At 40.8% G+C, this 57,671-nt stretch carries 47 protein-coding genes and 1 pseudogene (2 of these 48 only partly in view); 22 read left to right on the top strand and 26 right to left on the bottom strand.

The features are described from left to right. Window positions 1–428: the 5' portion of a peroxiredoxin gene (locus AC21OG_RS06965; RefSeq protein ID WP_486547543.1), read on the bottom strand. The gene continues 103 nt to the left of window position 1, outside the view; the window shows 428 of its 531 coding nt (coding positions 1–428); it begins with the start codon at window positions 426–428; its stop codon lies off the left edge, out of view. A gap of 467 nt (window positions 429–895) precedes the next feature. Here AC21OG_RS06965 and AC21OG_RS06960 point away from each other — a divergent pair, with 467 nt between their 5' ends. From AC21OG_RS06960 to AC21OG_RS06950, 3 genes are all read left to right on the top strand, one after another. Beyond that, entirely contained in the window at window positions 896–1,729 is an 834-nt protein-coding gene (locus AC21OG_RS06960) for a hypothetical protein (RefSeq protein ID WP_487377951.1), read from the top strand. Between the two features lie 148 nt (window positions 1,730–1,877). Continuing rightward, entirely contained in the window at window positions 1,878–2,456 is a 579-nt protein-coding gene (locus tag AC21OG_RS06955) for a hypothetical protein (RefSeq protein WP_487377952.1), read from the top strand. Window positions 2,457–3,074: 618 nt separating this feature from the next. Further along, window positions 3,075–4,229, top strand: a complete 1,155-nt coding sequence (locus tag AC21OG_RS06950; RefSeq protein ID WP_487377953.1) for a catalase family protein — start codon at window positions 3,075–3,077, stop codon at window positions 4,227–4,229. Between the two features lie 571 nt (window positions 4,230–4,800). On the opposite strand, the gene AC21OG_RS06945 is transcribed toward AC21OG_RS06950, so the two are convergent. Genes AC21OG_RS06945 through AC21OG_RS06930 form a run of 4 tightly spaced genes read right to left on the bottom strand, consistent with a single transcriptional unit; the run spans window position 4,801 to window position 6,807 of the window. Beyond that, the gene (locus AC21OG_RS06945) at window positions 4,801–5,568 is read right to left on the bottom strand and encodes an IS256 family transposase, variant Zn-binding type (protein ID WP_491185030.1); all 768 of its coding nucleotides are present in this window, start codon (window positions 5,566–5,568) and stop codon (window positions 4,801–4,803) included. A gap of 48 nt (window positions 5,569–5,616) precedes the next feature. Then, on the bottom strand, window positions 5,617–6,552 hold the full coding sequence (locus AC21OG_RS06940) for an IS256 family transposase, variant Zn-binding type (RefSeq protein ID WP_487377836.1): 936 nt from the start codon (window positions 6,550–6,552) through the stop codon (window positions 5,617–5,619). Next, the gene (locus tag AC21OG_RS06935) at window positions 6,435–6,689 is read right to left on the bottom strand and encodes a hypothetical protein (protein ID WP_487377830.1); all 255 of its coding nucleotides are present in this window, start codon (window positions 6,687–6,689) and stop codon (window positions 6,435–6,437) included. The genes AC21OG_RS06940 and AC21OG_RS06935 overlap by 118 nt, the downstream gene beginning before the upstream one ends. After that, on the bottom strand, window positions 6,592–6,807 hold the full coding sequence (locus tag AC21OG_RS06930) for an IS1/IS1595 family N-terminal zinc-binding domain-containing protein (RefSeq protein ID WP_491185077.1): 216 nt from the start codon (window positions 6,805–6,807) through the stop codon (window positions 6,592–6,594). Before AC21OG_RS06930 ends, AC21OG_RS06935 begins: the two co-directional genes overlap by 98 nt. A 234-nt stretch (window positions 6,808–7,041) precedes the next feature. Between AC21OG_RS06930 and AC21OG_RS06925 the strand changes: the two genes are divergently transcribed. The 4 genes from AC21OG_RS06925 to AC21OG_RS06910 all read left to right on the top strand — a co-directional run bounded on the left by AC21OG_RS06925 (window position 7,042) and on the right by AC21OG_RS06910 (window position 10,089). After that, window positions 7,042–7,485 carry a hypothetical protein gene (locus tag AC21OG_RS06925; protein ID WP_487377954.1) on the top strand — a complete coding sequence of 148 codons (444 nt, stop codon included), beginning with the start codon at window positions 7,042–7,044 and terminating at the stop codon, window positions 7,483–7,485. 384 nt (window positions 7,486–7,869) lie between these two features. Further along, on the top strand, window positions 7,870–8,670 hold the full coding sequence (locus AC21OG_RS06920) for an SDR family NAD(P)-dependent oxidoreductase (RefSeq protein ID WP_487377955.1): 801 nt from the start codon (window positions 7,870–7,872) through the stop codon (window positions 8,668–8,670). Window positions 8,671–9,246: 576 nt separating this feature from the next. Beyond that, on the top strand, window positions 9,247–9,792 hold the full coding sequence (locus AC21OG_RS06915) for a ferritin (RefSeq protein ID WP_486547547.1): 546 nt from the start codon (window positions 9,247–9,249) through the stop codon (window positions 9,790–9,792). An 84-nt stretch (window positions 9,793–9,876) separates the two neighbouring features. After that, entirely contained in the window at window positions 9,877–10,089 is a 213-nt protein-coding gene (locus AC21OG_RS06910; RefSeq protein ID WP_487377956.1) for a hypothetical protein, read from the top strand. Between the two features lie 244 nt (window positions 10,090–10,333). On the opposite strand, the gene hemH is transcribed toward AC21OG_RS06910, so the two are convergent. Next, the gene (gene hemH, locus AC21OG_RS06905; RefSeq protein ID WP_487377957.1) at window positions 10,334–11,353 is read right to left on the bottom strand and encodes a ferrochelatase; all 1,020 of its coding nucleotides are present in this window, start codon (window positions 11,351–11,353) and stop codon (window positions 10,334–10,336) included. 787 nt (window positions 11,354–12,140) lie between these two features. Here hemH and metX point away from each other — a divergent pair. The 3 genes and pseudogenes from metX to AC21OG_RS06890 form a co-directional block, all read left to right on the top strand. Continuing rightward, window positions 12,141–13,250 (top strand): annotated as a pseudogene (metX, locus tag AC21OG_RS06900) (homoserine O-succinyltransferase MetX); the annotation flags it as partial. A 185-nt stretch (window positions 13,251–13,435) separates the two neighbouring features. After that, window positions 13,436–14,056, top strand: coding sequence for a methionine biosynthesis protein MetW (metW, locus tag AC21OG_RS06895; protein ID WP_487377958.1), 621 nt, complete (start codon window positions 13,436–13,438; stop codon window positions 14,054–14,056). A 517-nt stretch (window positions 14,057–14,573) separates the two neighbouring features. Continuing rightward, complete coding sequence (locus AC21OG_RS06890; RefSeq protein WP_486547551.1) at window positions 14,574–15,155, top strand: tetratricopeptide repeat protein; 582 nt, start codon at window positions 14,574–14,576, stop codon at window positions 15,153–15,155. A 130-nt stretch (window positions 15,156–15,285) separates the two neighbouring features. On the opposite strand, the gene AC21OG_RS06885 is transcribed toward AC21OG_RS06890, so the two are convergent. The 7 genes from AC21OG_RS06885 to AC21OG_RS06855 form a co-directional block, all read right to left on the bottom strand. Next, a complete protein-coding gene (locus AC21OG_RS06885) occupies window positions 15,286–16,473 on the bottom strand; it encodes an isovaleryl-CoA dehydrogenase (protein ID WP_487377959.1) in 1,188 nt (395 codons plus the stop codon). 183 nt (window positions 16,474–16,656) lie between these two features. After that, window positions 16,657–17,568, bottom strand: a complete 912-nt coding sequence (locus AC21OG_RS06880; RefSeq protein WP_486547553.1) for a hydroxymethylglutaryl-CoA lyase — start codon at window positions 17,566–17,568, stop codon at window positions 16,657–16,659. Window positions 17,569–17,754: 186 nt separating this feature from the next. Next, entirely contained in the window at window positions 17,755–19,932 is a 2,178-nt protein-coding gene (locus AC21OG_RS06875) for an acetyl/propionyl/methylcrotonyl-CoA carboxylase subunit alpha (RefSeq protein ID WP_487377960.1), read from the bottom strand. Between the two features lie 149 nt (window positions 19,933–20,081). Then, window positions 20,082–20,561, bottom strand: a complete 480-nt coding sequence (locus tag AC21OG_RS06870; protein ID WP_487377961.1) for a GFA family protein — start codon at window positions 20,559–20,561, stop codon at window positions 20,082–20,084. A gap of 24 nt (window positions 20,562–20,585) precedes the next feature. Then, window positions 20,586–21,368 carry an enoyl-CoA hydratase/isomerase family protein gene (locus AC21OG_RS06865; protein WP_487377962.1) on the bottom strand — a complete coding sequence of 261 codons (783 nt, stop codon included), beginning with the start codon at window positions 21,366–21,368 and terminating at the stop codon, window positions 20,586–20,588. Window positions 21,369–21,793: 425 nt separating this feature from the next. Further along, window positions 21,794–23,404 (bottom strand): carboxyl transferase domain-containing protein, encoded by a 1,611-nt coding sequence (locus tag AC21OG_RS06860; RefSeq protein WP_487377963.1) that lies wholly within the window; start codon window positions 23,402–23,404, stop codon window positions 21,794–21,796. 334 nt (window positions 23,405–23,738) lie between these two features. Then, a complete protein-coding gene (locus AC21OG_RS06855) occupies window positions 23,739–25,439 on the bottom strand; it encodes an AMP-binding protein (protein ID WP_487378035.1) in 1,701 nt (566 codons plus the stop codon). An 845-nt stretch (window positions 25,440–26,284) separates the two neighbouring features. On the opposite strand from AC21OG_RS06855, the gene hslO reads away from it, so the two are divergent. Beyond that, window positions 26,285–27,214 (top strand): Hsp33 family molecular chaperone HslO, encoded by a 930-nt coding sequence (gene hslO / locus AC21OG_RS06850; protein WP_487377964.1) that lies wholly within the window; start codon window positions 26,285–26,287, stop codon window positions 27,212–27,214. Between the two features lie 121 nt (window positions 27,215–27,335). On the opposite strand, the gene AC21OG_RS06845 is transcribed toward hslO, so the two are convergent. The 8 genes from AC21OG_RS06845 to AC21OG_RS06810 all read right to left on the bottom strand — a co-directional run bounded on the left by AC21OG_RS06845 (window position 27,336) and on the right by AC21OG_RS06810 (window position 37,018). Then, window positions 27,336–28,784, bottom strand: coding sequence for a PGAP1-like alpha/beta domain-containing protein (locus AC21OG_RS06845; RefSeq protein WP_491185029.1), 1,449 nt, complete (start codon window positions 28,782–28,784; stop codon window positions 27,336–27,338). Between the two features lie 297 nt (window positions 28,785–29,081). After that, window positions 29,082–30,992, bottom strand: coding sequence for a PhoX family protein (locus AC21OG_RS06840; protein ID WP_487378036.1), 1,911 nt, complete (start codon window positions 30,990–30,992; stop codon window positions 29,082–29,084). Window positions 30,993–31,562: 570 nt separating this feature from the next. Next, complete coding sequence (locus AC21OG_RS06835; protein ID WP_487378037.1) at window positions 31,563–32,219, bottom strand: fumarylacetoacetate hydrolase family protein; 657 nt, start codon at window positions 32,217–32,219, stop codon at window positions 31,563–31,565. Window positions 32,220–32,388: 169 nt separating this feature from the next. Further along, on the bottom strand, window positions 32,389–33,114 hold the full coding sequence (locus AC21OG_RS06830; protein WP_487377966.1) for an ABC transporter permease: 726 nt from the start codon (window positions 33,112–33,114) through the stop codon (window positions 32,389–32,391). Between the two features lie 8 nt (window positions 33,115–33,122). Continuing rightward, window positions 33,123–33,863 carry an ABC transporter permease gene (locus AC21OG_RS06825; protein ID WP_487377967.1) on the bottom strand — a complete coding sequence of 247 codons (741 nt, stop codon included), beginning with the start codon at window positions 33,861–33,863 and terminating at the stop codon, window positions 33,123–33,125. 59 nt (window positions 33,864–33,922) lie between these two features. Next, a complete protein-coding gene (locus tag AC21OG_RS06820) occupies window positions 33,923–34,756 on the bottom strand; it encodes a transporter substrate-binding domain-containing protein (protein ID WP_486547562.1) in 834 nt (277 codons plus the stop codon). A 546-nt stretch (window positions 34,757–35,302) separates the two neighbouring features. Then, window positions 35,303–36,109, bottom strand: a complete 807-nt coding sequence (locus AC21OG_RS06815; RefSeq protein WP_486547563.1) for an ABC transporter ATP-binding protein — start codon at window positions 36,107–36,109, stop codon at window positions 35,303–35,305. A 633-nt stretch (window positions 36,110–36,742) separates the two neighbouring features. After that, window positions 36,743–37,018, bottom strand: a complete 276-nt coding sequence (locus AC21OG_RS06810; protein WP_491185028.1) for a hypothetical protein — start codon at window positions 37,016–37,018, stop codon at window positions 36,743–36,745. A gap of 505 nt (window positions 37,019–37,523) precedes the next feature. Between AC21OG_RS06810 and AC21OG_RS06805 the strand changes: the two genes are divergently transcribed. The 5 genes from AC21OG_RS06805 to gltS all read left to right on the top strand — a co-directional run bounded on the left by AC21OG_RS06805 (window position 37,524) and on the right by gltS (window position 44,207). Further along, a complete protein-coding gene (locus AC21OG_RS06805; protein WP_487377969.1) occupies window positions 37,524–38,822 on the top strand; it encodes a glutamate-5-semialdehyde dehydrogenase in 1,299 nt (432 codons plus the stop codon). A 286-nt stretch (window positions 38,823–39,108) separates the two neighbouring features. Continuing rightward, window positions 39,109–39,807 carry a ZIP family metal transporter gene (locus tag AC21OG_RS06800; protein ID WP_487377970.1) on the top strand — a complete coding sequence of 233 codons (699 nt, stop codon included), beginning with the start codon at window positions 39,109–39,111 and terminating at the stop codon, window positions 39,805–39,807. 507 nt (window positions 39,808–40,314) lie between these two features. Beyond that, window positions 40,315–41,841: an acetaldehyde dehydrogenase ExaC gene (exaC, locus tag AC21OG_RS06795; protein ID WP_487377971.1), complete on the top strand. Its 1,527-nt coding sequence runs from the start codon at window positions 40,315–40,317 to the stop codon at window positions 41,839–41,841. Window positions 41,842–41,967: 126 nt separating this feature from the next. After that, window positions 41,968–42,294 (top strand): DUF779 domain-containing protein, encoded by a 327-nt coding sequence (locus AC21OG_RS06790; RefSeq protein WP_487377972.1) that lies wholly within the window; start codon window positions 41,968–41,970, stop codon window positions 42,292–42,294. A gap of 638 nt (window positions 42,295–42,932) precedes the next feature. Beyond that, a complete protein-coding gene (gene gltS, locus AC21OG_RS06785; RefSeq protein WP_487377973.1) occupies window positions 42,933–44,207 on the top strand; it encodes a sodium/glutamate symporter in 1,275 nt (424 codons plus the stop codon). A gap of 296 nt (window positions 44,208–44,503) precedes the next feature. Here gltS and glyA read toward each other — a convergent pair whose 3' ends face one another. From glyA to AC21OG_RS06770, 3 genes are all read right to left on the bottom strand, one after another. After that, window positions 44,504–45,760, bottom strand: a complete 1,257-nt coding sequence (glyA, locus tag AC21OG_RS06780; protein ID WP_487377974.1) for a serine hydroxymethyltransferase — start codon at window positions 45,758–45,760, stop codon at window positions 44,504–44,506. 283 nt (window positions 45,761–46,043) lie between these two features. Further along, a complete protein-coding gene (locus AC21OG_RS06775) occupies window positions 46,044–46,505 on the bottom strand; it encodes a chorismate--pyruvate lyase family protein (protein ID WP_487377975.1) in 462 nt (153 codons plus the stop codon). A gap of 30 nt (window positions 46,506–46,535) precedes the next feature. Then, window positions 46,536–47,801: a GNAT family N-acetyltransferase gene (locus tag AC21OG_RS06770; protein WP_487377976.1), complete on the bottom strand. Its 1,266-nt coding sequence runs from the start codon at window positions 47,799–47,801 to the stop codon at window positions 46,536–46,538. A gap of 845 nt (window positions 47,802–48,646) precedes the next feature. On the opposite strand from AC21OG_RS06770, the gene AC21OG_RS06765 reads away from it, so the two are divergent. The 5 genes from AC21OG_RS06765 to AC21OG_RS06745 all read left to right on the top strand — a co-directional run bounded on the left by AC21OG_RS06765 (window position 48,647) and on the right by AC21OG_RS06745 (window position 55,656). Continuing rightward, on the top strand, window positions 48,647–50,866 hold the full coding sequence (locus AC21OG_RS06765; RefSeq protein WP_487377977.1) for an NADP-dependent isocitrate dehydrogenase: 2,220 nt from the start codon (window positions 48,647–48,649) through the stop codon (window positions 50,864–50,866). 403 nt (window positions 50,867–51,269) lie between these two features. Continuing rightward, window positions 51,270–53,486 (top strand): NADP-dependent isocitrate dehydrogenase, encoded by a 2,217-nt coding sequence (locus tag AC21OG_RS06760; RefSeq protein ID WP_487377978.1) that lies wholly within the window; start codon window positions 51,270–51,272, stop codon window positions 53,484–53,486. Between the two features lie 292 nt (window positions 53,487–53,778). Next, window positions 53,779–54,306, top strand: a complete 528-nt coding sequence (locus tag AC21OG_RS06755; protein ID WP_487377979.1) for an ion channel — start codon at window positions 53,779–53,781, stop codon at window positions 54,304–54,306. 50 nt (window positions 54,307–54,356) lie between these two features. After that, entirely contained in the window at window positions 54,357–54,968 is a 612-nt protein-coding gene (locus AC21OG_RS06750) for a pseudouridine synthase (protein WP_487377980.1), read from the top strand. 103 nt (window positions 54,969–55,071) lie between these two features. Next, entirely contained in the window at window positions 55,072–55,656 is a 585-nt protein-coding gene (locus tag AC21OG_RS06745) for a DJ-1/PfpI family protein (protein WP_487377981.1), read from the top strand. Here AC21OG_RS06745 and AC21OG_RS06740 read toward each other — a convergent pair. Next, window positions 55,646–56,584: an SH3 domain-containing protein gene (locus AC21OG_RS06740; RefSeq protein ID WP_487377982.1), complete on the bottom strand. Its 939-nt coding sequence runs from the start codon at window positions 56,582–56,584 to the stop codon at window positions 55,646–55,648. The two genes, AC21OG_RS06745 and AC21OG_RS06740, sit on opposite strands and share 11 nt — an antisense overlap. A gap of 337 nt (window positions 56,585–56,921) precedes the next feature. Between AC21OG_RS06740 and AC21OG_RS06735 the strand changes: the two genes are divergently transcribed. Next, window positions 56,922–57,521, top strand: a complete 600-nt coding sequence (locus AC21OG_RS06735; RefSeq protein ID WP_487377983.1) for a YdcF family protein — start codon at window positions 56,922–56,924, stop codon at window positions 57,519–57,521. 103 nt (window positions 57,522–57,624) lie between these two features. Here AC21OG_RS06735 and AC21OG_RS06730 read toward each other — a convergent pair whose 3' ends face one another. Next, window positions 57,625–57,671, bottom strand: partial view of a M61 family metallopeptidase gene (locus tag AC21OG_RS06730; RefSeq protein ID WP_487377984.1) — the 3' end only. The gene runs 1,849 nt beyond the window's last position; only the last 47 of its 1,896 coding nucleotides appear in the window; its start codon lies beyond the right edge, outside the window; its stop codon occupies window positions 57,625–57,627.

Raw genomic sequence — 57,671 nt, 5'->3', positions numbered from 1 at the left:
TTGATTTCTTTATTATCGACATACATCGAATAACGCCACGAGCGCATACCAAAGCCCAGATTGCTTTTATCCACCAGCATGCCCATCTTGCGGGTGAATTCGCCATTGCCATCAGGTAGCAAAAAGACGTTTTCACGATTTTGCTTTAAGCCCCATTGGTACATCACAAAAGCATCGTTGACAGAAATACAAACCACTTCATCGATACCGAGCGCTTTAAACTCATCGTAAAGTTCTTCATAGCGAGGCAGATGACTGGTCGAACACGTTGGCGTAAAAGCGCCAGGTAATGAAAACACCACCACTTTTTTATTGGCAAATAACTCATCTGTGGTTAGGTCATACCACTTAAAGGGATTGTCGCCGCCGATAGACTCATCACGCACACGGGTTTTAAAGGTAACATCTGGGACATATTTAATCATCATTTTTCTCCGATTTTAGGTGTTATTAAGGCGCATTAGTAAGATTGAAAAATTAAGATATCAAAAAGAGGATAGACGTTGAGCAGTAGTATTATGCTTGCTTGTTATCATTCAAATTTCGAAGTGGTCTTTATTACTGTATTTTATATTACCACTAAAACTTTAATGAGATTCTAAAATTTTTAAATCAGTTGTATATGAGATTAGAGCATTTTATCTACCTAATATTCATAATTGCTTTGATCTTAATAATCTACTCCCTAAATTAAGAATTAAACCACTCAAAGCAAGGATAACCCAACTTGTTAAAAAACGTTTAATGTTTAAGCGTTATTAACCGTTCTACAATTCATTAAAAGACTTATAATTATTGCTATACTATAGGTCAATATCAACTAACTATTGCCTAGACTATGCTAAGACCCTTTTCTCTAATCCCCTATCTAAAGTTGACCTTGTGTCAAATAATCATGCTTAGTGGGATATCATTTGCCCATGCCAGCACGATTGACATAGCGCCAAAACTAATTGCGGAGTTGGTCGAAAAGCATTGCTCAAATGCGATACCTAATTTTAGTAACGCTACTACTGAAAGCCTACCACTAGATTATGAATGCTTCGATGATCCAGAAAACCAATTGGACACTGCCTACGATCTGAAACTAATCCCATTAATAGTCAAAGACTTTAATGAAGACGGCATTAAGGATATTGCTATAGAAGTCCAATCGTTAGGCCCTGTAGGCGGGAGCGCATACACAACGACTTCAATATACTATCTGTTATTGAATGAGAATATGGACGTTGTCGACGATCATAGCATCTTACTTTATGCGCCTCTTAGTGAACATATTGTTAACTATGAGGTTGAAGACAATCGTATTATTTTTGAAGCTTCCCCAAACTTTCGAGCTCACCCAGAAGCTTATGATGGGTTTGGTAACCTTATAGAAACACCAAAAGTGTTTGAAATTAACTGGCCAAATCATCAACCCATAACCAGCTATTATCAAGAAACTTGTCGTATTGCGTCCTTGAATCCACAGCTTCCATTAAAGAAAATAAACAGCCCCAAATACTTTAGTGGTATAGAAATGCACGAATATGAACGCTATCAAATACAGCAAGTGGAGATTGATAAGCTTAATATTAATGCCTCTTTAACAGGTTGCGATAATATTGAAATTTCCTTCGAGGTTCAGCCCAAAGAGGGTCAACCTTTGCCAGTGTTGGCTAGCATAATCCAACTGTTGCTTGACAAGACAAATTATGACAACGCATTAATAGATTTGCAGACACTTTAAAGACAAGGAACAATGGTATTCGGTCAAAAAATACAACTTAACGACGATTGGGATATAAGCGTACATATTGATCGTACCTCAACTATTCCGAATATAATGATTCAGCTTACTGAGAGAGATACAACCTCCTTTTGAACTACCAGAAGATATGGAAGCTGAAATTACTTCAATAGATTTTGACGGTAATGGCATCAATGACAAGATTTATTTCGGTTATTCCCCACAATCCGATACTTTTCAAGAATATTGGGTCAAAGACGATGGTACGTTCTTTCTTAAATTAGATGATATTCCACCACAGCATTTTTATCGCTTTGAAGACCTTGATAATGATGGCGATAACGAAGCCATACTGATTAGAGGTTGGGAGGATGGCAGTGATGCACAAGTCGCCGATATTAACTTCAAGAACCAATCTTTAGAAACCTTGTTTTACTTTAAACCTTATGTCTATCAAGATGGTAAAACCTATTGGGGTTACGCTTGGGATTTAGACAACTTAATAGTTGATAATGACGGGAAGATATTAAGTGCCTACCAAACCTATGCTAATAAAGACTATGCTAACGAAGACTATGAACATGCCATGGGACAGTATCAAACCCAGTTACCCATACTTTTATTCTCAGCGAATGATAATTTTGAACCTCAGTGGGAAGATGAACCGTTGAGTAATGTCAGCTTCCATACCTTTGACCAAATCTACAGGTTTAGTGTTAAAAATTAGCCAAGTCTCTCCCCTGCTTACTTACTGAAAATTATAAGCTAAGATATATTGAGCATAGCATTACCAACGGAGACATACGTAAAGAAAAAGAGGGTTATTTTAATGCTTATTTAAGGCCCTAAAAGGACTTTAGAGGCTATTTATTTTGGGCAACCAACCATACTCTTAAACCTATACCACAATAAATACTCGCAAGAATACGATGTGACCGCTAGCCTCGACAGTAGCGGTATCCTGCTGGTTTGGGCAAGTTGCAGTGTCTAGACATTGAGGGAGTGTCGAGGCAACAGCAATCCGTCAATTCGTGACACTGCCTTGCCCAGACTCAGCGGATACAAGCGGATGGCGAGAGTGGCTACAGCTATCCCTAAACTTTTAAAAAAACACCCCTATCGTCATTATAATAGTCAAAACTTAAGCCGTGGGTTTCGCTTCACTACACCGCACGCTACATATTCTGCATAGTCTAATGGGCGTTTGACTATACTATCAATGACGCTCACGTCTTTATGCTACTTGGCAGGTTACGCTTTAATTGCATTTCGTTGCAAACTCAAATTCAAAATCACTCTAAAATAAACGGGCAACCCAAATTTTCATTCTCTAAGGTAGCCCACTATGCTAAAAAAATTATTAAAATCGAAGCCAAAATACGTCAAGTTTGATGACAGATACACCACTTTAACCGCAGAAGAATCGTCATTAATTGATGTGATTAGTGCTGATATTCGTAAGGAAGTACAAAGTAGCAAAGGCAAAAATAAACTCGACTATCACGGTCGTGCGGTGCATACCAAAGGCTATTGTGCACTAAAGGCACGCTTTGAGATTTTGGATGATCTGCCTGCCGAGTATGCACAGGGGTTGTATGCCAAGCCAAGTACTCATGACGCGGTGATACGCTTTTCGAACGCTGCTGCAACCGTTGCCCCAGATAGACGGTTGGGTTTGGCTATTGGGCTGGCGTTTAAAGTGTTTGATGTTGACGGTCTGAAATTAACCCCCGATGAACCAAAGGCAACAACGATTGATTTTGCGTTGGTGAATGCCCCTGTATTTTTTACCAGTCAATTAAAAGATTATGCGTATTTATCAAAGTTAGCCTTTGCGTTCAATGGCTACTTAGCCAATGGATTGGTAGGTAAGGCTAAGTTTGGCTTTGATTGGTTGACAAAATATGGCAAGGAGATTCCAGACTTTGAGGCTGTTAAAACACTAAAGGCATTTCGCAAGCTGGCAACGGTTAAGCCTAAAAACCCGTGGCTTTATGAGTATTTCTCAATGGGTGCGGTACGTCATGGCGACTATATGGGCAAAATAAGGGTTAAACCGACCAAAGAGTCTATTGCAAAAATCAACCATCCCGACATTCATCTGCTAAGTGAAGAGGAAACTATTCGTAAAGCGTTGATTACAGAGATTAGCGAGCATGACCTTGAGTTCGAGGTGCAAATTCAGTTATGCCGTAATCTTAAGAAGCAACCGATTGAGGACTTGACTAAGGAGTGGAAAGAGTCGGAGGCGCCTTTTGTCACAGTGGCTCGCTTAACCGTGCTGCGTCAGGATGTACCCGATGACGGTAACTTTGACGTTATGGAGCATTTGTCATTTACGCCGTTTCGTTGCTTGGAGGAGAATCGCCCCATTGGTCGTATTCAGCAGTCTCGCCTGCAAGCCTATCAAGCGTCATCGATGGAGCGTCATAAAGGCAATGCGGTAAAACGTCGGGAGCCTGTTAGTTTGGATGAGGTGTTTGACGGGTCGTATTATTAGAGTTCGCTTTAACGGCTTAAAAGCTTTTAAAGATATTATCAAACGTCTATTTTAGTATGCAAAATATGTAGCATGCAGTGTAGCGAAGCAAAACCCACGGCTTAATCTTGGGCCATAATAATAAGATCAATATCATAGCAAACACTGCTTGAGTACAACATCAAGCAGTGTGTTTTTCTACACACCTGACGACTCCTTTCCTATATAGCAAATCTTGCAATACCCTATCAACCTATCAAAAGCTACCTATCTAAAACCCACACATCTTACATAAATATCACGACTCTTAAATAATATAGTCGTCTATGACTTTCATGACAAAGACTATTCTCAGAAATCTATATGTGCATAAATAAAAGGCTGAGAAACAAAAAATATTTGCAGTACATCATTGATAATAAAAGACTAATATCTCAAGCGCTCAAACACTTGTTATACCTAAAAATGATGCTGATAAGATTGTATAAATAACTATAACTAAACAAAAGTTGTTATAATATGAGAAAATAGGTGTAATGGACAAAATTCAGGCTAAAAACGAGCGGTTAGTCTCTAATGGACAAAATTCAGGCTAACCCGCAGAGTATGTCATTAAAAAGTTGTTAATAAACTTAAGCTTACGTTGTTTATTAAGTCCATTATGACTGCTTAATTGGCGTTTTAACTCACTAAACAAACCTTCTAGAGAATTGGTCGTATTTGGAATGTTTAAGTCATCTAATTCTCTATAAGTGAATAACCATTCACTATTTACTCGCAAGCTTCTATAGGCACTTCTAAGACGCTTATGGGTGTACCAAGTCTTACCAGTATCTGTATTGATACTACGCTCATTTAAGTAGCCCTCATGAGTCAAATACCAGCAATCCAAGTCTTGAATGAACGTTGTCTTATCATAATCCTTTATGTTTAAAGCGAGTTGTCTGAGTGCAATACTAGCGATATTTTGAGGTCGGCGAGTTAAGTATCGAGTGATGATCTGTAGCTGATGAAACTGGCACATTTGCATGGGTATATCTTTAAATAAAGCGTTAAGACCTCGTCTTCCATCGCAAGTAATACTTGTTATATCAATACCTTGTGATTTTATATCCTCTATTCCTAGCTTATACAGCGCGTTGGTCTCATAATGAATAATGCGGTGATGCAATACAGCTTTGCTTGTATAGTCCATAAATACCATTAAGCCAAACGTTCTACCAAAGTAAGTAGTGTCCATCACTATGTTGGCACGAGAAGGTAGCTTATTAAGTGACTTTATTTCAATAGTATCTAGTCGCCTTTGTATGGTCTTTATGCTACAGCCATACTTATGAGCAAGTTGTGGTGTAATGGACAAAATTCAGGCTAAAAACGAGCGGTTAGTCTCTAATGGACAAAATTCAGGCTAACCCGCAGAGTATGTCATTAAAAAGTTGTTAATAAACTTAAGCTTACGTTGTTTATTAAGTCCATTATGACTGCTTAATTGGCGTTTTAACTCACTAAACAAACCTTCTAGAGAATTGGTCGTATTTGGAATGTTTAAGTCATCTAATTCTCTATAAGTGAATAACCATTCACTATTTACTCGCAAGCTTCTATAGGCACTTCTAAGACGCTTATGGGTGTACCAAGTCTTACCAGTATCTGTATTGATACTACGCTCATTTAAGTAGCCCTCATGAGTCAAATACCAGCAATCCAAGTCTTGAATGAACGTTGTCTTATCATAATCCTTTATGTTTAAAGCGAGTTGTCTGAGTGCAATACTAGCGATATTTTGAGGTCGGCGAGTTAAGTATCGAGTGATGATCTGTAGCTGATGAAACTGGCACATTTGCATGGGTATATCTTTAAATAAAGCGTTAAGACCTCGTCTTCCATCGCAAGTAATACTTGTTATATCAATACCTTGTGATTTTATATCCTCTATTCCTAGCTTATACAGCGCGTTGGTCTCATAATGAATAATGCGGTGATGCAATACAGCTTTGCTTGTATAGTCCATAAATACCATTAAGCCAAACGTTCTACCAAAGTAAGTAGTGTCCATCACTATGTTGGCACGAGAAGGTAGCTTATTAAGTGACTTTATTTCAATAGTATCTAGTCGCCTTTGTATGGTCTTTATGCTACAGCCATACTTATGAGCAAGTTGTTTATAAGTCTGTTTACCTTGAGTATATTCTTGCCACAAAGTTGTATTATTGAGCCTTTTGCCACCTAAAAACTGCCGATTACAGACAAGGCATTTGTACTGCTGTTTCCCTGATTTATAACCATTCTTTTTAGTGTGTTTTTCACCACAAAAAGGGCAGTTTTTTGATTCATGGCTTTCAATCCTTGCAAATACTTATAGTATATAGCTTTAAAGGGGGTGTCAGCCTGAATTTTGTCCATTACACCCAAGTTGTTTATAAGTCTGTTTACCTTGAGTATATTCTTGCCACAAAGTTGTATTATTGAGCCTTTTGCCACCTAAAAACTGCCGATTACAGACAAGGCATTTGTACTGCTGTTTCCCTGATTTATAACCATTCTTTTTAGTGTGTTTTTCACCACAAAAAGGGCAGTTTTTTGATTCATGGCTTTCAATCCTTGCAAATACTTATAGTATATAGCTTTAAAGGGGGTGTCAGCCTGAATTTTGTCCATTACACCAGAAAATATTAACAATTACTAAGAATTGTCTATTTAAATTTTTAGTTTTAGTTATTAATCGATAACCTTATTTTCTGAATAATAGGAGGTTACTATTACAGAATATAGCGCTCTTGAGTTCCTTGAAGCTTTTATCTTATTAGTATGTTTAATACCTTGTGCCCGTTATATGTCAAAAAGTCAGCTTACAATAGGCCGACGTTTTTGGCTTGCTTCAGTGCTGATTTTCTTTTCCGCCATTCGCAGAGAGTTAAGCTTTTTGCCTGAGTTATTTATCCCTGATGGTTTTGTTTTTTTCAATCATAACTATGATTGGTGGGAAGACAGTGTTCTTCTTATCATCATACTGGTTGCATTAGCGGCCCTGATCTATGGTTGGCGCTATTTGTGGGCTGTTTTAAAAGGAGTGTCTAAACCTCTTTACATCATCGTTGGCACATTGGTGATTATTCAATATCTAGCGGAGCATTCTATTGGCTTTAGTCATAGTATCGGCAGTGTGGTAGAGGAAGTCGCTGAGGGGATAATTTATCTGATTGCCTTAGTATATTTATGGCGTTTTCCACTAAAGGAATTTGATAAACAGTTAGCGTCAGATTTAAATATCAGCTAATTTCTCGAGGCAGTATAAGTCATATGAGGTGAGCTGAAATCCTTTAGAAATATAGTCAGCGAACTACTAAACGGTTACAGTGTTAACCTCGTTAAGCCTACTTTAGTAGTACTTGCACTCGGTTGCCGTGTAACCATTTTAGACTTCTTTGACTATAAAATCATTGCTATGACTACGTAGTGAATAATGATACAGACCCTACGATAAAAACTACATTGTATACTTTGATATCATTTTAAATTTTGTGCATTATAGGTGTATATAATAAGACTTACGTACTGTTATGTTGCGTTGATTTTGAAGAGCTCTAAATCACTTTAAAGTCTTAGGTAAGTAAAATCCGCCTACAATGACTATCTTGACCTATAATTTGTAAGGACACTCATGATGACAAAATTAACGATATTAATTACTGGTGCCTCTCGCGGTATCGGTCTTACCACAGCGAAGAAACTGGCTTCTAAAGGCCATAATGTTGGACTCTTTGACATTGATGTTTCTGAACTAGAATCTGCCCTAAAAGACAGAGCTTTTAAAAAGGCTATTAGCTCTAACTCAATTACTCATGGCAATTTAGATGTGACCAATCCAGAAGATTGGGACAGCGCCATAGCAGAAATGAATGATAAGTTCGGTAGCATTGATGTACTGATTAATAATGCAGGTATTTTGGTGTCTGGTAACTTGGGCGATACTGACCTAAATGCGCAGTTAAAGTTGGTTGATATTAACTGCAAAGGGGTATTAATTGGTTGTCATAAAGTTGCCTCGCAAATGACAGGTAGGCAGCATGAAAAAATTATTAATCTATCTTCCGCTTCTGCCATTTATGGACAACCAGAAATTGCTCCCTACTCTGCCAGTAAGTTCTTTGTTCGTGGTTTAACTGAAGCTTTGAATATTGAATATGAGCCTCAAGGCATCAAAGTCGTCGATGTCATGCCATTATGGGTACAGACTGATATGACCAAAGGGGTGAAGGTGACCAGTATTGATCGGTTGGGACTTAATTTAACGCCAAAAGATGTGGCAAAAGTCCTTTATAAATTGGCAATAACACCCAATGGAAAGCTGAATAAAACGCACTACCCTGTGGGCATGCCAGCGAAAGTCCTGAACTCATTAGCTCAGTTATCGCCAAGTGTGTCACTTAATCGCTTGGTTAATAAAATAGTTGGCGCATAATCTGTCAATACTCAGCTATTTTTAGGTTTGAACTCTTTTTCAAGTTCCAGAATAAAAATTTAAATCCTGAATAGAAAAAGCTGGCCTTGCGCCAGCTTTTTCTATTCAACTGATTAAGCTCACCTGATTAAGTTTAACCTTTCTAAGTTTGACTTGAGTCTGTATTGTAGATTTTTACCACTAGCCTTTTAAATGAACGATATGCAAATTCTTACCTTCCGTGCCTGCTCCAATCAAATGTTACATCTGTTAACGTCACTCACATAATATGCACAACTCATAACTGAGCTTAACGCTTAATATGCGACAATTTGAATATAATTGAATAAGAAACTTTTTCTAATCTGTGAGTCTTTAATGTTTTAAAAAATAATGTTTTAAACAAAATGCTTTAAGGTTTTAAATAAAAAGTAGTGATTCTTATGGTAGGTTTTGATGACTCTTTCAATTGTCTTACACTATTCTTTTAATAATCCTTTCTGTTAATAAACATTAATCTTGATAAGCTTATTATTTAAGTGTTTTTAGTTATTTTGTTTTAGTTATAAAGTTAATTTTTCTAATTTTAAGGAGTGAATGATGAATGACAAACGACTTTCAGACAGTATGGAGCAGGCTCTTAACGATCAGATGAATAACGAAGCAGCCCAAGCTCAAGCATATTTAGCGCTAGGTATATGGGCAGATTCTAACAATTATGCTGGGATTGCTGAGTTCTTTTATAAGCACTCAGAAGAAGAACGTCAGCATATGTTTAAGTTTTTAGAATATATCCAGACCCGGGGCGGAGAGGCTAAGATTGGTTCTATACCTGCCCCAAGAGATAATCCTGTCGATTTAGAATCCTGCATTGAAGATGTCTGGCAACATGAACTTCAAAATTCACAAAAGATTTACGATCTTGTCGATAAAGCATTTGAAGAACGCGACTGGCCTACCTTTAACTTCTTACAGTGGTTTGTGAAAGAGCAAATCGAAGAAGAGGCACTGATTGATGAGCTACGTGATAAGTTTGCTCTAGCTTCTGAAAGCAAAGATAATAATGCTAACTTCTATTCATTAGACCGTGATATGGCTAATGCATCACAAGAAGCTGAGTTACCTCGCGATCAAAGTCTGTAAATGTAATATAAGGTACTTTAAGCTATCACAGATAGCTTTTACATAGTGTTAATACAGATGATTAATCCAAACAAGGAATGAGTTATGAAAGACCCTTTAGATAATGCCGTTGATATTGACTCTGTCGATGCTGACACTAATTCGCATCAAGGATTAACGCCAATGCATCGTCAGAATATTGATGAGTCTCGTGTAGATGAAGTATTAGTTGATGATGCTTTAGAAGATACGGATTATCCAGATATTCGTGATATTGCCGATGATGATGCGGTTACCCGAAGCTTTGATGACGAGTAAACCTCGTTATTATTAAGTTTAGTTATCATTAAAACAGCTATCATTAAAACAGCTATCATTAAATCCAGTTCTCGTTAAGTGTGCATGCCGCTAAATTAACGCAAAAAGAGCACTTCTACCATTTGATAGAAGTGCTCTTTTCTTAATACCTGTAAGTTTGAAACGACTGCAGTTTGAATTAATAACAGCCTGAAATAAGCCATTAAACCGATGGGTTAAGAGCTATTAACTTGAGAAGGTTGCTTTAAACCCATCCTTTTAGAGTCGCTACCCACCCTTCTACTAGGGGCTTCGCTAATGCCTCAATCAAGTCAATATGAGCTTCATCATCATTTAAAGCAGGTATATAATGATATTCTTGACCGCCCGCATTGATAAAATTATCACGATTTTCCATCGCAAGCTCTTCTAAAGTCTCTAGACAGTCTGCAGAAAATGCGGGACTCACCACTTGTACAGAGCGCACGCCAGCTTTGCCCCACTCTTCAAGCGTCACATCTGTATAAGGCTTAACCCATTCTTGTTTTCCAAAGCGTGACTGGAAGCTGATAATCCACTCATCGTCATTGAGCCCAAGCTCATGGGCCACCTGTGCCGCTGTACACTTACAGCGTTTAGGGTAAGGATCGCCCTTATCGGCGTAGGGCTGAGGAATGCCATGGAAGCTAAACATGAGCTTATCAGGCTTACCATGTACCGCTTGAAAACGCTGTATGGACTCTACCAAAGCCTTTATATAAAGCGGGTGAGCAAAGTAGTCTTTGACAATAGTATAGCTTGGTAGGTTTCGCTGTTTTAGCGACCACTTGCTCACCGCATCATATACAGCGCCACCAGAAGTGGCTGAGTATTGTGGAAAGAGTGGCAGGATAACAAAATGATCAACACCTTCACTACGCAGCTTATCCATCACATCTGGCAGTCCAGGATTCCCATAAGTCATCGCAGGGTGTACGCTAACCTCAAACGGTGCCATGCTACCCGTCAATCGTGCTTTTAGTTTGTCTACCTGTAGGTTAAGTATTTTACGGATTGGAGAGTCGCCATCCCAAACACTTGCATAGGCTTTTGCCACGCGCTTAGGACGGGATGGCAGCACGAACAAATTTAGGATAATGGCCCATAAAAATTGCGGTATTTCAATCACTCTTGGATCAGACAAAAACTGCTTTAGGTAACGACGAACGGCTGGTGCGGTTGGCTCATCGGGTGTACCAAGATTGACCAGTAATACAGCAATACGGGGGGGCTTAGTTGGTTTCATAACGAAGGGTATATCCTTGATGGCTTACTTATTGACTTATCTTATCAACTGACCTAGAGGCTTTCTTATTGGTTTTTTAATTAGTGGCTGTCATAAAGGCATTATCGATAATTTTTGCGACGTTTTAATAAGGGTTTTTGAACAAAAGCCAAATAATTTAAATCATAAACTTCACGCTATAATGCTACCATAGCTAGGTGAGCTTATTTATTGAACTTATTTATTAAGCTTATTTATTGAATTGGCTTGCACGCTTCAGACTTATTTTCAAACTTCAGTATTATTTGAACGTTTTAGCGCTTAGCAATAAAGGCTATCATTTTATAGATACCCTAAGCGATTCATTTTAAAAACAGCGCCTAGTGTAGCATTTTTTAAGGGCACATTACTAAGGCTACAGGTACTATAAACCCATAGTCTAACTCAAAAGCTACTATTGTCTAGCAGGTTATTGTAGGGCAATAAGTAGTAACTTTTTTGAAAATGAACCTATCATGTAAAATATGAGACTGTATAACCCAATGCAGGCTAGGTGGGTTAGTCAAAGAAAGGTCCTTTTTCAGCCTAGGTATAAGTTGTACTTCATCTGAGTTACCCCTACAATAACCCTAATATAGACGGTAACAATAATATATATGGTGTGATGACACCTTTTGGCTAAAAACCGTCACCCCTCTCAAGCGAGAATCGACTTTTAAACATCTTTATTGAGGTAATTTTGAGCATCCATTCAACAGCGACAGATCCCAAGTTTGCCAATTCTGTGGGTATCGTTATCCCGCAAAGAATGCATTTTGATACGCCATTAACTCTAGAGTGCAATCGTACCCTGCCAGAGTTTGATTTAGTTTATGAAACCTATGGCGCGTTAAACGCCGACAAATCTAATGCGGTACTGATTTGTCATGCGTTATCAGGAAGCCATCACGCCGCAGGTTGGTACAGTGAAGAGGACACTAAGCCTGGATGGTGGGACAATATGATTGGTCCCGGTAAAGCAATAGATACCAACCGCTATTATGTGGTGTGTCTTAATAATATTGGCAGTTGTCACGGCTCAACGGGACCAACCACACCGGTACCTAAATCCAGTGAAGATGGTACGCCTGGCGCCCCGTATGGACCAGATTTCCCGTTAATTACCATCAAAGACTGGGTAAAGACTCAAGCCATGCTCTCTGATCGCTTAGGTATTGATATTTGGCATGCCGTGGTTGGGGGATCGATGGGTGGTATGCAAGCCCTACAATGGTCAGTAGATTATCCTGATCGATTAAGACGCAGTGTCATTATTGCCAGCACTCCGAAGCTGTCTGCCCAAAACATTGCCTTTAATGAAGTAGCTCGTCAATCGATATTATCCGACCCTGAGTTTAATAAAGGACGCTACTTAGAAGCAGGCACTTATCCTCGCCGTGGTTTAATTTTGGCACGTATGGTTGGGCACATCACCTACTTAACAGACGAGGCAATGAAGTCTAAATTTGGTCGTGACTTAAAGTCTGGTAAATTTATGTATGGCTATGATGTTGAGTTTCAGGTTGAAAGCTATTTGCGCTATCAAGGTGAACGCTTTAGCAAAAACTTCGATGCCAATACTTATCTTCTGATGACCAAAGCGTTGGATTATTTTGATCCGACTCGTGGCTATGTTGATGATGAGGATATCTCTGATTTAGATGCGTTAAAAATTACCTTAGCACATACCCAGTGTCAGTTTTTGGTGATCTCTTTTACGACAGACTGGCGTTTTGCGCCTGCCCGCTCTCAAGAAATAGTGGATGCATTAATGGCCAATGATAAACCAGTCAGCTATGTCAACATTGACGCCCCGCATGGTCATGATTCTTTCTTATTCGATATTCCTCGTTATATGACAGCGGTCAAAGGATTTTTAAACTCTCCTTTTCTAGGTAGTGAGTCGTCAAGTAGCGGGTCTATATCTAGTGAAACGTTAAGTAGCGTCAATATAAACCCTAAATCACCTTATAGCGATAATACTCATAGCACCTCCAAAGAGCCTCTAAAAACATCGGTTAAGCAAACCCTTCACGCTGAAAAGACCGTTAAGGAGCGACTATCATGAGAATAGATCATGAATTAGCCAAACAGTGGATTACCCCGCACTCCCGTGTCCTTGACTTGGGGTGTGGGGATGGATCATTACTTGAACATATGCAACACAGCTTAGGCGTCACAGGCTATGGTCTTGAACTTGATGAAGATAAAATCAATGAAGGGATTGCCAAAGGATTGAATATCATCGAGCAAGACCTCAATGATGGATTGGCTCGATTCGCGGATAATAGCTTTGATACAGTGGTGATGGCACGGGCGCTGCAAGCGGTTAAAGCACCAGATACTCTATTATTGGATATGCTTCGTGTGGGACGTGAAGCTGTCATTACCTTCCCTAACTTTGCTCATTGGCAAAACCGTCTACACTTAGGTCTAAAGGGCTTGATGCCTGTGTCGGAAGCCCTCCCTTATGACTGGTACAATACCCCTAATATCCATCTGTGTACGTTTAAAGACTTTGAAAAGCTGTGTGCAGACAATGACATCCATATTATCAATCGCTTCGCGGTCACTGACTCAGGCTTTGCTTCAAGAAGCCATCTACCCTTTGTGACCTCTATTATTCGAAAAGCGCCGAATCTTTTGGCAGATGTGGCAATCTACCGAGTCACTAAAAATAGGTAAACTTAATATAGGGTCCACTTAAATCCATAGACAAGGATATATGGGATTGTATTAACATTTGGCTTTAACAACACTAACGTTTAGCTCTCTTTTAAATGGTTCAAACATCTATTCCTATCTGTTAACTATTTAAGACAATATCGTAAGCATCTATTCCAACACTTTAATAAAAAAGAAAGACTTTGTTGCTCAAAAATTGCTGGTATTACTTTGTTACAACTGAATGCAGTAATTTAGCGATAGAAACATTTTTCTAAGCTAATTGTGTGCTTTAGGGGTTTGAAATTCGTGATTTCGGGTGTTAAGCTATGTAAATCTTGTCGGATATATGTGATCGGCGATATCAATTATATAGCTTAACTGTGAAGTTTTAGTAATCCTAATTAATCGTAATACTGTATAATTTCATTTATTATTAATACTTTAACTAAATAATGCTTGTTCAAACTACGCTTATTTAATGTTCATTCGTTTAATTAAAGTTTGTTTAACCCCAGTCAATTTTTGGATACACCCTATGAAATTAATTAAAGCCACTCTTTTTACTGCCTTATTAGCCACTACCGGTATTGCCCAAGCTGAATTGACAGCAAACGTTCCTTTAGACGTGTCTCGCTTTGAGATGATGGACATCAATGAGTTAACGACTCGTGCCACTCAGGGCAGTGACCATGCTCAGTTTTACTTAGCGAAGCGTTATCAAAAAGGAATGGGCGTTGCTAAGAACCCATTAAAAGCAATCGAATGGTATACCCGTGCCGCTAACCAAAATGTGACCCCTGCGCAATTAAACCTTGGCATCATGTATGCCCGTGGTGAAGGCGTTGCAGTCAATGAGCAACAAGCTCGTTATTGGCTAGAGCGAGCGGCAAAACGCGGCGATAACCGTGCCAGCTATACGCTTGCCCTAATTGATGAAAAGCAGCATAAGCTTGTTGATGCCTACAAATGGTATGAGCTATCGGCGCGTGATGGCATGTTAAATGATGAAGTTCGTACTAAAGCGCGTGGTAAAATCGGACAATTAGCGCTTAACTTATCTAGCTCTGATGTGGCTTCTGCCCGAAATCAAGCAGATAGTTGGTTCCAAAGTGAGTAAGCCTAAAAAACCCTTATATGTATAAAAAAAACCCAGCAAATAAGCTGGGTTTTTTGTGTCATAATTATACTATATGTAAACCTAATCCTCTCATAGGAACTAAGACTAAACACGAGATTTAATTAAACGCTTACTTAGTCTCGTTAAATAACTCACGTCCAATCAGCATACGGCGAATTTCACTGGTGCCAGCACCAATTTCGTACAGCTTGGCATCCCGCCATAAACGGCCCAATGGATATTCATTGGTATAACCATTACCACCAAAGATTTGAATGCCTTCTCCTGCCATCCATGTGGCTTTTTCAGCACACCATAAGATGACGCTAGCACAATCTTTACGAATCTCACGGCTGTGTCCTTCACCGCGACTATCTAGTAAGTCTAAGTTTTTACCAACGGTATAAAGGAAACTACGTCCCGCTTGTAAAACAGTATACATATCAGCCACTTTACCTTGGATAAGTTGAAACTCACCGATAGGCTGTCCAAACTGCTGACGATCATGGATATAAGGAATGACATTATCCATTACCGCTTGCATGATGCCAATTGGTCCCGCTGCCAATACCGCACGCTCATAATCAAGACCACTCATCAACACTTTAACGCCGTTATTAAGACCGCCTAAGATATTTTCTTCTGGGACAAATACATTTTTAAAGATCATCTCACCAGTATGGCTACCACGCATACCCAGTTTGTCTAATTTCTGAGCAGTACCAAAGCCTTCCATGCCTTTTTCAACTAAGAAAGCGGTGATCCCTTTTGCACCAAGATCAGGATTGGTTTTGGCATAGACCACCATCACATCGGCATCTGGACCATTAGTAATCCACATCTTAGTACCGTTTAAGACATAACCACCGTCTTTGGCTTCAGCACGTAGCTTCATGCTGGTGACATCGGAGCCTGCCCCCGGCTCGCTCATAGCCAGCGCACCCACAAACTCGCCTGAGATTAATTTTGGTAAAAACGTCTGCTTTTGATCGTCATTACCATTACGCTTAATTTGGTTAATACACAAGTTTGAGTGGGCGCCATAGCTTAGACCCACAGAGGCTGACGCTCTGCTAATCTCTTCCATCGCCACCATATGTGCAACATACCCCATATCAGCACCGCCATATTGTTCAGGGACGGTAATGCCATGCAGACCAAGCTCACCCATCTTCTGCCATAAGTCCATCGGAAACGCATCGTTGCTATCAATCTCAGCAGCACGTGGCATAATTTCTTTTTCAGCGAAGCTTCTGACTGAATCACGAAGTGCTTGAATGTCTTCGCCCAATTGAAAATCTAATCCTAGTAAACTCATAACTATCCTTTTTAATTAAAATAAACGGTTTAAAATGAACTTTATAAAAAGACACGGTATAAAAAATTAACTGTATAAAAACGTACTTGTTAAAATAAAATTATTAAAATGTACTTATATACATGAACTTATTAAAATGTACTTATTAAATAGTAAGGTCTGACTGTCTAGCGTCTTGACAGATTAACGACTAAGCAGCGCAGTGGCGACCTTTGAGCCGTTTTTACGACCTAGAAAGTCACTAATACGTTGACCCACTACGCTTAGTTTATCTAAATCAATACCCGTCTCGATACCCAAACCTTGAAGCATATAGACCACATCTTCTGTGGCCACATTACCGGTTGCGCCTTTGGCGTATGGACAGCCGCCTAAGCCTGCGACAGAGGTATCATACTGAGCCACACCCAGCTCTAGTGAAGTCAGAATATTGGCCAATGCTTGTCCATAGGTATCATGGAAATGACCCGATATATCCTTTACATCGATATATTGCATCGCAGCTTTCAAGGCATTTTGCACCTTAATGGGCGTACCCACACCGATGGTATCTGCCACGCCAATATGCTCTGCCCCGATCTCAACCATTTTTTTGGTGACATAAGCCACTTGACTCGGCGCAATGTCACCTTCATAAGGACAGCCGACAGTACATGAAATAACACCGCGTACTTTTATACCGGCCTCTTTTGCCGCCGCCGCCACTGGGGCAAAACGGTCAATGCTTTCATCGATACTACAGTTTATATTTTTTTGACTAAAGGTTTCGCTGGCAGAGCCAAAGATGACCACTTCATCGGGAGCAAACGTCAGCGCATTTTCAAAGCCACGCATGTTTGGGGTTAACACTGAGTAAATGACATCTTTATGACGGGCATTAGCCTCATTAATCAGTTGCATCAGCTCACTATTATCCCCCATTTGGGGTACCCATTTAGGAGACACAAAGCTAGTGGCTTCCAGCTTTTTAACACCCGCGTCTATCAAGCCTTCAATTAGCTCATATTTAATATTAGTGGGTACGGTTTGTTTTTCATTTTGTAGCCCGTCTCGAGGACTGACATCCACAATCTTTACTTTATCGGGGTAATTCATCTGTGTCACTCTTGTTTTAAATCTCAAATTGTAAGTATAAAGGGTCTATTAATTGACGATTTACTGTTATAACAAACCTATAAACCAAACTATCTAGGAAGGCGAGTGCAAACGCTACACATAGTAGGTTCAGTGAGCCTGACCGAATCTAACAAGAATAGGTTATTTTGTAGAAAAGGTATTATATTATTCAGTATCTAATCGCAGTAGCTCATCACCATCCGCTACCAAATCACCTGGAGCAAATAACAGTTCAGCGACCACGCCATCCGCTGGCGCATTAATCGTGTGCTCAATTTTCATGGCCTCGATCACCGCCAATGCCTGACCTTGCTTGACACGATCACCTTCTGCCACTCTAAATGCCACAACCTGACCTGGCATGGGTGATTTTAAACTACCCACTGCCTGAGTATCACTGTCAACATGCGCCATGGCATCGATTAAGGTGATGCTACCACTGCCCTCGTGACAAAATACGTACACTTTTTCGCCTTCTACCCAGCTTTGCGCCTTGATTCTTTGACCATTAACCCATAGCACATAGCTATTGTTATCAGTCACGGTGTACAAGATACGACCGCTATATAGCAAGTCGCTACGCGGGGTATGATCACTCCCAAGCTGTGACTCTATAGGCTGCGGTTGATTAACGTCTTCATCCGCGGCTAATTGACGAATACGCAGCTCAAAGCAGTTACTATTTGCCTCTTTGGCTAGATTATCCGCTTGATTATGGCCATTATCACAGCCACTGATTACGGCCACATAGCCCTGAGCATCCTCCCCTTGATTCAGCACTAAATTAAACTGTCGTTGATATTCACTAAATCCACGCCAGCCACTAAGTTTGGTAAAAGGGTCGTGGCAAGGAGCGTGGCTTTGATGCGTCATAGCGCGCACTGACGCTTGCTCTTCTGTTAATTTATTAATAATCGCAGTCGCAACTAACATCTCAAGCGACAGAGGCTGCTGATGAAACAACACCTCTTTTTCACGCTCAATTAAGGCAGTATCAAGCTTAGCCTGACTAAAAGAATCCGTGGCCAACACATGACGCAAAAAGGCCACGTTATTCGGTAATCCGACAATACGCGTTTGTGCTAAGGCTTGGTCTAACTTTGCCAAAGCCTGCTCACGGGTTGGTGCATGGACGATGAGCTTAGCGATCATTGAGTCATAGAAAGGACTGATCACATCGCCCTCTTCTACCCCATCATCTACCCGCACTGTGCCAACACTAAACTTTGTATGTGTAGGCTTACGATAGGTCAATAAGCTACCGGTCGCGGGTAAAAAGTCATTGTCAGGGTTCTCAGCACAAATACGCGCCTCAATGGCATGACCGTTTATGAGCAAATCTTGTTGACGCACAGGCAGCTCACCTCCTGCCGCTACTACTAGTTGCCACTCGACCAAATCCATCCCTGTAATGGCTTCTGTTACTGGGTGCTCCACCTGTAAACGGGTATTCATCTCCATAAAGTAGAAATTCATCTCAACGTCGCCGTTATCAGAAGGACGCTGCTCTACAATAAACTCAACCGTACCTGCTCCGACATAGTTTACCGCACGTGCTGCGTTAATTGCTGCGGTACCCATCGCCTCGCGCATTGCCTCATCAACATTTGGTGCGGGCGCTTCTTCCAATACTTTTTGATGTCGTCGCTGTACGGAACAATCACGCTCAAATAAGTGCACATAATTGCCATGACTGTCACCAAATACTTGAATCTCAATATGGCGGGGATTTAGCGCATACTTTTCGATCAATACCGCATCGTTACCAAAGCTGGTGGTTGCCTCTCGTCGGCAGGAATCGAGTAAACTGATAAAGTCTTCTCGACGCTCAACCAATCGCATACCTTTACCGCCGCCGCCAGAGCTGGCTTTAATCAATAACGGATAGCCAATGCGATCCGCTTCCTTAAGTAAAAACTCGGGATCTTGGTTGTTGCCATGATAGCCTGGGATTAAGGGAACGCCTGCTGTCTCCATCAATTGCTTTGACTCAGACTTCAGCCCCATTGCCGTAATCGCCTCGGCAGAAGGGCCTATAAAGACAATACCTGCATCCTGACACGCTTGCGCAAAAGCAGCATTTTCACTCAAAAACCCATAGCCTGGATGAATCGCTTGTGCCCCAGTATCCTTTGCAATTTGGATTAGTGCATCGCCTTTGAGATAGCTGTCTTTCGGTGACGAACCTCCTAAATATACAGCCTCATCACAGACGCTGACGTGCTTTGCAAAGCGATCCGCGTCAGAATATACCGCTACCGTGCGGATACCCATTTTTTTGGCGGTGGCTGCCACACGGCAAGCGATTTCTCCACGGTTTGCGATTAGTATTTTTGAGAACATGACTTTCCTTATCGTTTAATCTATATAAATGCAAAATTAGTATTATTCTTATGCTGATACTGATACTGATACTGATGTTAATAATAGGGTCTGTTGAATGGTTTGGTTTTTGCCTATATCTTCTTTGCATAAACCTAGAGTTATATCACTTATGAGAGAATCTTTAGTAGATATTTCAAGTCAGGTAATGCTTCAAATTTTTCAGGCTTTGTCTTCGACTCAGAATTTGACTTCGACTCTGACTCTGATTCTGATGCTAGATCAATCTGATGCCAACTCGACTTGCTGCTTAAGCATAAGTGAGCAACCACTTCTACAGAGGTTTGCTGATTATCTAACTCAAGTAGGCCAACAGGTATCCAGTAGTACTGATTGGCGAATAAATTAGGCACAGGACAGCCACAGTTGCCACAAAAGTGTGCGCTAAACCCTGTCTCTTTCCGCCATGTTTTTATATGTCCCTTTTTCACCCATTTAAAATCAGCTATTGGAATGATAGTTGCCGAATTAGAGCTGGAACCTGTTTGCTTTTTACATAACGAACAATGGCATTGATAAATTTTCAACGGGTTGGTCTCAATATCGCATGCAAATTCCGTATCGCCGCACAAACATTTACCATGAATCATAGTATGCTCTTTAGTGTCTAATGTTTAAGTTGCCAGCCAATTTGGCTTACGCTTTTGTAAGAAGGACTGCACGCCCTCTTTGCCCTCAATAGAGGCTCTAATATCGGCAATACCCTCGACAGTATGCTCAATAAGCGCATCATCGATTGTCTCACCTGCCACACTTTGCAACAGCTGTTTGCACACCTTAACGGCATTAGGGCTATTGTTGCTTAGCTTTTTGGCAATCGTTGCAACGGTGCTATCCAATTCATCAGCAGGCACACACTCATGAATCATGCCGATACGATGTGCCTCTTGAGCATCAAATACTTCTGCGCTTAGAAAATAACGGTGCGCCGCTCTGGCACCCATGGCTCTTATCACATAAGGGCTGATGGTCGCTGGGGCTAACCCTAAACGCACTTCACTTAAGCAAAAGTTAGCCGTTTGCACAGCGATCGCAATATCACAGACGCAGATGAGTCCAATTCCACCTGCATAAACGTCACCTTGTATCGCTGCAATGGTGGGTTTTGGACACTCGTAAATAACCTTTAACATCTGCGCTAACTTATCCGCATCGGCAAGGTTTTCTTCACGGCTATAATCTGCCATCGCACGCATCCAGTTTAGATCTGCTCCTGCACAAAAAGCTTTACCCTCAGCGGCTAGCACAATAGCTCGCACCTGATCATCTTTCCCTAATAAAATAAAGGCATCATGCAATTCAGCAATCACTTCATCATTAAACGCATTACGTTTGTCTGGGCGACTTAGCGTCACCGTAGCGATATGGTTCTCTTTTGTTAACGTTAAGGTTTGCATCGAGTGTCCTTTTTTTAATGCCCTTTTATATATCTTGTCAGTAATACCTAATGAGTTTACCTTTATTAGGACTTACGCAAAAATATGATTTCAAATCTTTATAAACGACTGGTCATTATTTTTGCAGCAGCTTCGCACTATCTTTAGATAATTCAAAAATGACTGCCTGTCGCCACATCATTTTGGTATGCGTAAGTACTCTTTATAATAAGTTTCTTTATGACGCCTTTAATCTTAATCCTTGCCTATAAGTTCTAACTCATCTACAACCAAGTTTTTGTCTACTACCATTTGTCATAGAATGAGCAATGCACGCACACCAATAACACTGCTATCTTAAAGATGCATAAAACGCACCCTACAGACTACAGATTAAATTCTCAATTTAGGTTTAACCCTGTGAGAATAACCATCCGTATAACTAACTACATCCTAAACACACCAAATTTGGTCTCTTCAATCGGTGCGTTATATACGGCGCTTAAGCCAAGTGCCAATACCTTACGCGTATCCACAGGGTCAATGACCCCATCGTCCCACAGCCTTGCACTGGCATAGTAAGGGTGACCTTGCTTTTCGTACATCTCTCTATAAGGTGCTTTAAACGCCTCTTCTTCCTCAGCGCTCCAAGTCTCACCTTTACGCTCGATATTGTCGCGTTTTACTGTGGCGAGTACAGAGGCAGCCTGCTCACCGCCCATCACTGAAATACGGGCGTTCGGCCACATCCATAAAAATCTAGGACTATAAGCCCGTCCGCACATACCATAGTTACCCGCACCAAATGAGCCGCCAACAATGACCGTAAATTTAGGCACACTGGCATTGGCTACTGCCATAACCATCTTAGCGCCATGGCGGGCAATACCTTCATTTTCATACTTACGACCGACCATAAAGCCGGTAATATTTTGCAAAAACACCAACGGAATTTTGCGTGAGCAGCACAGCTCGATAAAGTGAGTCGCTTTTTGAGCTGACTCACTAAATAAGATGCCATTATTAGCAATAATGCCAACTTTCATACCTTCGATATAGGCAAAACCACACACGATAGTGGTCGCAAAACGTGCTTTAAATTCATCAAACTCACTGGCGTCAACAATTCGAGCAATAATTTCACGAATATCAAAGGGCTTTCGAGTATCAGTCGGAATAACACCGTATAGCTCTTTGGCATCATAGTTTGGCGGTCTTGGGGTGATCTGATTAGGAATTTGTTTTGGCGGACGATTTAGATTACCCACGATATCACGTGCGATTGACAGGGCATGTAAGTCATTTTGAGCAAGATAATCGGCAACACCAGAGAGTCTAGTGTGCACATCACCGCCACCAAGATCTTCAGCGCTCACTACTTCACCCGTGGCTGCTTTCACTAGTGGTGGACCGCCTAAAAAGATAGTCCCTTGATCTTTAACAATGATAGACTCATCACTCATGGCTGGCACATACGCACCGCCCGCAGTACAACTACCCATCACCACTGCAATTTGTGGAATGCCCGCGGCACTCATATTTGCTTGATTAAAGAAAATGCGACCAAAGTGCTCTTTGTCGGGGAATACTTCATCTTGATTGGGTAGGTTAGCACCCCCTGAGTCTACTAAATAGACGCAAGGCAGGTTGTTTTCTTGGGCAATTTCTTGCGCCCGCAAATGTTTTTTAACGGTCATCGGGTAGTAGGTGCCGCCTTTAACGGTGGCATCATTGCACACAATCATGCACTCTATTCCGTTTATACGACCAATACCTGCTATGACCCCTGCCGCAGGAATATCCGCATCATACATATCAAACGCCGCCATTGGGGCAACTTCTAAAAAGGCAGTGCCAGGATCCAATAAGCGCTCAACACGCTCGCGTGGCAGCAGCTTACCCCGAGCCAAATGCTTGGCTCTTGAACGCTCTGGACCACCTTTGGCAATCTTCTGAAGGTGAGCGTGTAAATCATCTACCACTGCCTGCATGGCGGCGGTATTGTCGGCAAACTCTTTTGAATTTGGGCTCAGCTTACTGGTAATTGTGACACTCATGACATCCCTTATCTGCGGTTTTGATAATTTACGTTTTAAATATGTTGCATTTTAAATATTTTGCGTTTTTGAGATTCTGTGGCTTTAATTGACAGCTTTAATCTAAGCATTTAGTAGTCGGTTTCAATTGTAGTTTCTAATAGTCGGCTTTTAATTAGGGTCTATGACGCACTCAATCCTATCCTAATGTTGCCTAATATTGAATGTGCAACAGACCCTAATAATGCCTTTATTTATAAAAACTCACTAATCAATAAACTATATTTTATAAATGATTTTATACAATAAAACCAAATAAATCATTCATTTAATTATAGGATTATTGGGTGCCTCGTTATAAGCCCAACTCTTCAATCATCATCTCGACAATTTTATACTTCTGAATTTTGCCGGTAATGGTCATAGGATACTCTTCTACGAAGCGGTAATACTGAGGAATTTTATAATGGGCGATATGATTTTTACAGAACTGTCTGACCTCTTCTTCTGTAAGCTCGACGTTTTTCTTAGGTATAATCCAAGCAGCTAAGACCTCGCCGTACTTCTTGTCAGGTACCCCAACGATCTGCACATCACTGATTTTCGGATGACGATACAGATAGTTTTCAATCTCAACCGGATAAATATTCTCTCCGCCACGAATGACCATATCTTTACTACGCCCAACGATCTTTATATAACCCTCTTCATCCATGGTCGCTAAATCCCCTGTATGCATCCACCCGTCCTGAATAGCTTCACGAGTTTTAAAGCGACTGCCCCAATAGCCTTTCATCACCGAATAACCTCGGGTTAATAGCTCCCCCGTTTCTCCGATAGGCACTATCTCACCCGTTTCAGTATCAACGATTTTCACTTCTAAGTTGGGCTGCACCAATCCGACAGTTGAGACTTGCTTTTCTAAAGGCGTATGCTTATTCGTCTGGCAAGATACTGGGCTAGTCTCAGTCATACCGTAGGCTATGGTAACCTCATCCATGTGCATCTCATCTATCACACGGCGCATCACCTCAATAGGACAGCTTGAGCCTGCCATAATACCAGTACGTAGTGTAGACAAATCGAATGTATTAAATTCTGGGTGATCTAACTCAGCAATAAACATGGTTGGGACACCATGCAACGCGGTACACTTCTCATCTTGAACGGCTTGTAACACACTTAATGGCTCAAAACCATCATTTGGATAGACAATACAGCCGCCATGCGTGAGTATTGCCAAATTACCAAGCACCATGCCAAAGCAATGGTACAGTGGCACTGGGATACATAACCGATCCTCAGAGCTTAGATCCATTGCCTCGCCGATAAAATAACCGTTATTTAAAATATTTCGATGGGTTAATGTAGCGCCTTTTGGCGTCCCTGTCGTGCCACTGGTGAACTGAACATTGATAGGGTCTGTGTTTTTTAGTTGCGACTGGCGCTCAGCGACTCTGGGATCATTGGCATCGCCTTCTGCCATCCATTCTGAAAACTTCTGCATAAAGCCGAACGTTTCATCGGTGTCAGGCTCATCAATCCAGATAATACGCTCTACGGTAGGAATTTCGACCAAATCAAGCTGAGTATAGTTCTTATGGTAAATCTCTGGGCATAATTCGCGAACAATATTGGCATAATCACTGGTCTTAAAGACGCGCATCAGTACCAAAGCAGAACAGCCTAATTTATTCAATGCATACTGTAGCTCAAAGCTGCGATAGGCTGGGTTAATATTTACCAAAATAACCCCAGCTTTGGCGGTGGCCAATTGCATCAATAGCCATTCTGCATTATTGTGCGACCAAATACCCACACGATCACCGACCTCAAGCCCCATCTCAATCATGGCACTGGCCAATTGATTTACTTTTTGTTGCAGCTCACGATAAGTCCAGCGGATGCCTTGATGACATACCACTAATGCTTCTTTATCGGGATATTTATCGACTATGGCATCAAAAAAGTCACCAATCGTGGCCTCAATTAAGGGTACCTCAGGACCACGATCATGACTGGACTTAAGTGGCGCATTGGCTGATTTTTCACCCATACTAACGCCTTGTATCGCTTCAATATCAATATTTTTGGAGGAAGATGAAGCGTGGGATGAAACACTGTTTGAAGAGCTGGTAGAACGAACCATAACGAATCCTTTCGTTGTTGTGTGTTGTGTTGATTGTATGACGTGCGCAGCTATGGTCTATTTTAAAGAGTCCTAATTTAAAGAATCTTAATTTAAAGAACTTTAAGACAAATCAAATAAAGCTGCACTAATTTACCTAAATCCCTGTAGAAATATATTAAATAAATCGCTTGTAATATCACTAGGTTTTAATAGAGTCTGTTGAAAATAAAAAGCGTTTAAATACGGTTATTTTCATAAGTACTAATTTAAATTTATTAAAAAACATAGCTTTGAAAATAAATTATTTTAAAACAAAAGGTTATCTCGAAAACATACACTTAATCCTTGAGAATACAGTTGTTTACTGTAGTAATAGTAAAACGTTATCCTAAGCACTGTCAACCAATGACACATATCCTATGAGTTTTCACTAGACAGACCTAACAATGAACCCTAAATTTATCATTATATTCAAAATTATTAAAAAAAACGCTAGTAAGATTAAGCTTAAAACTTTCTTTCTCTTGCCTTATTCTAACCTTCCCTCGCCTTTTTAATATTGATAAACTGACAATCATCCCCATTATAAAATACACTTCAAACTCACATATTTAGCACTGATCGCTTGACCCGCTAACCCTTCATATTTGGTCGTTGTACACAAAACTTTGTTTGTTATTAGCAATACTTAGTTATTATTCATAAATAATGAGCTTTTAAGCATAACGAATGAGGAAACGACAGTGCCAAATAACCTATTGAGACACGCTATGACCGAACTGACAGACTTACGCCAACGTTTCTTTATCCAAGACTCACCTGTTCGTGGTGATGTGGTGCGCTTAAAGCAAACCTATGCCATGATTACTTCCCAAAAGGACTATCCAGAATCTATCAAACGCTTGCTAGGCGAGATGCTTACCGCCGCAAGCTTATTAATTGGTACCCTTAAAATTGAGGGGACTTTATCTATTCAGTTGCAGTCCTCAGATGAGACCAGTCTTTTAAATTGGGCGATGGCTGAGTGTGACCAGTCAGGTATTATCCGTGCCCTTGCTAGCTGGAAACATGACACAGCTGAGCAGCAACAACGTTGGGCAAATAAAACCACTGCCAACGACGCTTTCGCAGAGCTAGGCGCTGTGGGAAAAGGGGTGATGTTTATAAACATTCAGCCCCATAATGGTGAGGCGTATCAAGGTATTGTCGAACGTAGCCATGATAATCTAGCAGAGTGTTTGGCACATTATCAATTACAGTCTGCTCAGATACCGACTTTGATAAATTTGGCGTGTGATGGCTTGCAAGCAGGCGGTATTTTAGTGCAAATGCTACCCCGTACTGCTCAGGAAAGTTATGAGATTGAGCAAAATGAAAGTGCGGGTATTGATGATGATTTATGGACCCGTTTAACACTATTAACGCGTACGGTTAAGTTTGATGAGCTGACTACCCTTGACGCCAATGAAATTATTTACCGCTTATATAATGAAGAAAGAGTAGTCGCTCCACATCCCGTCACTCTTGAGTTTGGGTGTACCTGTTCTCGTGAAAAATGTGAGGCCGCTATCGGCCAAATTGGTGAAACAGAAGCCTTAGACATTATTGATGAGCAAGGTGGAACATTTGATATGGACTGTGGATTTTGTGGCTCGGTTTATACGTTTAATAAAGCCGATATTGAACAAATATTCAAATAACTATTCAATGATTTTTGATTAATTAACCCATTACTATCAGTTTACTAATAGAAACGGGGTGTCTTAACGACACCCCGTTTCTCAATTATATTAGACTGCTATTGTTTTGAACGCTATTGTTTTAAACCACCACTTCCAAATCGTTATCAGGAAATGACTGGGTACGCAGCGCCAATGACAAATCAGTTTTACCATTATCCATTAACCAGTATACAATCTGTTCATGAACGCGTTTGTCATACTGTAAATTAAAGTGATTCACCCCATAAAATACTGCTTTATGACCTTCAGGTACTTGTAGGTTATGTTCTCCTGCTTTTTCTCCTAGTGCAGATTCGATTGTCACTAACCCATCCCCTACTATGTTACTGGCTTTTGAGTCATATATCCCTTCGGCGATTGATGCTGCTATACAAAAAGTATTGATGTGGCTAGGTAGCTTAGCAGGATGACGAAACTCTTCTGGCAATACATCGCGGTTTTCCAAGTATTTCCAGTCCTCCTCCCGCGTGCTGCCGTGACGCAGGTCGATAATACCGGCACTACGGACATCTCCCATTTTGGATAGAGAACCTGCAAAGGGCACATCTCCGATAATATCTAACACATGGTAGCTAATACGTTCAAGTCCAGCGCCCTGATGCGGTGTCCCGAGTGTCAACAAATTACCCACTCGATCTACCCAACTTAACCCCTGATTCTCACCATAAAATAATGCGCTACGCGAGACCAATCCTCCCATACTATAGCCAACTAGGTCAATCTGAGTGATGTCAGGATTTTTATCGACCAGATCTTGTAGCAGTTGTGCAAAACACTGCCCATTTTGAGAGATGCGTCTGCCCGTATTATAATCTAAATACAAAACCGTCAGCTTGGTAGACTCCAGCGCTATTGCCTCACCTAAGCAGTCCTCTTCACAAGGATTCCAACTCAGATAGCTCAGACACAAACCATGACAAAGGATGACCACCCGCCCAAATACTTCGTTACGCTGAGGTTGCCCATATCTATCATACAAAATCATCGGAACCGCTAAAGGGTTATGCCGGCTCACCAAATGATCGCCCATCATACCATTCATCACATTTGCCAACTGCTTAAGCTTATCAGGTAACGGTCTTTTACCACGCGGGGATAAGTTATTACGGTAAAAGTTAACGCTGGTCTGAGTGATCCCCTGTCCAACATGGTTCATACTAAAGCGAACCATATTGTACATCTGCCTGATAAAGCCTTGCTGCCAGCGGTTGAGATGAAATTCATTAAACAAACCTAAAGGTCTAAGAATTATCTCGGCATGAATGGCCTCCACAATCTCAGTTATTTCAACGACACCGGTTGTGGTCAGCTGCGCTAAACCTTCAAAGAAATCACTTAAGGATAACGGCTCTTGCTCAATCGTTGAAAAACAGTGAGTAGACGCCAGTTTCGTGATTTCACTAATATCGAGCTTATCCAAATTATCAAGCTTTTCAGGTAGCTCATCGAGATAAACAGGGCTACTTGGGGTAATAAGATCGCATTTTTCATATAATCGATAGTCATGCGGGGAGATTGATTGAGACATAGATTGATTGGTCATAGTTTTATTTTATTTAGTATTTTATGAGTTGTCTTTAAGACACAGTATTTATATTATATTTTAATCATTGAATATACTATCTTTTTAAATTATAAACTTATTATTCATAGTATCTTTATGTTACTCATATTATCTTTTCAGACATACACTCGCATAAAGTAATTTTAAAACTCGCATATAACACTCATAAAAAAGGAACCCCAAATGTTCATTTGAGGTTCCTTTTAACTGAAAAATGCTATTTGATTGTTGATACTATTTGGTTAAAGATAACCAAACTTATTAAGCGTTATCAACACGTAATCCCAAATAACCAACGGCAGCACCATAGTTGTCTTTGTAATTACGTTTAACCAACGGCATGACATAGGGAGCAACCTTGGTATTTTTTTCCAAGTTTTCACCGGGATGCTGGAAGTTACTCATGATGTAATTATATCCATTGACTTCATCGATAGCGTGAAGACCAGTCGATTCCGCACCAGCTGGCGTTGATAGAATACGGCTTAGTTCATGGGTATCAACGTTGTAGGCCCATAAGAAGTTATTCACGTGAGTACCAGAGTCTTCACCAATGAACAACGTACGCATTTTTTCAGAATACTTGATGTTATCTGGGCATGAGATTTTGTCTGGATGTGATTTATTACCTAACGCATCTTCAGCAATATCTTCGCCTGCCAAATTCATAGGTACTGACATACTGACAGGGACCCACTCAGAATTAATCATGCTGTTATTATTGATGGCCTTTTGACCGCCTCTTAATTGATGCGCATAGACCGCCCCTGATTTATTTTGTGCCACATGAACACCATAGTCACCATATTTAGCAGGATCTACCATCGACTTCTCGATACGTGACATCGCAGAATAAGCGACTTTATCTTTAGCATTAACGGTCGTTCCTTCCATCTTAGTGAACGCCATCGAGGCGCCTTTAAGAGCGGCATAACGATGAGTTTCTAAGAATGCCGCAGCTTTTTCGACATGTTGGTTGTTTTGATTGAGTTTTACCCAGTTTGGCTTACCATTGTAGAAAATCTTGGTGAAGCTGGCATCATTGGGATCTTCATATTTTACTGTCATGATGTCGTCAGGCTTGAAGGTATTCGCCATTGCTTCAATCTCAGCGCTGGTGGCATGACCTAAATGAATCCACTGGGTAGTGAACTCACCTGTACCTACGCCTTTTGGTGAGGTCTGATTAAACTTAGCGACATATAAGTTACCGGCAGATAAGTCACGTGGCTTATCCGCAACAAACATAAATAAACCACCATTAGTCGTATCATCACCCATTAATGCCGTACGCTCATCTGGCATCATCTGGATTAATTCATGAGAAATACGACCTAGGTTATAATGTTTTTTGACAAAGCCAGTGCCATCTGGATTAACAAATACTTCTGGCATATGCCCATAGTGATAAGGGTTGGCTTTGTTTTGGTCGCCAAACAAGGCTTTACTAAAGTCTAAAAACTTACCGTCGTCTTCTTTTGCTAGATTATGGGCGTCTGGCTCATATTCTTCTGACGATAAATGGGTGCCCCAAGGTGATAAAGAAGCGCCACAAGTAATCCATAAGCCATGTACAGGCGAGGTATCGACGTTATGATACTTAACCAGTTTAAGCTCACCGGTACTTGGATTTTGATCTAAGGTTAATACGGCAATTGGTGAAGGCAGACGGCCCCAAGTGTCTCTGCCAGCGCGGTCCATGCTGGCGTATTCAAACTGTACAACTGCAAATACTGGGTTGCCTTGAACGCCTGGTACTTTAGCACCTTTAACCGTAATTAACGACGAGCCATCAGGGCAGTTTGAGTAAAATGGAACAGGCTGACCGGCTGAAGCATCATACAAAGGTTGGTTATTGATATTATAAAGCTGACCGGCACGAGTTGTACCGCCTTTGCCATCTGGCACCATGTCACCTGTAATAAAAAATGGGGTGTACTCTAGATCGAATAGTTGCTGACTACCATCATTAAAGGTGGCCTGCATTTTTGAGTTGACATATACCGTTGCCATCTGCTCTGGATTTGCTAGTGATGGCGCTTCCATACCAATAAATTTGACGTTCTTGACCGCTTTTGTCAAAGGGGTCATAGACTGCGCACTGCCAACTTGATTCATCTTAGTAGACGTTGTTGAGCAGCCTGCTAGTGGCAGCATGGGAACACCTGCCATAAAGGTGAGAACACTTCGACGGGTGGCTTTGGTCTTTAATAAACCTTCATCAGTCTTGTCATTATTGTTATTGTTGGCTACTACAGATGTCATAAGTCACTCCTTAGGGGGATAAAAAAGCTAACAGTAGATGGCTAAATTTAGTGTTTCAAAATTTGAAAGGTGCATATTTTGTGTTGTTTACACAACTCTGCGTACTAAATAAATCTTCTTAAATATCGTATTAAATGAGTAAAAATTATGCTTCAAACCATTTATAAGTCATTTTTAGAAACACAACTTATCAATATTTAATAAATTTTTACAATAGATACTTTTTTAGAATAATGTCATAGACTACTCACTTTAGATGACAACCCGCTTAAGATTTTATGACATAAATGTGACAATGGTCATAAAAACGCCACCGCTCATTATCAATGAGGGGCGGCTTGGATTACTTATAACCGTTTTAGAGATCTAAGTCTTGATTTAATAGCTTGGTCTAATAGCTTGGTCTAATAGCTTGGTTTAATAGCTTGGGTTTAAGGACTGGATTGACAGCTTAGATTAGAAGCATGGATTGACGGCTTAGATCACAGAAGCTTGCCACTGATGCTCGCCTAACTTTAATACCAACTTATCTCCAGCATGTAACACACCGACACCGCTAGGCGTACCCGTCATGATAATATCCCCCGCTTGTAAGCTAAAGGCATAACTGATCTCACTGAGCAACTCATACACTGGAAATAGCATGAGCGCCGTATCGCCATCTTGAGCCAACGTCTCATTAATCCATAACTGATAATGCACACTGCTAAAGTCACCACAGAACTCAGCACTGACCCAGTCGCATAATACACAAGCACCGTCAAAGCACTTAGCACGCTCCCAAGGATAGCCTTTTTGTTTGAGCTCAGTTTGTAAATCACGTAGGGTTAAGTCCAGTCCTACTGTTACCTCTTTAACAAGTCCCACTGTATTTTTGACTTGTTCAACAGAAGCTGCTTTGATATCAGCTCCTAAGCGTAGGCACAGCTCTGCCTCATAATGCACTTCATATGCGTTATCACGTGGAATATCTTGAACGTGACTTGCAATAGGGCTATCAGTGCGAATAATGCTAGAGGCAGGCTTGATAAATAGAATGGGCCGTTCAGGTATAGCATTACCAAGCTCGGCAGCATGGGCCGCATAATTACGCCCAACGCACACTACTTTGCCACTGGCTATATTTTTTGCCATGTTAATGTCACCGCCACTGGCATCATTCAGTTTCGTTTCATTGATAGGGTGTTCATAATTTAGGCTCATAGTTTCGCTCACATTCAATGACAACAATTAGGGTGATGATTTTAATACGACTATAAAAAACAAAACAGCCAGCATATATTAAATGCTGGCTGTTTCAATATTAAGGTACCGTTGTCGTCGCCACATCAGGGGGCACATAATTAGTATGTCGATTCATACGTTTTTCAACCAAACGGAATATAAGTAATATAATCCAAGTCAATACTAAGTAAATTACTCCAGCGGCAAATAACATTTCAATAGTAGCATAGGTCCGAGAACCAACCGTTTTAGCAACATTCATAATCTCGACAACTCCGATCGTCATTGCTAAGGCACTACCTTTAAGCATAAAGATAACTTCATTGCTATAAGCAGGAAGCATAATCGAAAAAGCTCGGGGCAAGGTTATACGTTTCAATTTTTGTAATTTTGACATGCCAATAGCATCAGCTGCTTCAAGCTCGCCCTCCGGTATCGACTGAATTGCACCGCGAATAATCTCTGCAATATAAGCACTTGTGTTTAGAGTGAAAGCAATAATGGCGCACCAAAATTTACTACTAAAAACAGGGTCCCATAAGAATGAATTTCTAAAAAATTCAAACTGCGATAATCCAAAGTAAATCAGAAAAATCTGTACCAATAAGGGAGTACCACGGAAGAAGAAAATATAGGTAAATGCTAACCCTTTCAAGAATATATTATTGGATAATCGCATTAATGCCATACCCAAACCTAAGAGCAGACCAATAAAACCAGACAGTACTACTAGTTCAGTCGTTGGAATAACGCCAGCCAATAATTCGGGAAAGTACTCAAAGATGACCTTCCAGCTCCACTCCATTTCGCCTCCTACTGTTTCGTTAAATTAATAGGAAAGGAAGAAGACTGTTTATTCAGCTTTTTGGAATAGCGTGCAGCTGGATTAGCCCGCCATTCTAACCACATCACGATACCTGTTATAAGTATCGTCAGCCCTAAATAAATGATAGCAGCAGCCATATAAAAAGTGAAAGGCTGTTGAGTCGCTTGTTGACCACGGGTGGCTTGATACATAATATCTTTTAAACCCACTACTGAAACTAAGGCAGTATCTTTCAACAATACTAAAAATAGATTGCCTAACCCTGGAAGGGCAACTGTCCAAACCTGAGGCATGATAATTCTAAAATAGATTTGCAGGGGTCGCATACCTAGGGCTTCTGCAGCCTCACGTTGTCCATCAGGAATTTCTAAAATTGCCATACGAAAAACTTCTGTCGCATAAGCGCCAAAAGCTATTGATAAGGCAAGAACACCAGCTAAAAAGGGGCTAACCTCGACATAGTCGTTATAGCCAAACTGTTTAAGTATAGCCATTATGATTAAGGAGCCACCATAGTATATAAATAATACTAATAGTAGCTCTGGGATACCTCGCATAGTAGCCGTATAAATTGTAGCTAATTTACGAAAAATCCATACCTTTGATAATTTGGCAGTTGCCCCAAGGAGTCCAAGTATTAAACCAATTAACAGACTATAAACAGCAAGTTTAATGGTAACGAGTGAACCACCAATTAACAGATGACCAAAACCTTGTAAATCCAACACGTTGTTTGGTATCCCATATTAAAACTATCAAATGCGTTAAATCAAACGCAGTCTTATAATTATTTATCTTCAATGACAAAGTGTTTTTCTACAATGTTGTCATATGTCCCATTTCCCTTTAAAGTAGAGAGAGCAGTATTGAATTTACCTTTTAAGTCATCATCACCTTTACGCACTGCTATACCTATATTATCATTAATATCGATTTCAGTACCTGTAAGGGTATAATCGGTATTACCCTTACTCAGCCAGTCAACTGCGGGTGCTTTATCTGATAAAATAGCATCGACTCGACCCGCTTCTAAGTCTAAAAAGGCATTGGTCATTGTTTCATGTAACGCAGCTTCTGCGTTCGGTACATTTTCTTTCAGCCAATCTGCAGCAACTGTAGTACGTTGTGTCGCTATGGTTAAGCCTTCAAGAGAACTTCTATCATCTGGATTGATGTTGCTGTCTTTTTTCGTGATAAATACCAAAGAGTTTTCAAAGTAAGGATCGGTAAAATCGACTTGTTCAGCCCGATCTTCAGTAATCGACATACCTGCTATAATAGCGTCATATTTGCCAGCCTTTAACCCTGGAATTATACCATCCCAATCCTGAGCAACAACTTCACATTTAGCTTTCATCTCATCACAAAGGGCATTGACTAAGTCCACATCAAAACCGATTAAATTACCCTCATTATCAACAGCATTAAATGGAGGGTATGCGCCTTCAGTGGCAATTTTTATAGATTGTGTTGAATCAGAAGTCACTGCATCTGACTCACCCGTTTTGCTATTATCATTACAGCCAATGATTAATGTCATTGAAAGCGCCATGGTTGCCGCAGCAATAGGTCTTACTAACTTGCTTAAGGTTGATTTAGATGCAGTATTTGAAGTGTTCATTTAACGATCTCTCAAAATGAATAAGAAGCAGTGGAAGTATAAATATAAGTCATATACATCAAAATAAAACTTTCAAATCCAAATCAAACTTTCATCATAAGCTTTGCTATCGAATTTAGCTAATGGGCTCAAAAAATTAAGCTTAAAAATAAATTTATGCCTTTAAATGACTTATATAAGGGTGTAGGAAATAACGTAAATCAAAGTTTGCATACCGTACTGACTTAATAATTAACATTAATGATTGATATAACTAATATTTTATTTGAAAATATAAATACAAAATCAGTTTAAATTAAGTGTCAATTTTTTAGTAGCTAAACTAAAAATTTTAAAGTCCAATATTTAAATTGGATAGGCATATAGCGTTACAGTAGTTTGCAAATTGATACAAAAAATAATACCTCAAATACTATTTAAAAACAAATAAAACTATTTGAGATTTTGCCTTTATACTATGATGTACTGATAAATAGCCTAAATTTTAATTGAAAATACTAAATTAATTCTTAAAAGCTTTATTAACTAAACCCTTTATTAAGCCATTTACTGTTTATTATTAGCATCTGCATGATGCGATGCCATAAATTCGCGAACGCGTGGCGACGTCGGATTATTAAAGATCTGGTCAGGGGTGCCGGCCTCTTCAATACGACCTTGATGTAAAAACACCACTTGTGAAGATACATCCCGTGCAAAGCGCATTTCGTGAGTCACTATCAGCATAGTGCGACCTTCCGCTGCCAAGTCCCGCATAACTGACAGCACTTCATTGACCAGCTCTGGATCGAGGGCAGAAGTCGGCTCGTCAAACAATAAGACTTGAGGGTTCATAGCCAGTGCACGGGCAATGGCCACACGCTGACGTTGACCACCCGACAAATTAGCAGGATAGGCTTCTCTTTTATCAAACAACCCTACTTTTTCAAGCAAGGCTTCAGCGTCACTAATGGCCTGATCTTTACTCAATTTTAATACTTGAGTGGGTCCTTCAATGATATTTTCTAAAATGGTTTTGTGTGGCCATAAGTTAAAATTTTGAAAAACAAAGCCTACACGGGCGCGAAAACTTTCTAACTGAGCCCTATTAGCCGCTTGTAACTCCCCAGACTTGCTAGGCACTAGCTTTAAAGATTCACCGCCTAACGTAATCGTGCCTTGGTTTGGCTTTTCAAGTAAATTAATACAGCGCAGTAAGGTCGATTTACCGGAGCCGGATGACCCCAAAATGGATATCACATCGCCATCATAAGCAGTCAATGACACTCCTTTTAACACTTCTAGCGAGCCGTAACTTTTATGAATATTTTGCAAATCAAGGGCAATAGGTCGATCTGAAGTAGTGTGTGGCATAAGCGTGGCGTGCATCCGAAATGAGTTAGCGTCAGGTTTAAGGTTAGGGTTTTAATCTAGGTTAGAAGTTGGGTTAACCGTTGGGTTCAATATTAAGATAGCTAGTTTTTTAATAGAAGATCCAACAAGATATATTGTCGCTTAAAACCTGCCCTATTAGCAAATTTTAATCTCAAACCGTTTGTTTTTCACGAGACTTCTAATTGATAAAATATTCAAAATGCTAAGTAAGTCGCATCGTTTAATCTTCTATAAGTACTTTTATAAGTACTTTTATAAGTACTTTATCTCTAAGGAGGGATTATACCGTTATTTTGATGAATAAAAAAAAGCCTTATCTATCGTCATTATAAAACAATTGACGACACATAAGGCTATAACAGTTTAACTTTTAAAGCTCCAATTCAAGAAAACTATGCTCTAAACTATATTCTAAACTATGCTATAAAACATGCTATATAACATGCCCTAAATTGGAGGCTTACTTAATTTTAGAGGGGCTAATAAAAGCTTATTAGCGCTTACCCAATTCGTACTTCAGCATCTGTAAAACGTATGGCGACTGGTAGTCATTTATTTGCGTAAGTCCTATAAATATGTCAGCTTGATACATTAACAGAATAAGTAAGTAGATCAGTAAGTAGAAACGTGCTCTTCTTTTTCAGTCCCATCAAGTACTTGATCATCCCCTATCGTACTTGCATCGTTAGTATCCGATTGACTTGTATCAACAGAATTAGCATCTGTTATATCAGTATCTATGCTCTTAGCTTCGTTGGTTTCAGTTTCAACGGGTGCAGACTCCGCAGATTCGTCAACCGCTGTTGGTTCCTGCTTTGAGTTATCACAAGCAGTTAGTCCCATACCTAATAAACTGACGGCAAACAATGGCGTTAATAATGATTTCATAATTGTTTTCATAACAGTACCTCGACACTAGATATTTAAAGTTTTACAGTCATAAGTTTATTTCGAACGCTTTGCTAGCAAAGTATACATAGCTATACACAATAAAACTCACTAACTAATCAAAACTTGCTCACAAGCCGCTTTCAAAATTGTCAGCTTTCAAAATTGTTAATGTCACTTTTGTTAATGACACTTTACTGTCTGATGGCACTGTACAATATCTAAGTTTCGTAGTGCTTTGTGAGCATTTGTGAGTAACGTAAAAGATCCTTTATCTCCCTCATTGATATCTTAACCTAATAACTTGTCATCTCTTCGCCTTATCATCTTATATCATTACATAGTCTGACACGTATTCGGCTTTACTATTGGCGTCATCTGCTTTATGTTATTAACGAATTATTAGGGGCTGTATAACCTACTTTAATATCAGCTTATTCTTTAAATTGATTGATTGATTTGACTTATTAAATCGACCGACTAAATACACATTAGGAGATACCAGATGACGCAGGAAATTAAAGACATTAAAGCGTATATGCAACAAGTTGGCAAACAGGCTAGAGAGGCGTCTAGATTTTTGGCGGCCGCTAATACAGGGGTCAAAAACAATGCTTTATTGACCATCCATGACAAGCTTGAACAGTCAAAAGCAGATATTCTAGCTGCCAATAAAATTGATATGGATAACGGTCATAAAAATAATTTAGATGCCGCTCTGCTTGACCGTTTAGAATTAAATGATGCGCGTTTCGATGGGATGTTACAAGGTCTTAAAGATGTTGCGACCTTACCAGATCCTATTGGTGAAGTGACGGATATGACCTTTCGTCCCTCAGGTATCCAACTAGGTAAAATGCGGGTGCCTTTAGGTGTGGTGGGTATGATTTACGAATCACGCCCTAACGTTACTTTGGAAGCCGCTTCATTGGCGCTAAAGTCAGGCAATGCGATAATCTTACGGGGTGGCTCAGAAGCTTTTGAGTCAAATCAAGCCATTGCAAAATGTATATTAGAGGGATTAAAAGAAGCAGGCCTTCCCGAATACGGTGTACAAGTGCTACAAACGACTGACCGTGCTGCAGTGGGCGAGCTGATTACGATGACTGATTTTGTAGACGTCATCGTCCCACGCGGCGGCAAAGGTCTTATCAAGCGTATAAGTGAAGACGCAAAAGTGCCGGTGATTAAACATCTTGATGGGAATTGCCATACCTTTATTGACAGTGATGCTGATCCCGAAATTGCCATTAAAGTGAGCGTGAATGCTAAAACCCACCGCTATGGAACTTGCAATACCATGGAAACCTTATTGGTTGATCAATCGGTAGCCGATGAGCTACTTCCTAAGATTGCCGAAGCGATTGTTGAGGCGGATGATGCCATGCAGCTTCGTTTAGACACTGCCGCTAAAGCCATATTAAATGACAACGCTAAGCTTGCAGGCCACTTAAGTGATGCCAATGAAGAGGACTGGGATACTGAGTATTTGGCACCTATATTAGCTGTGAAAGTGATTGACGGCTTAGATGAAGCTATCGCTCATATTAATACGCACGGCAGTCATCATACCGATGTCATTATTACTAACAATTACAACAAGTCTCAGCGCTTTATCCGCGAAGTAGACTCAGCCAGTGTCATGATTAACGCCTCTAGTCGCTTTGCAGATGGTTTTGAATATGGATTAGGTGCAGAAATTGGTATTTCAACCGACAAGATTCATGCCCGTGGCCCTGTAGGACTCAATGGTCTTACTTCGCAAAAGTGGATTGTATATGGTCATGGCGAAGTTCGAGGTTAAAGCATTCCCATATTAACAAGGACACTGCTCTGATTTTAAACGTTAGTTTTAACCGTTTATTGATCTTCTTATTGATCTTCTTATTGATATTCGCTTATAACGTCAGCCATCGCTGGCGTTTTTTATAATATAAAGAGTAGGTTCGTTTTTCCGCTTCTTTATATGATTTAAATTTTTGAATCCCTTTACACAATCTAACTTAAAGTCATTTAGGGTAAACCGCTAAAATACTAGCTAATGTAGGAAGGACTGAACCTTTACTTTAACGATAAGGACTTACCCACTAATGATGGTTTTCTTAGTAATATTGGTCGTGTCAGGCGCCTTAATTGTCGGGGCGCTATGGGGTGCTAAAGGGAAATTCCCTGATTGGGTTCAAGGTAATCTATTGGCGTTGGCCGGCGGCGCTTTGATGCTATCGGTCGCACTAGAGATGCTGCAGCCTGCCGTTGGAGAGTCAGGACTTTGGTTAGTCGCCGTTTTTACGATGCTTGGAGCCGTGGTGTTTACCAGTGTGGATTACTGGATAGATACTCGATTAAAAGACCAGGGTGGCATGGGATTGCTAGCGGCTGTCACGTTGGATGGGGTTCCAGAAAACTTAGCCCTTGGAGTATCCTTAATTTCGGGTAATGTTATGCAAGTTGCGGCGTTAGCTGGTTCAATTTTGCTTTCCAACTTACCAGAGGCAGCGGGCGGCGCTAAACAAATGAAGGATCAAGGCAGTAGTACTAAGGCTATTATGCTTACCTGGATTGGTGCCGCTGTTTTGTTATCTATAGCTGCACTGGCAGGTAACTTACTACTACGCGAAGTGCCAAAATCAACATTAAGCTTAATAGACTGTTTTGCCGCAGGTGCCGTGATTGCATCATTGGCGACAGAACTATTCCCTGAGGCGTTTAAGAAAAGTAACCACTGGTCAGGTATCAGTGCTGCCATTGGATTAGTATTGGCGCTGGGATTAAATCAGTTAGGCGGTTAAAACATTTAAATATGCGCTTTTTTAAACTTATAACTTTAAGTTTTCCAAATTATTCCATATATTAATAAATAATACTATTATCCTGAGCTAAACACGTCTATTATAGTGAACATATAGACACTGAACGACTCAAAGCGATTTTAACAAGGGAGTCCATTTTTAGAAAAAAGTCATTGCGAAAGACGTATAAACAACGTTTAATTTCATAATAGTGTTAAACAAGGAACGTTAAACATTTTAGTTTAAACAACTAAAGCGTGGTGCATAGATCTACATAAACATAGATAGAGCATTAATCACTTCTTTATTTACAAGAAAATCTTTATCTACAAGTAAACGATAAAGGCATCCGCCTTTTATTTTAAACCTACTATCCAATCTACAAATTAACTTATCAAGGAAAGTGAGTGCAAACGCTACAAATAGTAGCTTCACAATACGCTTGACTGCGCTTGACGAAGATAGGTTGTTTTAGAAAAGGGTAAACCATGTAACAAGGAGTGTAACATGTTATACAGTTTTCCAAATACAGCGGACAGTCCTGTCAAATTTCGGGATAAATACGACAACTTAATCGGTGGTGAATGGACGCCCCCTGTTAAGGGTGAGTATTTTGATAATCCAAGCCCAATAGATGGCAAGATTATCAGCAAAGTTGCTCGCTCTACGGCAGAAGATATCGAAAAAGCTCTCGATGCCGCCCATGCTGCAAAAGACGCGTGGGGTAAAACCAGCGTTGCGGAACGCGCGCAACTTATCAATAAAATGGCAGACGCCATTGAAGCTAATTTAGAAAATATTGCCATTGCTGAATGCTATGAAAATGGTAAGCCAGTGCGCGAAACACTCGCTGCTGATATTCCGTTGGCTGTCGATCAACTCCGCTATTTTGCGAGTGCTATCCGTGCTCAAGAAGGCAGCTTGAGCCAACTTGATGATGACACAGTGGCCTATCATTTCCATGAGCCTCTGGGTGTTGTCGGGCAGATTATTCCTTGGAACTTCCCTATTCTCATGGCATTTTGGAAGATTGCGCCTGCATTAGCGGCGGGCAACTGCATCATCCTTAAGCCTGCTGAACAAACGCCAACTTCCATTTTATACTTACTAGAAGTGACAGGTATTATGGATATGCTGCCCAAAGGTGTGCTTAATATTGTTAATGGGTTTGGGGCTGAGGCGGGTAAACCATTGGCAACCAATCCTCGAGTAAATAAAGTCGCATTCACTGGTGAAACCACCACAGGCCGCTTAATCATGCAGTATGCCAGTGAAAATATCATTCCTGTCACTCTTGAGCTTGGGGGTAAGAGTCCTAACATTTTCTTCGCGGATGTGATGGATGAGGATGATGACTTTTTGGATAAGGCGATAGAAGGTTTGGTAATGTTCGCGTTAAACCAAGGAGAGGTATGTACGTGCCCTTCTCGCGCGATCATCCATGAGAGCATCTATGATACATTTATCGAGCGATGTATTGAGCGGGTAAAAGCTATTAAGCTAGGCAATCCACTAGATACCGACACCATGGTAGGCGCTCAAGCCAGCTCAGATCAGCTAGAAAAGATATTATCTTATCTTGATATTGGCAAAAAAGAAGGCGCAGAAGTCTTAGTTGGCGGCGAAAAAATCATACGCGATGACGAGTTAGGTGGCGGTTATTATGTGCAGCCCACCATGTTTAAAGGCACAAATGACATGCGTATCTTCCAAGAAGAGATTTTTGGTCCGGTGTTATCTGTGACGACCTTTAAAGATGATGAGGAAGCCATGAGTATTGCAAATGACACCTTATATGGCTTGGGTGCTGGTGTATGGACTCGAAATATACATAAAGCGTATCGCTTCGGACGCGGCATTAAAGCCGGTCGAGTTTGGACCAACTGCTATCACCTCTACCCTGCCCATGCAGCGTTTGGGGGCTATAAGCAGTCTGGCATAGGTCGTGAAAACCATTTAATGATGCTCAGTCATTATCAACAAACGAAGAACCTATTGGTGTCCTACAGTCCCAAAGCGATGGGCTTCTTCTAAGTATAGTCAGTGAACTACTAAACGGTTACAGTGTTAACCTCGGTAAGCCTACTCTAGTAGTACTTGCACTCGGTTGCCTCGTAACCATTTTAGACTTCTTTGACTATATCTCAAAGGAATCATGATATGGAAGTCACAGCCACGCCGGCAACTGAAGCGCTCATTGCCCTACTGACATCGAAACATGGCGACCTGATGTTTCATCTATCGGGTGGGTGCTGTGATGGCAGCTCACCGATGTGCTATCCCTTAGGTGAATTTAAAGTGGGCGGACAGGATGTGCTCATTGGCAGCCTTGCTGGCTGTCCGTTTTATATTGGTAAAGCGCAGCATTCACTCTGGCAACACACAGATTTAACTATCGATGTGGTTGACGGACGCGGTTCCAGCTTTTCACTTGAGATACCAGAAGGCAAACGCTTTATCGTTCGCTCTGAGCTGTGTCAAATTTAAATAAATGTTATAAACGCCTCCCAAAAGAGCATGTAAACATCAACAAAAACGTCAGCCAATGCTGGCGTTTTTTGTTGCTTGGGTCTTTGATATTAGGGTCATTGTTGCTTAGGTTTTAGTTGCTTAGGTTTTAGTTGAGTGGATTTTAGCTGCTGAGGTCATTAACACTGAGGCCTTTGCTAAGGAAGTCTGTGATAGCGACCCCTATTTTCTTTGATAGTGGTAACTGTTTTCATGTAAAATAATACTAGTTAAATCATATAGATAACTAAAGTACTGAAGTGCTTCATCACCCTCTATTAAAAACGTACTATGAAAGTGTTTTTAAATGTCTTGTGACAGCGCTTTGTTAAACGGACAGTTTGGCGCTTTTGTTCAGAATTTTTGGCAATCCCTTTGACGGGATACCTGAAGCAACCTCTAACCTAATAACCTAAAATCGAAATAAACAATAAGAATCAAACGTTAAGAAATAAACGATAAAGTGACGCTATTAACCTTAATTTGGCAGGAGTTAGCCTCCTATCAAATTAAGGTTATTTATTGTCATAAAAGTGTCGGTTGTTACCAATGAGTCTGAATGACGTTTACAGATGCTTAAAGATACTTAATTATGCTTTAAATTAAAGGAGCAACTTATGGAAGTGACTTTAAATGGCTACTACACCTTAATCTTAGCCACCTTAGTGTTACTACTAGGCCGAGTGTTAGTAAAAAGGATTAAGTTCTTAGAAGATTTTAATATCCCAGAACCGGTTGCAGGGGGATTAGTAGCGGCGATCATCGTTTTTCTGTTAAATATGATCTGGGGCTATAGCTTCAACTTTCAGCAAGAGCTTCAAACTGCTTGTATGCTAATGTTTTTTGCCTCAATCGGCTTAAGTGCTGACTTTGGGCGCTTAAAAGCAGGAGGGACACCGTTACTAATATTTACTGGTGTGGTGTCAGGTTTTATTGTCATTCAAGATATCGTTGGGGTATCAATGGCAAGCTTATTGGGACTAGACCCTTTACTGGGACTGGTCACAGGCTCTATCGCCTTGACGGGTGGTCATGGTACTGCTGGTGCTTGGGGAATCACCTTAGAGAAGCAATATGGAGTGGTTGGCGCCACCACATTAGGTATTGCGGTCGCCACCTATGGTCTTGTTGCAGGCGGCGTGATCGGTGGTCCTGTTGCCCGCCGATTAATCAATCGTCTAGGCGTCAAGCCTACGCCTGTCAATCCCAATCCTAGTGAAACTGAAAAACTGGCCGGCAAGCAGTCACTGTATAGTACTAAACACAGTGAAGAAGAGGCTTATAGAAATAAAGAGATTTTTGAGAAGCCGGACAATATACGCCTCATCACGGCATCCTCTACCATCGAATCATTAGCACTGTTTGCAGGTGCCTTAGCTTTTGCTGAGATTATGACCGCTGTCGGAGAAGGCACTTGGTTTGACCTGCCTACCTTTGTTTGGGCACTGGCAGGGGGCGTTATCATCCGTAACGTACTGACGACCGTATTTGATTTTCATATGTTTGATCGGGCCATCGATGTAATTGGTAACGCATCGTTAAGTTTATTTTTAGCCATGGCTTTGCTATCTCTAAAACTATGGCAGTTAACTGATCTTGCTGGCCCCGTATTAATCATCTTACTGGTTCAAACATTAGCGATGATCGCATTTGTGTATTTAATTACCTTTAAAATTATGGGTAAAGACTATGATGCGGCTGTTTTGTCAGCAGGCCATTGCGGCTTTGGTATGGGAGCGACGCCGACAGCGATTGCTAATATGCAAGCCGTCACAGATCGCTATTTAGCGTCTCCAAAAGCGTTCTTAATTGTGCCAATGGTTGGTGCGTTCTTTGTCGATATTGTCAACGCCACCGTACTTCAAATCTTTGTTAATTTACCGTTTATGTAAAGAGATTAGTGGCTCCTTAACAGGGTAAAAAGAGTGTATTCTAAGATGCATAAGATTTCTCTATCGTCAACGAACTACTAAACGGTTACGGCGTTAACTGCGTTAAGCCTATACCCGTATTACTGGCTACTGGCTACTTGCACTCGGTTGCCTTGTAACCATTTTAGACTTCTGTGACTATATTTTCATTAACATAGTTATTTAAAACAAAAAAACCGCTTAGATAATTATCTAAGCGGTTTTAAGCAAACCATTATGATATAAGTTCAGCAATTATTTATAGCTACTGGTGACAACTACTGATTGCTTTCATAAACAGGCAGTTCTTTGCAAATAGCCTGTACTTTTTTACGGGTATCAGCGATCACTTGCTCATCCCCACGACTGTCTAATACATCACAAATCCAGCCTGCTAACTCGCTAGATTGCGCTTCATTAAAGCCACGAGTAGTAATAGCCGGTGTCCCGATACGAATACCTGATGTGACGAACGGTGATTTAGGGTCATTTGGTACCGCATTTTTATTGACCGTAATACCCGCATCGCCTAGCCATTTATCAGCTTCTTTACCCGTCATTTCTTGTTTAACTAGGCTTATAAGCATAAGGTGGTTTTCAGTACCGCCAGAGATGATGTCATAGCCCCGCTCTTGGATGACTTTAGCCATCGCTTGTGCGTTTTTCACCACTTGCTGTTGGTACGTTTTGAAGTCATCTTGCAAGGCTTCTTTGAAGCAAACTGCTTTTGCAGCAATGGCGTGCATTAACGGGCCACCTTGATTGCCTGGGAATACCGCTGAGTTTAACTTTTTAGCCAGCTTATCATCACGCGATAAAATCAGACCTGAACGAGGGCCACGAAGAGTTTTATGAGTGGTGGTGGTGACCACATCTGCAAACGGTACTGGGCTTGGGTAAACGCCAGCGGCCACTAGACCTGCTACGTGTGCCATATCAACAAAGAAGTAAGCGCCAACTTTGTCCGCAATATCGCGGAAACGCTGCCAATCCACCACTTGAGAATATGCGGAGAAGCCAGCGATGATCATTTTTGGCTTGTGCTCTTTAGCTAAGCGTTCAACTTCGTCGTAATCGATGAGACCGGTTTCTTCTACTAAGCCATATTGTACGGCATTATAGTTAATACCAGAGAAGTTCACATGAGCGCCATGCGTTAAGTGACCGCCTGCGTCTAGACTCATGCCTAATACCGTATCGCCTGCATCTAGTAACGCTAAGAATACTGCTGAGTTAGCTTGGCTACCAGCATGTGGTTGTACATTAGCGTATTCGGCGCCAAACAGCTCTTTGGCACGGTCAATGGCTAATTGTTCAACCACGTCAACATACTCACAGCCGCCATAGTAACGTTTGCCCGGATAGCCTTCTGCGTATTTGTTGGTCAAATCTGACCCTTGCGCTTCCATGACTGCTGGTGAGCAATAGTTTTCTGAGGCGATAAGCTCGATATGGCTCTCTTGACGCTCAGTTTCTGATACCATGGCTTGATATAAATCTGGGTCATAATCTTTAATACTGATATCTTTAAACATATTATTTTCCTATAAATAAGTCATCGCTGACATAAAAAAATACAAGCGCTAAATCAACCGACCGTCTATTCTTAATATTACAACCTTTAAGTCCAGTCTAAGTATGTATTCAGCATCACTTAAGGAGATATTATAAGGGGGTGGCATCGTCGCACATTAGGCAATAAGTGTAACATGAAATTAGGCTTAAAAAAGACAAAAACACCACTCGAAGATGACGTTTTCAAGGTATCGCTATTTGTTAAAAATATCAAACGAAGCTATCTACAACCCTCTCAGTTTTTTAGCTAAGAAATTCTGGCAAAAAGGTTTCGCTAATTAATATCGGTCTATGATGCCACTGATAGACTGTACTTCGTCGCCAACCTTGTGGTGTCAACTGTATCACTCTTTGACTCGGCAATGTCGACTGACGTTTGAACATCACATAGCCAATAGGTGTACCCTGCAAATATTTAAGACGTCTCGCCTCTCCTACTAAACTTGTCAGCGGAAATATACTTTGTGCTGCCACCCACGGCATAGCAGCACTGCCATAGAGTAATACCTCACGCACCCATGCGTGCATAGGACGATTGAGTTGCTGACCTCGATAACCCAACTGTTTTTTTTGAGATAATGTTAACGGGCGATAACCTTCAAAGGTGCGCTCGACTTTTAAAGGTTGACCGGCTTTATCTTCTAGTAAAGCGGTCAAAGACCCGTCGGAGGTAAGCCAGTAATCGGCCTCTTTTGATATTGACATCGTGAACTGGTGATCCCTATTCTTTGTGCCCTACCCTTTAAAGGCGGGCATATTATCAATATTAAATGGCAGTGATTCGTGTGCTTGTTGACGATATAGACGCATATATTCGCGGTCTTGCTGACAAAAATTGGCGATAGCGGACTCAAAGCGGGCATCATAAACACGGTGCAAAGAGTGCGTCTTAGTCGGTACAAATCCGCGAATAAGCTTATGCTCGCCTTGGGTGCCGGGGTCAAAAAAGGCTAAGCCTTGAGCAATGGCAAACTCTATGCCCTGATAATAGCATAGCTCAAAGTGCAAACTGTCATACTCCTCAAGAGAACCCCAATATCGCCCATATAAGGTTGCATTGGGCTGCGCCGGATCATCATAAAAGAATAAACTACTGGCAATCACCTCTCCACTTTCAGTGAGTCCTTGAGCTAACATCAGATGCTCAGGCATGGTATCGGCTATTTGTTCAAAAAACTCAGGGGTTAAATAAGGATGACGTCCGCGAATGGCATAGGTCATGGCATAGCACTGATAAAAAACTTCCCAATCATCGTCTGTTATTTCTTTTGCAACTTTAAGCTGGCAAGACAGATTCTGCTTGGCTATTTTTTTGCGCTCAGCCCGTATGTTTTTACGTTTCTTGGCGGTTAGCGTATTGATAAAATCATCAAAGCTGGTAAAGGGTTTGCCGTTATTAGTTAGATTTTTATTTTCCCACAAAAATTGACAGCCCTGACGCTCAAGTAACTGGTGCTCAAATATAGCGCCATCAAGCTGCTGACTACTTTCAACTTGTTCAGGATCAATAAATAGCCCATGCCAACTTGAGGCCCCTGTTTGCTTAGCGACATCGTCTATAGCACTAATAGCAGCTAGCCAAATAGCGCTATCCATCGTTACCCCTTTTGCTAACCAAAATCGTTGGCCGCTCACTGGGGTATAAGGGACACTGGTCACTAGCCGGGGATAATAATCCACCCCATAACGGGCATAAGCATCAGCCCAAGCATGGTCAAACACATACTCCCCTTGATGATGCCCTTTAATAAATAATGGAAACACAGCACTTAGCGACTTACCCTCTAATAGCGACTTACCCTCTGTGTCGTCAAGTGACGACGCTTCCTGACTTTTATAAATAAGTATATATAGGGGAACCCAGCCGGACTCTGCACCGATCGCCCCTGTATTGGTCAGCGCTTGCCAGTAAGCAAACGACATAAAAGGCGTATCAGGCGTCTGCCACTGTACTGCCTGTTGACAATCTAAATCTTGGGTTATCGAATAGGAATAGGTCATTTTATTTTTCTTTGTTCTTAATTTAAGATTTAGGTTCTTATTGGCATTAATATTAAATCTATGACTATTAATGTCACTTTTTATGGGGTTGTTTTTAGTATTTTCGATAATAGCATTTTATGGCTTATTTTAATTTACAATGCCCGCCTCAACTCTTAATGGGGGTACGGTCAAATTTTGCAAATATCTCAATCTCATACGCATAAGATATAACGAATATCTTATTCTCAACGCTTAAGGCTGTGGCTTTAGCCGAGCATTTTTGATTAAAGGTCTTGATTTACTGGGTTAAAAGCATCAGTGAGTTTAGTAAGTTGAGAACGGGGCAAAGAATATAATTTGCCCTAGTCTATTAGCTGTAGAAGTAGCATGAGTTGCAATAATGTTAGAAGTTGACAGTAATATCATAAAACCTAACCAAAGTGTCATCCAAATCATCATTTGTTGTTATCGTCATGTTCACTATAATGCCATCTAATCAACGGATTAGCTAAAATAGTTTACAATTGTAGTGTGAGGGATGATATCAGCATAGAAGACTGGTAAAATAGGGCTAATATATTTCCTATACATAGCCTATAACCATTAATAGTATAATTAGTTCACTCTATTATATTTAGCTATTTTAAGCGTTATAGCCTATTCTAAGAGTTATAGAGAGTTATAGAGAGTTATAGAGAGTTATAGAGAGTTATAGAAAGTTATTAAGTAGACACCCTAATTTTGTTGATTACCCCTTTTAAAACCTTTGTTAGACTTTTAATTTGATTGCATATTTTAATTTTCATCCTTTATTTGATCGACGTTTAATCCTTAACCACTGACGAGAGGAAGACATAACTACAATGCCAAAAATTATTTATACGAAAACCGATGAAGCCCCTGCGCTAGCAACCCTATCATTCCTACCTATTGTCCAAGCCTTTGCCAAAACGGCAGATATCGCGGTAGAGACCAGTGATATCTCAGTGGCCGCCCGAATTCTAGCAGAATTTCCAGACTACTTAACCGAAGAGCAGCGCGTTCCTAACAACCTTGCTGAGCTGGGTAAATTAACTCAAGATCCTGATACTAATATTATCAAACTGCCCAATATTAGCGCCTCTGTTCAGCAGCTTAAAGCCGCGATTAAAGAGTTACAAGGTAAAGGCTATGCCATCCCAGATTTTCCAGAAGACCCACAAACAGACGAAGAAAATGAGATTCGCAAGCGTTATGGTAAAGCACTAGGTAGTGCCGTTAACCCTGTTTTACGTGAAGGTAACTCAGACCGCCGTGCTCCAAAAGCGGTTAAAAACTATGCGCGCAAACATCCACATTCTATGGGTGAATGGAAGCAGTGGTCAAGCACGCATGTTTCTCACATGCATGCAGGCGACTTCTATCATGGCGAACAGTCGATTACCTTAGATAAAGAGCGTAACGTGCGTATGGAGCTTTTGCTTGACGATGGTACGGCAAAAGTGCTCAAGCCAGAGATCGCTTTAGAAGATAAAGAAATCATCGATCTGATGTTTATGAGCAAAAAAGCCCTTCTCGATTTCTACGAGCGTGAAATGGAAGACTGCCGTGAAGCAGGTATTTTATTCTCATTACACGTTAAAGCCACTATGATGAAAGTGTCACACCCCATTGTGTTTGGTCACGCTGTTCGTATTTACTATAAAGATGCGTTTGAGAAGCATGGTAAAACGTTTGATGAGCTCGGTATTAATGTTAATAACGGTATGGCCGACTTATACGATAAGATTAAACAATTACCTGCCTCAAAACGTGAAGAAATCGAATATGACTTACATGCCTGCCAAGAGCATCGTCCTCGTTTGGCAATGGTAGACTCTTCAAAAGGTATTACCAACTTTCACTCACCAAGCGATGTGATTGTCGATGCCTCGATGCCTGCTATGATTCGTAATGGCGGTAAGATGTGGGGCGCAGATGGCAAACTTTATGATTGTAAAGCCGTGATGCCAGAGTCTACCTTTGCGCGCATTTATCAAGAAATGATCAATTTCTGCAAGTGGCATGGTAACTTTGACCCTACTACGATGGGTACGGTACCAAACGTTGGTTTGATGGCTAAAAAAGCGGAAGAATACGGCTCACATGATAAGACTTTTGAGTCAAGTGATGGTGGTGTTGCGCGTATTGTTGATAACGATACCGATGAAGTATTGATGGAGCAGCGCGTTGAAAAAGGCGATATCTGGCGTATGTGTCAGGTTAAAGATGAGCCGATTCAAGATTGGGTCAAGCTTGCCGTCAATCGAGCGCGCGAATCAGATACGCCAGCCGTGTTCTGGTTAGATCCATACAGACCCCATGAAAATGAGCTTACCAAAAAGGTAAGAACTTATTTAAAAGATCATGATACAGAAGGTCTTCGTATTGAGATTATGTCGCAAGTACGTGCGATGCGTTACACCTTAGAACGTGTATCACGTGGTCTTGATACCATCTCTGTTACGGGTAATATCTTACGGGACTATCTCACTGACTTATTCCCAATTCTTGAGCTAGGTACCAGTGCCAAGATGTTGTCCGTTGTGCCATTGATGAAAGGCGGCGGGTTGTTTGAGACTGGTGCTGGCGGTTCTGCACCTAAGCACGTTCAGCAGTTGCTTGAGGAAAACCATTTACGTTGGGACTCACTCGGTGAATTTATGGCATTAGCAGAGTCTTTAGCCCATCTATCAAGAAGCAAAGATAATAATAAAGCGAAAGTGTTGGCAAGTACGCTTGAAGAAGCGATTGAAAAACTCTTGATCAATAATAAGTCGCCTTCTCGTAAAACGGGAGAGATTGATAACCGGGGTAGCCACTTCTACCTAGCGCTTTATTGGTCTCAAGAGCTTGCCAATCAAGACGACGATGCTGATTTAAAAGCACAGTTTGCGCCGCTGGCTGACAAACTTGCCAGTGAAGAATCAACCATCTTAAAAGAGCTTAATGAGGTTCAAGGTCATGCGGTAGATCTTCATGGCTATTATTTAGCAGACGACTCAATCGCTGAGAGCGTCATGCGTCCTAGTCAAACCTTTAACGAGGCCATTGCTTCGTTATAATGGTTATATAACTGCGCAAAGAATTTGTCATAACGATAGCCATTATATTAAATACATACAACTATATTTAATATGAGCCAAATGGCTATCATCGCTTAGCAAACTTTGTAACGAACTACCTCAAGGGTCTTAGACTCTTGGGGTATTTTATTGTCAGTACCTCTATACTCTTGGCTTATATTCTAGGTTAGGCTTATATTCTAGGTTTAAAAGACAGATTCGCTTAATTTTAGATACGATTTGTAAACTGACGTCCAGACCAACAATTTAGTATGCTTAAATAATATTAGACCGAGCTTACTATTAGATTAGGCTCAGTTAAGCCATAAATACTAATACTATTTTCTTAATTTTTTATTTTTAATATCTCATCATAACAACAAAAAAAGGATACATAACAACCATGTCAAAGATTATCTATACCAAAACAGATGAAGCTCCTGCGCTAGCAACCCACTCTTTACTACCCATTGTGCAAGCTTTTACCAAGACAGCAGGTATAGATATTGGCGTTAGTGATATCTCCTTAGCGCATCGCATTTTAGCCGTTTTCCCTGACTATCTTTCTGAAGATCAGCGTGTTTCTGATGCCCTTGCAGAGCTTGGCGAGCTGGTTTTAAAACCCGAAGCCAATATTATCAAATTACCCAACATTAGTGCTTCAGTGTCACAGTTAAAAGCCGCTATCAAAGAGCTACAAGATAAAGGCTATGCCCTACCCGACTTCCCTGATAATCCGCAAACCGACGAAGAAAACGATATTCGAGCACGTTACGATAAAATCAAAGGCAGTGCAGTAAATCCTGTACTACGCGAAGGCAACTCTGATAGACGAGCACCCAAAGCAGTAAAGGCCTATGCGCGCGCCCACCCTCATTCTATGAAGCCGTGGAGCCCTGACTCCAAGACCCATGTGGCGACGATGGCGTCGTGTGATTTCGCAGATGATGAAAAAACCCTCAATATTGATAAACCAACGCAGTATCGTGTCGTTTTTACCGACGAAAATGGCGAGGTTACTGAGCTTAAATCTGCATCTCCCCTGCTTGAGGGAGAGCTTATTGATACCTCTATACTCTGCTTTGACGTATTAACTCGGTTTTTTGAAAATCAAGTACAGGATGCTAAACAGCAAGGGGTTTTATTCTCACTACATCTAAAAGCCACCATGATGAAGGTGTCAGACCCTATTATATTTGGGGAAGCGGTTAGGGTTTACTTTAAGGATTTATTTGATAAATATGGTGATCTTTTTGATGAGATTGGGGTTAATGTCAATAATGGGTTTGCTCAGTTGCTCTCTAAGATTCAAGAACTACCCGATGAAAAACGTGCTGAGATTGAAGCGGACATTCAAAAGATCTACGACAAAAATCCGCCACTGGCAATGGTTAATTCCGATAAAGGTATCACCAACCTACATGTGCCAAGTGATGTGATTGTCGATGCTTCCATGCCAGCGATGATTCGTAATGGCGGTCAAATGTGGGGGCCAGATGGCAAACTTCATGATACCAAAGCGGTTATTCCTGATAGCAGTTATGCTGCGCTATATGACGAGACCATTAAATTCTGCAAAGAGAATGGCGCTTTTGATCCAACAACCATGGGCACAGTACCCAACGTTGGACTCATGGCGAAAAAAGCGGAAGAATACGGCTCTCACAATACAACTTTTCAAGCCAAAGGTGCAGGCAAGGTACAGGTGATCGATGAATCAGGTCATGTTTTGACCGAACATACGGTCAAAAAAGATGACATCTGGCGTATGAACCGTGTGAAAGACGCCCCCGTTGAAGACTGGGTGAAACTTGCGGTGACTCGTGCACGGGCCAGTGGCATGCCAGCCGTGTTTTGGTTAGATAAAGACCGTCCTCACCATGCCGCTTTGATTAAAAAAGTAGAACACTATCTTAAAGATCATGACACCGAGGGTCTCGATATCCACATCATGTCTATTCGAGAAGCTACCCGCTATACTCTTGAGCGCCTAAAAGCGGGGCAAGATACTATATCTGTGACTGGTAACGTGTTACGGGATTATCTGACCGATTTATTCCCAATTTTAGAGCTAGGTACCAGTGCGAAGATGCTATCTATCGTCCCACTTATGAACGGTGGCGGATTGTTCGAAACGGGCGCTGGCGGTTCTGCACCAAAGCATGTTCAGCAGGTGTTAGAAGAAAACCATCTGCGTTGGGATTCGCTTGGTGAGTTTTTGGCGTTGGCGGTGTCGCTTGAGCATGAAGCTGAGCATAATGACAATGCCAAAGCGCAAATACTCGCCGATACCTTAAACGATGCGACCGAAACCCTACTGCTCAATAACAAGTCGCCATCTCGTAAAGTGGGTGAGCTTGACAATCGTGGTAGTCATTTTTATCTAGCGCTGTACTGGGCTCAGGAACTTGCCAAGCAAGATAAAGACAGCGAGCTGCAAGGGACTTTTAAATCAGTTGCTCAGACGCTTGCTGATAATGAAGAGAAGATTGTCAAAGAGCTTAATGACGTACAAGGCAAGCCCGTTGACTTACAAGGGTATTATCTACCCGATGAGGATACCGTAACACAGGTCATGCGCCCGAGCAAAACATTCAACGAGGCATTAGACTCACTATAAGCTCATTTGGTTTGGCAAAGATGTGTGATGCTTTGCTGCTCCAACATCTTCGTAATCTGGCTATTTAATTTTATCTTAGAACCTGTATTCATAAGCTACAGTTATGGTATTTTTAGAATAAAATGAGACAATACGAGGCAAAATTGGGTTGAATAGTCATTCTATTCGAGCCGAATTTTAACAAAGTAGTGGCTTGTTTTAGGCAAAAAGAGCCAATTATAGCTTGTGAATACAGGTTCTTAATACCTCAGTAGTTTAGACTATTGAGGTATTTTATATTAGGCACTTTATTATGCTAAATCTGAATACAGGTAGACGTACCCTTATTTTGTTCATTATTTTTGCTGGCCTTTGGTATATTCTGGCTCGTTTTCTACCGGATAGTCATTGGCGTGACATGCTAATTATTGGCTTTGGTTTCGTATTTTGTGGTGTTTTTTTATGGTCGCTATGTAGTACGTTAAAACGCATTTATGGCGACAGTGGTCATTTATGGAAAGAGCTTGGTCTCTCTTTATTTAACGTATTTTTATTCTTATTGACCTTATCAAGTATTTATACTCAAATCGGTATTATTGATACCACACGTGATGGCAGTCCTATTACTTATGACTTTTGGCTGTGCTGCTATTATTCGATTATTACCTTTACGTCAACCGGTTATGGGGATTTTCAGCCCCAAGGTATTGGACGTGTGCTAGCAAGCTTACATGCTCTAGTGGGTTATATAGTACTTGGTCTTATGGCGTCAACCAGTCTATCGGTTATTCAATGGCGGGCTGAGGGTAGCGGTGTTAACCGAGGCATTGAAGAAGTGTAACCGAAGCTATTTTCTCTAATATTTATTGATGTATTTGGAACCTCTCGTTTATGGCAACCTCAAGCGTTATCCTCTTTAACAAACCCTACGGCGTGCAAAGCCAATTTAGTGATGATGCTAATAATAAATTTGCCCCGTTATCACAGTTCTTTACTGATATAACGTTGCGGGTGGCAGGTCGATTAGACGCCACCAGTGAAGGACTGCTTATCTTGACCTCAGACGGTCAGGTCAATAAAGCCATTACCCATCCCCCCAAAGCCAACCAAGGTCGCAAACAAGGCAAAACGTATCTGGTGCAAGTTGAAGGCATCCCAACACTAGAACAATTGACTCAATTACAAGACGGTGTGGTTTTAAAAGATGGCAAGACGCTTCCAGCTGAAGTCAAACACTTAGGCGAAGAAGAGTTACCCATGCCATTATGGCAACGTGATCCACCCATACGCGAACGTAAAAGTGTGCCTGACTCTTGGTTGATGATGACCATTTATGAGGGCAAAAACCGACAGGTTAGACGGATGACCGCGCATGTTGGCCTACCCTGCTTGCGACTTATCCGCTGGTCAGTGGCTGGATTTGAATTGGGTAATCTAGGCGTTGGCGAGTTTGTGCGGGTGCATTTGAGTAAAGAGCGGTTGAAGGAATTAGGAATTAGATAAACTGATAGACAGTTAGTTAGTAGTCATAAATGAGAGAGTAGGTATAAACGAAATAAATAAATCCTGATCTTAATACTGCTCATACATACTGAGGATAAATAATATGCAAACGATTAGCGCTTTGATATTCGATAACTTTGAAACCTTAGACCTCTTCGGTCCTGTCGAGATGTTTGGCAGACTCAATGACCGTTATGCCATTCAGTTTTGTTCCCTAAACGGCGGGTTAATTCATAATGCCCACGGTGTATCCGTGCCGACTCACCCTGTTACCAATTTACCGAACCCTACCGATATTTTATTAGTCGTCGGTGGACTTGGCACTCGACAGCTAGTTAATCATACTCAATTCTTAGAAAACTTACGTCAACTTGCTGATACCGCTGAGTGGATATTGTCTGTTTGTACGGGCAGTGCTTTGTTGGCGAAAGCAGGCTTACTCGATGGCAAGCAAGCGACATCCAACAAAATAGCTTGGGAATGGGCAACATCACAATCTAATAGCGTTAACTGGATTAAACAGGCCCGCTGGGTGGTCGATGGTAAATACTACACCTCTGCTGGCGTGAGTGCTGGCATGGATATGGCGTTGGGTTTTATCGCAGATAGACATGGTATTGAGCTTGCTCAGCAAGTGGCTAAAGAAACAGAGTATCGCTGGGCGTCTGATAAGCCGATCAAAGCTTAATAAACCTACCATTTTTTCCATCTCTATCTACTAACCATCGATACATGGTGTGCTTAAACACTGTCTTGCTCGGTTGTAGCTCATCATTCTCAAGTGCCTCTTGATTGGTTGACTCTTCCAGAAGCATAATGATGTGCCCCGCTTTACCGCCTTTGTCGTTCGGAAAGATATAGTCCTCTCCATGATAATAAATATCTGCATCTGCAACACTGGTTAATGTAGGCAATTCGATAAGTCTGTTTCCATCCCATAACATATGTTTAGAGCTGGTAGGAATGCCACACGCCTCACCAGATACACTAGCGGTTAAAAGCCCTGATACACCCTTAAGTCCTGTATTTCTGCCCCATTTAAAATCAACGCTGGTCAAACTTTCGTAATAGGCGCTAAATACCACGCTTTGCTTAAGTTTATTGTCCTTAATCACTTTGACACCCATATCGACATCGGTATTATTATTAGCGTCTGATGCTTGATTAACACCTAATAAAAAATCATAACCCTCTAAGTGTCGATAACCGATACTTAAGTTAGCACCCCATATATAGCCGGTATGGGTTTTATTATCCTTCTTATATTGGACCTTATACCAATGTGCTGAGCGTAGTCCTAACTCTAATACCGATGCTGGTTGGATAATAACAACCTCTTGTCCTACTGCTAACTGATCTATTACTTCGGATGATAAATTAGGCTGACGGCGCACGTTACTGTGGTCAGTAAAAACCTTCTGGGTGCTACCCTTTTCAACTTCAAATATATATTGAGCGTAAGGTTCATCTTCCTCTATATAGTTCGCAAACGACTCATCTTCAAAGATATCTATAATTTCATAGTCATCGCTGGATTCAAGCGCATAGGCTGTAGGCGATAAAAATGCCATAAATAAAAGCGTAAGAAGAGGCAAGGATGGCATCTTAGGTTTCATAAATTTCTCAATGGATGATATAGATAAGTCATAAACCCGTTAAATTAGAGGGGGTAAGCATAACATGTGCTCTTACACTCATGATACTAATACAATACTATTCAAAGTGAAACGCTTTAACACCTTTTCCATCAACTCTCCATTGATTGAGTTATCGATAAGCATTAACCCTAAATTGGCAAATGCAGCGGCGAATGAAAAACCTAATGCCCAACTTAATCAAATATTGAGATGCTTAAATGCCACATAAACAACTCGGTTTATTCATCTAGTTTCCTTCAAAATAATTTAAAATATATATCTTTTTGATACTTTTTTAATAAATAATGATGAATAAATGATGACGACTCTTAAATATATTAAACGTATTGTGCTTATCTTATTGACGGCTGGCTTAGGCTTTCTCTTGTTTAATAGCACCCAAATATACCAATTTTCGAAAGTCTATTCCGATGTACAATCTGACGTTGCTATTGTGTTAGGTGCAGGCACTGTTAAAGATTTGCCCTCTCCCGTATTTAGAGAAAGAATTAATCATGCTAAGTATTTATATGACCAAGATAAGGTGGAAAGAATCATTTTGACAGGGGGATTGGGTATAGGGTCTAGCGTATCAGATAGCGAAATAGCCAAACGTTATTTGATTAACCAAGGTGTGCCAGAAGTAGTCATATTAATTGAGGAGAAGTCGAGATATACCTTTGAGAATCTTATTGAAGCTAAGCAAATAATGGATAGTCTGGACTATGAAACCTGTTTAATCGTGTCAGACCCCTTGCATATGAAACGAGCCATAGCATTGGCGGTACACCATGATATGACCTGCCAGCCTTCACCAACACAGACCTCAATGTATCGTTCGCTAATACCAAAGTTGAAATCTTTAGTTTATGAGACGTTCTATTATTCTATGGGAATATTGGTGGGTAAGAATTAAAGGATTCATTCGACTCTTTTTAGACGTTGTAGTCTTATATACACAATAACCCTTAACCCAACAGATACTTTACCAAACTACTTTACCAAACCACTTCTCAAAACTACTTTACAAAACTAGGCGTCAACCATTGCTCATACCCTGAGTCGT

Source organism: Psychrobacter sp. CX5, from assembly GCF_057621535.2.
This window is presented reverse-complemented; position numbering and strand designations above follow the sequence as displayed.

What these genes read in the sequence shown, in the direction of transcription:
- AC21OG_RS06840 (WP_487378036.1), bottom strand. Translation starts at nt 30,992, where the DNA reads ATGGCAGGTGTTCCCATGCTGCCACTAGCAGGCTGCTCAACAACGTCT.
- AC21OG_RS06750 (WP_487377980.1), top strand. Translation starts at nt 54,357, where the DNA reads ATGGCAACCTCAAGCGTTATCCTCTTTAACAAACCCTACGGCGTGCAA.
- AC21OG_RS06845 (WP_491185029.1), bottom strand. Translation starts at nt 28,784, where the DNA reads ATGTCTCAATCAATCTCCCCGCATGACTATCGATTATATGAAAAATGC.
- AC21OG_RS06910 (WP_487377956.1), top strand. Translation starts at nt 9,877, where the DNA reads ATGAAAGACCCTTTAGATAATGCCGTTGATATTGACTCTGTCGATGCT.
- metW (WP_487377958.1), top strand. Translation starts at nt 13,436, where the DNA reads ATGAGAATAGATCATGAATTAGCCAAACAGTGGATTACCCCGCACTCC.
- AC21OG_RS06830 (WP_487377966.1), bottom strand. Translation starts at nt 33,114, where the DNA reads ATGGAGTGGAGCTGGAAGGTCATCTTTGAGTACTTTCCCGAATTATTG.
- hemH (WP_487377957.1), bottom strand. Translation starts at nt 11,353, where the DNA reads ATGAAACCAACTAAGCCCCCCCGTATTGCTGTATTACTGGTCAATCTT.
- AC21OG_RS06890 (WP_486547551.1), top strand. Translation starts at nt 14,574, where the DNA reads ATGAAATTAATTAAAGCCACTCTTTTTACTGCCTTATTAGCCACTACC.
- AC21OG_RS06740 (WP_487377982.1), bottom strand. Translation starts at nt 56,584, where the DNA reads ATGAAACCTAAGATGCCATCCTTGCCTCTTCTTACGCTTTTATTTATG.
- AC21OG_RS06800 (WP_487377970.1), top strand. Translation starts at nt 39,109, where the DNA reads ATGATGGTTTTCTTAGTAATATTGGTCGTGTCAGGCGCCTTAATTGTC.
- AC21OG_RS06775 (WP_487377975.1), bottom strand. Translation starts at nt 46,505, where the DNA reads ATGTCAATATCAAAAGAGGCCGATTACTGGCTTACCTCCGACGGGTCT.
- AC21OG_RS06950 (WP_487377953.1), top strand. Translation starts at nt 3,075, where the DNA reads ATGCTAAAAAAATTATTAAAATCGAAGCCAAAATACGTCAAGTTTGAT.
- AC21OG_RS06915 (WP_486547547.1), top strand. Translation starts at nt 9,247, where the DNA reads ATGATGAATGACAAACGACTTTCAGACAGTATGGAGCAGGCTCTTAAC.
- AC21OG_RS06955 (WP_487377952.1), top strand. Translation starts at nt 1,878, where the DNA reads ATGGAAGCTGAAATTACTTCAATAGATTTTGACGGTAATGGCATCAAT.
- AC21OG_RS06810 (WP_491185028.1), bottom strand. Translation starts at nt 37,018, where the DNA reads ATGAAATCATTATTAACGCCATTGTTTGCCGTCAGTTTATTAGGTATG.
- AC21OG_RS06790 (WP_487377972.1), top strand. Translation starts at nt 41,968, where the DNA reads ATGGAAGTCACAGCCACGCCGGCAACTGAAGCGCTCATTGCCCTACTG.
- AC21OG_RS06745 (WP_487377981.1), top strand. Translation starts at nt 55,072, where the DNA reads ATGCAAACGATTAGCGCTTTGATATTCGATAACTTTGAAACCTTAGAC.
- AC21OG_RS06885 (WP_487377959.1), bottom strand. Translation starts at nt 16,473, where the DNA reads ATGAGTTTACTAGGATTAGATTTTCAATTGGGCGAAGACATTCAAGCA.
- AC21OG_RS06875 (WP_487377960.1), bottom strand. Translation starts at nt 19,932, where the DNA reads ATGTTCTCAAAAATACTAATCGCAAACCGTGGAGAAATCGCTTGCCGT.
- AC21OG_RS06805 (WP_487377969.1), top strand. Translation starts at nt 37,524, where the DNA reads ATGACGCAGGAAATTAAAGACATTAAAGCGTATATGCAACAAGTTGGC.
- AC21OG_RS06755 (WP_487377979.1), top strand. Translation starts at nt 53,779, where the DNA reads ATGCTAAATCTGAATACAGGTAGACGTACCCTTATTTTGTTCATTATT.
- AC21OG_RS06925 (WP_487377954.1), top strand. Translation starts at nt 7,042, where the DNA reads ATGTCAAAAAGTCAGCTTACAATAGGCCGACGTTTTTGGCTTGCTTCA.
- AC21OG_RS06820 (WP_486547562.1), bottom strand. Translation starts at nt 34,756, where the DNA reads ATGAACACTTCAAATACTGCATCTAAATCAACCTTAAGCAAGTTAGTA.
- AC21OG_RS06735 (WP_487377983.1), top strand. Translation starts at nt 56,922, where the DNA reads ATGATGACGACTCTTAAATATATTAAACGTATTGTGCTTATCTTATTG.
- AC21OG_RS06920 (WP_487377955.1), top strand. Translation starts at nt 7,870, where the DNA reads ATGATGACAAAATTAACGATATTAATTACTGGTGCCTCTCGCGGTATC.
- AC21OG_RS06865 (WP_487377962.1), bottom strand. Translation starts at nt 21,368, where the DNA reads ATGCAAACCTTAACGTTAACAAAAGAGAACCATATCGCTACGGTGACG.
- hslO (WP_487377964.1), top strand. Translation starts at nt 26,285, where the DNA reads ATGACCGAACTGACAGACTTACGCCAACGTTTCTTTATCCAAGACTCA.
- AC21OG_RS06835 (WP_487378037.1), bottom strand. Translation starts at nt 32,219, where the DNA reads ATGGCAAAAAATATAGCCAGTGGCAAAGTAGTGTGCGTTGGGCGTAAT.
- gltS (WP_487377973.1), top strand. Translation starts at nt 42,933, where the DNA reads ATGGAAGTGACTTTAAATGGCTACTACACCTTAATCTTAGCCACCTTA.
- AC21OG_RS06770 (WP_487377976.1), bottom strand. Translation starts at nt 47,801, where the DNA reads ATGACCTATTCCTATTCGATAACCCAAGATTTAGATTGTCAACAGGCA.
- AC21OG_RS06760 (WP_487377978.1), top strand. Translation starts at nt 51,270, where the DNA reads ATGTCAAAGATTATCTATACCAAAACAGATGAAGCTCCTGCGCTAGCA.
- exaC (WP_487377971.1), top strand. Translation starts at nt 40,315, where the DNA reads ATGTTATACAGTTTTCCAAATACAGCGGACAGTCCTGTCAAATTTCGG.
- glyA (WP_487377974.1), bottom strand. Translation starts at nt 45,760, where the DNA reads ATGTTTAAAGATATCAGTATTAAAGATTATGACCCAGATTTATATCAA.
- AC21OG_RS06855 (WP_487378035.1), bottom strand. Translation starts at nt 25,439, where the DNA reads ATGGGTGAAAAATCAGCCAATGCGCCACTTAAGTCCAGTCATGATCGT.
- AC21OG_RS06815 (WP_486547563.1), bottom strand. Translation starts at nt 36,109, where the DNA reads ATGCCACACACTACTTCAGATCGACCTATTGCCCTTGATTTGCAAAAT.
- AC21OG_RS06765 (WP_487377977.1), top strand. Translation starts at nt 48,647, where the DNA reads ATGCCAAAAATTATTTATACGAAAACCGATGAAGCCCCTGCGCTAGCA.
- AC21OG_RS06870 (WP_487377961.1), bottom strand. Translation starts at nt 20,561, where the DNA reads ATGATTCATGGTAAATGTTTGTGCGGCGATACGGAATTTGCATGCGAT.
- AC21OG_RS06960 (WP_487377951.1), top strand. Translation starts at nt 896, where the DNA reads ATGCTTAGTGGGATATCATTTGCCCATGCCAGCACGATTGACATAGCG.
- AC21OG_RS06860 (WP_487377963.1), bottom strand. Translation starts at nt 23,404, where the DNA reads ATGAGTGTCACAATTACCAGTAAGCTGAGCCCAAATTCAAAAGAGTTT.
- AC21OG_RS06880 (WP_486547553.1), bottom strand. Translation starts at nt 17,568, where the DNA reads ATGAATTACCCCGATAAAGTAAAGATTGTGGATGTCAGTCCTCGAGAC.